Origin of the sequence: Pseudomonas mandelii, assembly GCF_002251635.1 — a bacterium.
In the GTDB taxonomy this organism is placed as follows: domain Bacteria; phylum Pseudomonadota; class Gammaproteobacteria; order Pseudomonadales; family Pseudomonadaceae; genus Aquipseudomonas; species Aquipseudomonas mandelii_B.
In genome coordinates this window covers 1-44,891 of sequence record NZ_NMOJ01000052.1, presented here as the reverse complement: position 1 = coordinate 44,891, position 44,891 = coordinate 1, and the positions used below count along the sequence as shown (strand labels likewise).

The 44,891-nt window shown below is 60.0% G+C and carries 40 protein-coding genes; 27 read left to right on the top strand and 13 right to left on the bottom strand.

Annotation, left to right across the window (positions count from 1 at the left end; all coding sequences use genetic code 11):
* Nucleotides 1–55: 55 nt before the first annotated feature.
* The 10 genes from B7L09_RS08680 to B7L09_RS08635 all read left to right on the top strand — a co-directional run bounded on the left by B7L09_RS08680 (nt 56) and on the right by B7L09_RS08635 (nt 9,567).
* Complete coding sequence (locus tag B7L09_RS08680) at nt 56–805, top strand: electron transfer flavoprotein subunit beta/FixA family protein (RefSeq protein WP_094468469.1); 750 nt, start codon at nt 56–58, stop codon at nt 803–805.
* Nucleotides 806–1,735, top strand: a complete 930-nt coding sequence (locus B7L09_RS08675) for an electron transfer flavoprotein subunit alpha/FixB family protein (RefSeq protein ID WP_094468468.1) — start codon at nt 806–808, stop codon at nt 1,733–1,735. It abuts the gene before it with no gap.
* Between the two features lie 79 nt (nt 1,736–1,814).
* On the top strand, nt 1,815–2,639 hold the full coding sequence (locus tag B7L09_RS08670; RefSeq protein ID WP_094468467.1) for a substrate-binding periplasmic protein: 825 nt from the start codon (nt 1,815–1,817) through the stop codon (nt 2,637–2,639).
* A gap of 9 nt (nt 2,640–2,648) precedes the next feature.
* Nucleotides 2,649–3,005: a DUF4398 domain-containing protein gene (locus B7L09_RS08665; RefSeq protein ID WP_094468466.1), complete on the top strand. Its 357-nt coding sequence runs from the start codon at nt 2,649–2,651 to the stop codon at nt 3,003–3,005.
* Nucleotides 3,002–3,814, top strand: a complete 813-nt coding sequence (locus tag B7L09_RS08660; protein WP_094468465.1) for an OmpA family protein — start codon at nt 3,002–3,004, stop codon at nt 3,812–3,814. The genes B7L09_RS08665 and B7L09_RS08660 overlap by 4 nt, the downstream gene beginning before the upstream one ends.
* Before the next feature lie 200 nt (nt 3,815–4,014).
* Nucleotides 4,015–5,454, top strand: coding sequence for an aminotransferase-like domain-containing protein (locus B7L09_RS08655; RefSeq protein ID WP_094468464.1), 1,440 nt, complete (start codon nt 4,015–4,017; stop codon nt 5,452–5,454).
* Nucleotides 5,455–5,543: 89 nt separating this feature from the next.
* A complete protein-coding gene (locus B7L09_RS08650; RefSeq protein WP_094468463.1) occupies nt 5,544–6,035 on the top strand; it encodes a translation initiation factor 2 in 492 nt (163 codons plus the stop codon).
* A gap of 166 nt (nt 6,036–6,201) precedes the next feature.
* Nucleotides 6,202–6,456 carry a YkgJ family cysteine cluster protein gene (locus B7L09_RS08645; protein WP_094468462.1) on the top strand — a complete coding sequence of 85 codons (255 nt, stop codon included), beginning with the start codon at nt 6,202–6,204 and terminating at the stop codon, nt 6,454–6,456.
* A 41-nt stretch (nt 6,457–6,497) separates the two neighbouring features.
* A complete protein-coding gene (locus B7L09_RS08640; RefSeq protein ID WP_094468461.1) occupies nt 6,498–7,103 on the top strand; it encodes an START domain-containing protein in 606 nt (201 codons plus the stop codon).
* A gap of 376 nt (nt 7,104–7,479) precedes the next feature.
* Nucleotides 7,480–9,567, top strand: a complete 2,088-nt coding sequence (locus B7L09_RS08635; protein ID WP_094468460.1) for an LTA synthase family protein — start codon at nt 7,480–7,482, stop codon at nt 9,565–9,567.
* 58 nt (nt 9,568–9,625) lie between these two features.
* Here the strand turns inward: B7L09_RS08635 and B7L09_RS08630 are convergent, their stop codons facing one another.
* Complete coding sequence (locus B7L09_RS08630) at nt 9,626–9,784, bottom strand: DUF3309 family protein (protein ID WP_169858239.1); 159 nt, start codon at nt 9,782–9,784, stop codon at nt 9,626–9,628.
* Nucleotides 9,785–10,066: 282 nt separating this feature from the next.
* Here B7L09_RS08630 and B7L09_RS08625 point away from each other — a divergent pair, with 282 nt between their 5' ends.
* From B7L09_RS08625 to csrA, 3 genes are all read left to right on the top strand, one after another.
* Nucleotides 10,067–10,882, top strand: coding sequence for an SDR family oxidoreductase (locus B7L09_RS08625; RefSeq protein WP_094468459.1), 816 nt, complete (start codon nt 10,067–10,069; stop codon nt 10,880–10,882).
* Nucleotides 10,883–10,946: 64 nt separating this feature from the next.
* A complete protein-coding gene (locus tag B7L09_RS08620; RefSeq protein WP_094468458.1) occupies nt 10,947–11,279 on the top strand; it encodes a YnfA family protein in 333 nt (110 codons plus the stop codon).
* Between the two features lie 144 nt (nt 11,280–11,423).
* Nucleotides 11,424–11,609, top strand: a complete 186-nt coding sequence (csrA, locus tag B7L09_RS08615; protein WP_010461752.1) for a carbon storage regulator CsrA — start codon at nt 11,424–11,426, stop codon at nt 11,607–11,609.
* Between the two features lie 5 nt (nt 11,610–11,614).
* Here csrA and B7L09_RS08610 read toward each other — a convergent pair whose 3' ends face one another.
* The 5 genes from B7L09_RS08610 to mnmC form a co-directional block, all read right to left on the bottom strand.
* Nucleotides 11,615–11,842, bottom strand: coding sequence for a YheU family protein (locus tag B7L09_RS08610; protein ID WP_093421735.1), 228 nt, complete (start codon nt 11,840–11,842; stop codon nt 11,615–11,617).
* 190 nt (nt 11,843–12,032) lie between these two features.
* The gene (locus B7L09_RS08605; protein ID WP_094468457.1) at nt 12,033–13,223 is read right to left on the bottom strand and encodes an osmoprotectant NAGGN system M42 family peptidase; all 1,191 of its coding nucleotides are present in this window, start codon (nt 13,221–13,223) and stop codon (nt 12,033–12,035) included.
* A gap of 161 nt (nt 13,224–13,384) precedes the next feature.
* Nucleotides 13,385–15,133, bottom strand: coding sequence for an N-acetylglutaminylglutamine synthetase (ngg, locus tag B7L09_RS08600; protein ID WP_094468456.1), 1,749 nt, complete (start codon nt 15,131–15,133; stop codon nt 13,385–13,387).
* 3 nt (nt 15,134–15,136) lie between these two features.
* Nucleotides 15,137–16,909 carry an N-acetylglutaminylglutamine amidotransferase gene (locus B7L09_RS08595; RefSeq protein WP_094468455.1) on the bottom strand — a complete coding sequence of 591 codons (1,773 nt, stop codon included), beginning with the start codon at nt 16,907–16,909 and terminating at the stop codon, nt 15,137–15,139.
* 200 nt (nt 16,910–17,109) lie between these two features.
* Nucleotides 17,110–19,089: a bifunctional tRNA (5-methylaminomethyl-2-thiouridine)(34)-methyltransferase MnmC2/FAD-dependent 5-carboxymethylaminomethyl-2-thiouridine(34) oxidoreductase MnmC1 gene (gene mnmC / locus B7L09_RS08590; RefSeq protein WP_094468454.1), complete on the bottom strand. Its 1,980-nt coding sequence runs from the start codon at nt 19,087–19,089 to the stop codon at nt 17,110–17,112.
* Between the two features lie 184 nt (nt 19,090–19,273).
* Between mnmC and pap the strand changes: the two genes are divergently transcribed.
* Nucleotides 19,274–20,797, top strand: a complete 1,524-nt coding sequence (gene pap / locus B7L09_RS08585; protein ID WP_094468453.1) for a polyphosphate:AMP phosphotransferase — start codon at nt 19,274–19,276, stop codon at nt 20,795–20,797.
* A gap of 102 nt (nt 20,798–20,899) precedes the next feature.
* The gene (locus B7L09_RS08580; RefSeq protein ID WP_094468452.1) at nt 20,900–22,084 is read left to right on the top strand and encodes a thiolase family protein; all 1,185 of its coding nucleotides are present in this window, start codon (nt 20,900–20,902) and stop codon (nt 22,082–22,084) included.
* Between the two features lie 122 nt (nt 22,085–22,206).
* On the opposite strand, the gene B7L09_RS08575 is transcribed toward B7L09_RS08580, so the two are convergent.
* Entirely contained in the window at nt 22,207–22,401 is a 195-nt protein-coding gene (locus B7L09_RS08575) for a DUF6316 family protein (protein WP_094468451.1), read from the bottom strand.
* Nucleotides 22,402–22,612: 211 nt separating this feature from the next.
* Between B7L09_RS08575 and B7L09_RS08570 the strand changes: the two genes are divergently transcribed.
* Nucleotides 22,613–23,572 (top strand): DMT family transporter, encoded by a 960-nt coding sequence (locus tag B7L09_RS08570; RefSeq protein WP_094468450.1) that lies wholly within the window; start codon nt 22,613–22,615, stop codon nt 23,570–23,572.
* Nucleotides 23,573–23,702: 130 nt separating this feature from the next.
* On the opposite strand, the gene B7L09_RS08565 is transcribed toward B7L09_RS08570, so the two are convergent.
* Complete coding sequence (locus tag B7L09_RS08565) at nt 23,703–25,097, bottom strand: class II fumarate hydratase (RefSeq protein ID WP_094468449.1); 1,395 nt, start codon at nt 25,095–25,097, stop codon at nt 23,703–23,705.
* A gap of 191 nt (nt 25,098–25,288) precedes the next feature.
* Here B7L09_RS08565 and B7L09_RS08560 point away from each other — a divergent pair, with 191 nt between their 5' ends.
* The 7 genes from B7L09_RS08560 (at nt 25,289) to B7L09_RS08530 (ending at nt 33,119) form a co-directional block, all read left to right on the top strand.
* Nucleotides 25,289–25,819, top strand: a complete 531-nt coding sequence (locus B7L09_RS08560; protein ID WP_094468448.1) for a DUF2059 domain-containing protein — start codon at nt 25,289–25,291, stop codon at nt 25,817–25,819.
* Nucleotides 25,820–25,831: 12 nt separating this feature from the next.
* The gene (locus B7L09_RS08555) at nt 25,832–26,128 is read left to right on the top strand and encodes a BolA family protein (RefSeq protein ID WP_094468447.1); all 297 of its coding nucleotides are present in this window, start codon (nt 25,832–25,834) and stop codon (nt 26,126–26,128) included.
* Between the two features lie 163 nt (nt 26,129–26,291).
* Nucleotides 26,292–27,233, top strand: coding sequence for an oxygen-dependent tRNA uridine(34) hydroxylase TrhO (gene trhO / locus B7L09_RS08550; protein WP_094468446.1), 942 nt, complete (start codon nt 26,292–26,294; stop codon nt 27,231–27,233).
* A gap of 36 nt (nt 27,234–27,269) precedes the next feature.
* Nucleotides 27,270–27,872 carry a DsbA family protein gene (locus B7L09_RS08545; protein WP_176457676.1) on the top strand — a complete coding sequence of 201 codons (603 nt, stop codon included), beginning with the start codon at nt 27,270–27,272 and terminating at the stop codon, nt 27,870–27,872.
* Complete coding sequence (locus B7L09_RS08540; protein WP_094468444.1) at nt 27,865–29,682, top strand: ABC transporter ATP-binding protein; 1,818 nt, start codon at nt 27,865–27,867, stop codon at nt 29,680–29,682. Before B7L09_RS08545 ends, B7L09_RS08540 begins: the two co-directional genes overlap by 8 nt.
* A 135-nt stretch (nt 29,683–29,817) precedes the next feature.
* The gene (locus B7L09_RS08535) at nt 29,818–32,277 is read left to right on the top strand and encodes an EAL domain-containing protein (protein ID WP_094468443.1); all 2,460 of its coding nucleotides are present in this window, start codon (nt 29,818–29,820) and stop codon (nt 32,275–32,277) included.
* Between the two features lie 80 nt (nt 32,278–32,357).
* On the top strand, nt 32,358–33,119 hold the full coding sequence (locus B7L09_RS08530; RefSeq protein ID WP_438269305.1) for an iron-containing redox enzyme family protein: 762 nt from the start codon (nt 32,358–32,360) through the stop codon (nt 33,117–33,119).
* Nucleotides 33,120–33,229: 110 nt separating this feature from the next.
* On the opposite strand, the gene B7L09_RS08525 is transcribed toward B7L09_RS08530, so the two are convergent.
* From B7L09_RS08525 to B7L09_RS08505, 5 genes are all read right to left on the bottom strand, one after another.
* Entirely contained in the window at nt 33,230–34,156 is a 927-nt protein-coding gene (locus B7L09_RS08525; protein WP_094468441.1) for a GGDEF domain-containing protein, read from the bottom strand.
* A 374-nt stretch (nt 34,157–34,530) separates the two neighbouring features.
* A complete protein-coding gene (locus B7L09_RS08520) occupies nt 34,531–35,271 on the bottom strand; it encodes a YciK family oxidoreductase (protein ID WP_094468440.1) in 741 nt (246 codons plus the stop codon).
* Between the two features lie 177 nt (nt 35,272–35,448).
* Complete coding sequence (gene mupP / locus B7L09_RS08515; RefSeq protein ID WP_094468439.1) at nt 35,449–36,120, bottom strand: N-acetylmuramic acid 6-phosphate phosphatase MupP; 672 nt, start codon at nt 36,118–36,120, stop codon at nt 35,449–35,451.
* 4 nt (nt 36,121–36,124) lie between these two features.
* On the bottom strand, nt 36,125–36,823 hold the full coding sequence (ubiG, locus tag B7L09_RS08510; RefSeq protein WP_094468438.1) for a bifunctional 2-polyprenyl-6-hydroxyphenol methylase/3-demethylubiquinol 3-O-methyltransferase UbiG: 699 nt from the start codon (nt 36,821–36,823) through the stop codon (nt 36,125–36,127).
* A 62-nt stretch (nt 36,824–36,885) separates the two neighbouring features.
* A complete protein-coding gene (locus tag B7L09_RS08505) occupies nt 36,886–38,217 on the bottom strand; it encodes a TRZ/ATZ family hydrolase (RefSeq protein ID WP_094468437.1) in 1,332 nt (443 codons plus the stop codon).
* A 108-nt stretch (nt 38,218–38,325) separates the two neighbouring features.
* Here B7L09_RS08505 and mtnA point away from each other — a divergent pair, with 108 nt between their 5' ends.
* From mtnA to pheA, 4 genes are all read left to right on the top strand, one after another.
* The gene (gene mtnA, locus B7L09_RS08500) at nt 38,326–39,402 is read left to right on the top strand and encodes an S-methyl-5-thioribose-1-phosphate isomerase (protein ID WP_094468436.1); all 1,077 of its coding nucleotides are present in this window, start codon (nt 38,326–38,328) and stop codon (nt 39,400–39,402) included.
* Between the two features lie 414 nt (nt 39,403–39,816).
* A complete protein-coding gene (gyrA, locus tag B7L09_RS08495) occupies nt 39,817–42,480 on the top strand; it encodes a DNA gyrase subunit A (protein ID WP_094468435.1) in 2,664 nt (887 codons plus the stop codon).
* Nucleotides 42,481–42,717: 237 nt separating this feature from the next.
* Nucleotides 42,718–43,803 carry a 3-phosphoserine/phosphohydroxythreonine transaminase gene (gene serC, locus B7L09_RS08490; protein ID WP_094468434.1) on the top strand — a complete coding sequence of 362 codons (1,086 nt, stop codon included), beginning with the start codon at nt 42,718–42,720 and terminating at the stop codon, nt 43,801–43,803.
* Nucleotides 43,803–44,891 (top strand): prephenate dehydratase (gene pheA, locus B7L09_RS08485; protein ID WP_094468433.1); only part of this gene is annotated, 1,089 nt, incomplete at its 3' end. The genes serC and pheA, both read left to right, overlap by 1 nt.

Below are 44,891 nucleotides of genomic sequence, written 5' to 3'. Positions count from 1 at the left end.
AACCGCCAGGTTCGCCTAGGCGACTTTCTTTTCACCGGAGAGTAACGAGGAATCCATGAAGGTTCTTGTAGCTGTCAAACGCGTTGTCGATTACAACGTGAAAGTTCGCGTCAAGGCGGACAATTCCGGCGTCGACCTCGCTAACGTCAAAATGTCGATGAACCCTTTCTGCGAAATCGCTGTGGAAGAAGCCGTACGCCTGAAAGAGAAAGGCGTGGCGACTGAAATCGTCGTGGTTTCCATCGGCCCGACTACCGCTCAAGAGCAACTGCGCACCGCGCTGGCTCTGGGTGCTGACCGCGCCATCCTCGTCGAATCCGCCGAAGACCTGACTTCGCTGGCCGTTGCCAAGTTGCTCAAAGCCGTTGTCGACAAGGAACAGCCTCAGCTGGTGATCCTCGGCAAGCAGGCCATCGACAGCGACAACAACCAGACTGGCCAGATGTTGGCTGCGCTGACCGGTTACGGCCAGGGCACCTTCGCTTCGAAAGTCGAAGTGTCCGGCGACACCGTTGCCGTGACCCGCGAAATCGACGGCGGCGCGCAGACGGTTTCCCTGAAACTGCCGGCTATCGTCACTACCGACCTGCGTTTGAACGAGCCGCGCTACGCGTCCCTGCCAAACATCATGAAAGCCAAGAAGAAGCCGCTTGAGTCGGTAACTCCAGAAGCTTTGGGCGTTTCCACCGCCTCCACCAACAAGACCGTTAAAGTCGAAGCGCCGGCTGCACGCAGCGCAGGCATCAAGGTCAAGTCGGTGGCTGAACTGGTCGAGAAACTGAAAAACGAAGCGAAGGTAATCTAAATGACTATCTTGGTTATTGCTGAACACGACAACAAAGTAGTGGCCCCGGCCACGCTGAACACCGTGGCTGCTGCCGCCAAAATCGGNGGCGACATTCACGTGCTGGTAGCAGGCCAAGGCGCTGGCGCCGTGGCTGAAGCCGCGGCGAAAATCGCTGGTGTGAGCAAAGTACTGTCGGCCGACAACGCCGCCTACGCTCACCAACTGCCGGAAAACGTGGCTCCGCTGGTAGCAGAGCTGGGCGCTGGTTACAGCCACATCCTGGCTGCTGCCACCTCCAACGGCAAAAACATCCTGCCACGCGTTGCTGCGCAGCTGGACGTTGACCAGATCTCCGAGATCATCTCGGTAGAAAGCGCCGACACCTTCAAGCGCCCGATCTACGCTGGTAACGCCATCGCCACCGTGCAATCGACCGCGGCCATCAAAGTGATCACCGTGCGCGCCACCGGCTTCGACCCGGTTGCCGCTGAAGGTGGTTCGGCTGCCGTTGAAGCCGTCTCCGCTGCTCACGACGCTGGCACTTCCAGCTTTGTCGGCGAAGAGCTGGCCAAGTCGGATCGTCCTGAGCTGACCGCTGCCAAAATCGTCGTTTCCGGCGGTCGCGGCATGCAGAACGGTGACAACTTCAAGCACCTGTACGCCCTGGCCGACAAGCTGGGCGCTGCGGTCGGCGCTTCCCGCGCGGCCGTCGACGCAGGTTTCGTACCCAACGACATGCAGGTCGGCCAGACCGGCAAAATCGTTGCGCCACAGCTGTACATCGCGGTCGGTATCTCCGGCGCGATCCAGCACTTGGCCGGTATGAAAGACTCCAAAGTGATCGTTGCGATCAACAAGGACGAAGAAGCACCGATCTTCCAGGTGGCTGATTACGGCCTGGTTGCGGACTTGTTCGAAGCCGTACCTGAGTTGGAGAAGCTGGTCTAATCCAGCCGCTTCACTTATAAAGAGCCCGNCCTTTTGGTCGGGCTTTTTTTTGTTCCGGATTTGAGTGGAGAGTGTCGCCATGGATTTGCGCCGCGTGGGTGGCTGGTCATTACTGCTGGGGCTGACGGTGCTGCCGGCGCTGGCCGTGGCCGCAGGCAAGTGCGAACGCCTGGTGGTGACCGGCAGCTCGGACGCGCCGCCGTACTTGTGGCAAGACCCGCAAAACCCCAAGCACCTGATCGGCGCCAGCGCAGACCTGTTGCAACACGTGGCAGGGGAGTTGGGCATCAAGATCGAACTGCTTTATGCCGGCAAGCGCGCCCAGGCCCTGGACGAAGTGCGCAGCGGACGCATGGACATGCTGGCCGACGCGCCGTTGACAGTCAGCGAGCTGGACACCCTGGATTACATCCATCCGCCGTTGCTGGAAAACGACTATCTGGTCTGGACCCGAAAAGACTCAGCATTGGTCTACAACCAGGCGCAAGACCTTCACGGCCATCCAGGTGCCGTGTCGGAAAAGTCTCGAATGACCCAGGCATTCGGCATTTTCGCCGAGCAGCAATTGACCCTCGTGCGTACTCCGAACCTGACCCAGGCCTTTCAGAAATTGCTGCTGGGCGAGGTGGAATTTGTCCTCGCGGGACGCTACTCGGGCATGGCCGCCGCGCAAACCCTGAGTATGGCCAACGACCTGATCGCCCGTCCCCAACCGGTCGACAAACCCGGCCTGTTCCTGGCGATTTCCCACAACTCCGCCTGCAATGATCCGTGGCTGCGCGGACAGCTGGCCAAAAAGATGACAGAATTGCCCGCGTCCGGACTGACGGAAAGCGTGCTGCAACGCAATATCGAGCGTTGGACAGCGCAGCAACAGCAACCCGCCAGTACCCCAAAACAGTAGGGATTTTTAGTGAGTATTCGACCTCTTTTCGCTGCCCTGGCCGTTCTGGCTCTGGCGGGTTGTGCAGCCGATCCGGCGCCGAATGAACAAATACGCCTGACCGAGCAGGCGCTCGAGCAAGCCAAAGCCGTAGGCGCTACCGCCGCCGACGTGCCGGAACTCAAGCTGGCCGAAGGCAAGTTTTCTCGTGCCCAGGGCGACATGACTGATCAGTCCTACAGGCATGCGCGCATGCGGGCCGAGCAGGCAGAACTGGACGCGCGTCTGGCCGAAGCCAANNTTCTGACCCGCAAGAGCCAGGAGCAACTGAACGTGCTCAATACCCGCATCACTCGCCTGCGCAAGCAATTGGGAGATGCCCAATGAGCCTCAAGTCCAAAGCACTCGGCGGCTTGATCCTCGCAGGTTGCGCAAGCCTTTACGGCTGCGCCGGCCAACACAGCGAGACTGCATTGCAGCAGGCCGGCAGTGACTTCCAGAAGGTCAAGGAAGACTCCAACGTGTTGCGCTTCGCGCCCAAGGATGTGATTCGCGCCGGTGAGTCCCTGGCCCGCGCCGATCGCTTGTCCAGCTACTGGGGCAGCGGTGCCGACGTGGTGCATTACGCCTACCTGAGCCAGCGCTACAGTGCAATCGCCCGTGAGCACACTAATCAGGTGCTCAACGAAGAGCGCGCTGCAAAGCTCGAACTGGAACGTCAGCGTCTGCAACTTGCTCTGCGCGAGTCAAAATTGCTCAGCGTGCAGCAGCAAGGCAAGTGGCTCGAAGAACAGATCGTTGCTTTGGCAACCACACAGACCGACCGTGGTCTGGTGATGACCCTGGGCGATGTGCTGTTCGACACCGGCGAAGCAGAGCTGAAGAACTCGGCCAACCGCACCGTGCTCAAGATCGTGCAGTTCCTGCAACTGAACCCCAAGCGCGTGGTGCGCATCGAGGGCTACACCGACAACACCGGCGGCGAGCAGGAAAACCTCAAGCTGTCCCGCGACCGTGCGCAGGCCGTGGCCGACGTGCTGATGGACCTGGGGATCGACGAAAAACGTATCCAAGTCGAAGGCTACGGCGATGAATACCCGGTGGAGGTCAACGCCTCCGAGCGGGGCCGCGCACAGAATCGTCGTGTGGAAATTGTGTTCTCCGACGAAAAAGGCCAGCTCGGCGCCGCCCGCTAAGGGCTGCGTTTCTGGAAAACCCGGCCTGCCCGACAGTGCCGGGTTTTTTTGCGCCTGCCAATTGCCTCTCAAAACAGTACAGTTTTTACTGACACTGCACTGTACGGTCGACTATTGTGGCAACTGTCCCAGTACACTTCTAAACTGTTCCGGTATGTTTCACACAAAAATAAAATACCCGTGAAATCGAGTGCTGCGTCATGACCAATCTGTTGCTTTACCAACGTATCGCCCAGCAACTGGCTGAGGACATCCGGCGCGGTGTCTATCAACCCGGTGAGCGCGTGCCTTCGGTGCGCAAGATGAGTTCACAGCTCAACGTCAGCCATGCAACCGTTTTGCAGGCTTACGCCAATCTCGAGGATCAAGGGCTGATCCGCGCCCGGCCGCAGTCGGGCTATTACGTGCACCAGACGCCCGCACTCACGGCGCCCACGCCGGACATCGCGCGGGTTGAACGCCCGGGGTTGGTCACCCGCAGCAGCATTATCCAGCAGGTATTGGTCGAGTCGCGCCGCGAGGGCGTTTTCCCCTTGGGCGCGGCGGTGCCGAGCGTCGATTATCTACCGGTCCGCGCCTTGCACCAGCAATTGGCCAAGGTCACGCGCTTTCAGAGCCCGCGGGCGTTCAGCTACATGTTCAGCCCCGGCTTTGAACCGCTGCGGCGCCAGGTGGCGATCCGCATGCGTGATGCCGGCGTGGTGGTCGATCCGTCCGAAGTGGTGATCACCCACGGCTGTGTCGATGCATTGCAGATGTCTCTTCGCGTGCTGACCCGGCCGGGCGACCTGATCGCCGCCGAATCGCCGACTTATTACGGCTTGCTGCAACTGGCGGATCTGCTGGGCCTCAAAGTCATCGAGATCCCCAGCGACCCGTCCACCGGCATGAGCCTTGAAGCCCTGCAACTGGCAGCCAACCAATGGTCGATCAAGGCGTTGGTGCTGACTACGCGCCTGAGTAATCCGCTGGGCGCGACCATGCCCGAGGAGCGCCAGAAACAGTTGCTGCGCCTGGCCTCGGATTTCGATATCCAGATCGTTGAAGACGACATCTACGGCGAATTGATGTTCGAACAAGGCCGGACCAAATCGCTCAAGGCCTACGATCGGCTTGATCGAGTGATCTATTGCTCGAGCTTTTCCAAGACCTTGTCCCCGGGTGTGCGCATCGGCTGGATGATCGCCGGCAAGTATCAACANGAAATTCAGCGTTTGCAGACGTTCAGTACGCATTCGGCGTGCAGCGTCACCCAGATGGGCATCGCCGCGTACCTGGAAAACGGTGGCTATGATCGGCATCTGCGCTACATCCGCCAGGAATACCGCAAGAACCTGAGTGCTTTCCAGCTGGCGGTGCAGCAGTATTTCCCGGAGGGCACACAGATGACACGCCCGACGGGCGGCTTCATTTTGTGGGTCAGTTTGCCGGGACGGGTCAATACCCAGGAACTGCATGTGCGTGCACTGCAGCAGGGCATCAGCATCGCGCCGGGGCTGATTTTCAGTAACACCGAGCAGTTCAATCACTGCATTCGCCTGAACTGTGGGACGCCCTGGAATCGTGAAGCGGAGCGCGCATTGATGACGTTGGGGATGTTGGCCACGCAGCTTTGCCAGGAGACGGCCAGCGGTTTCTGACAAGAACGCCGGTCGTTTCCTACGCGTGCTTGTCATGTTGCGTACAACAGGCGAGCATATGGCCCTCTGCCGTTAGCGTCGTTGGGTCCATGAAACCGATTTTTCCTGCCGCCTGCCTATCGATCTGCCTCCTCTTGACCGTTAATGCCCAAGGCGTCATGGCGGCTTCGACTCAGGAAACGCCGGCAGCCAGCGCAACAACGTCGAAAAAACCAGCGCCCGTCAAGAAAGCCGAGGCGGTCAAAAAGAAAGCCGCGCCGACCAAAAAGAAACCGGCGGTGCTGAAAAAGCGTCCACCGATTGCTACCAAGTCGAAACCGGCAAGTGAAGTCGTGAAAACCCGGTTGCCTTCCGCCAATCTCGATCTGAGCCTACCTCAAGACATGGTTCAGGAGCTGAAACCGATCGGTACGGTCCCGATGCCACGACACGACGCCGTATTGCCGCAGATGTTCGGTGACAAGAACAGTCAATTTCAGCTCAACGGCCGGCTGCTCAGCAACGAAATGCAGTTGCAACTGCGCAATGAAGAGCGCCGGGACGTTGAAGGCGCAGCGCTGGATTTCGAGTTCAAACAGTAAATCTGCGCTGATTCGTGACCCGCGACCCAGACGCTTTGTCGGAGACTGGTCAGTCACGTTCGTTTGAGCGCAAAAACCCCGGTCCAGGTAATTTAAAACAACTGTTTTAGCGGTTACTCTGTGCCTCGTCCATTAACACATCTCCCGTCGCGAGGAGCTTTTCGTCATGAAATGCCGTGAAGGCTGTGGCGCCTGTTGCATTGCCCCCTCCATCAGTTCACCGATTCCCGGCATGCCCAATGGCAAGGCCGCTGGCGAACGTTGCGTACAACTGTCTGTCGATAACCTGTGCAATATTTTCGGCAATCCACAACGGCCTGCCGTGTGTTCGGCGTTTGAAGCCGACGTCGAAGTCTGCGGAAGCAGCAGTGACGAAGCGATCAAGTTGCTGGGATGGTGGGAGCAAATGACGGCTGCATGATGTGTTCTACGAACGGAACTTCAACAACAAGGAATAAGACTATGGGTTCGCTGCATCGTATGGCTGTGCTGTGTGGTTTGACGGTGGTGCTGGCCACCACCGCCGCACAGGCCGAAGACTGGAAAGTCGCCAAGAATGAAGACGGCATCAAGGTGTCCCTGAGTGAAGTGGCCGGTTCCGATTACAAGGCCTACCAGGGCGTGACCCTGATGAAAACCACCCTGGCCAAATTGCGCGCGCTGCAGGAAGACGTGGCAGGCGCCTGCGCCTGGATTCACGAGTGCAAAATGCAGAAACTGCTCAAGCACGAAGGCGATCAGAGCTGGACCTACACCCAGTTCAATACCCCGTGGCCGGTGACGCCGCGTGATTCGGTGCTGCATATCACCACCACCGAAGGCGCCGACGGCAGCCTGACCCGCAAGCTCGAAGGCGTGCCGAAGTACATTCCTGAGGAAAAGGGTTTCGTGCGGGTCACCAAGGTCGACGGTTTCTGGAAGTTCGTCCCCAAGGGTGACCAGATCGAAGTGACCTACCAGGTGCACACTGAGCCAGGCGGCAGCATCCCATCGATGGTCGCCAACAAGTTCGTGGTCGATGCGCCGTTCAACACGCTCAAAGCCCTGAAGGAACGCGCAGAGAAGTAATTGCGCGCTGTTTCATGAACGCCCCGACCTTTCGGGGCGTTTTTTATTTGGCAATAGTCAGTTATGCATGTGGGAGCGAACCTGCCCGCGATAGCGGTTTCTCATCCGACATAGGGTCGACTGATCCACCGCTATCGCGAGAAGGCTCGCTCCCACAGGTATATTTTGTTTCCAAATATACGTTGCACGAAATTTTCACAAAGCCTCCAAGACAATTCGCCCGCGTCAGCATACCGGGCACTAATCAATGGCAATGCTGCGGGTGATCGTGCAACATTTGCGCACCGCGCAAGCCCCGGGGCCGAGAACTGGCCAACAGAGGGCAGGGCGCCGCTTTATTTTTGATACTTCAACTTCCAATGGGTCCTGAAACGACATGGCAAACCCGGACGCCCTGAGTCAGCAGCGAGCTTCTAATCGCCTGCTGCAACCGACCGTCAAATCCCATCTGGCATACACGCTGCTTTGCGCGCTGGTCATGATGGTGATGTTCTCCCTGCTGCGCCTGGCGCTGCTGGTCTACAACCGCGAAATGATTCTGGATTCACCTGCCTCGACCTTTATCGAGGCGTTCGCCAATGGTCTGCGTTTCGACCTGCGCCTGGTGGTCTACCTCTGCATTCCGCTGATTCTGGCACTGTTCAGCGCCCGGGCCATGGCCGCTCGGGGGTTCTTCCGCTTCTGGCTGACCATCGCCTCGAGCATCGCGCTGTTCCTGGGCTTGATGGAGATGGACTTCTACCGCGAATTCCACCAGCGCCTCAACGGCCTGGTCTTCCAGTATGTGAAGGAAGACCCGAAAACCGTGATGAGCATGCTCTGGTACGGTTTCCCGGTGGTGCGGTACCTGCTGGCCTGGGCCGTGGGTACGCTGATCCTGACCCTCGCGTTCAAGGGGGCCGACCGGGCGACCCGTCCTCGTGGCCCGTTCAGCGGCGGCAGCATCGGCACACGCCAGGTCGCCCCGTGGTATGCACGAGGCGTCGTATTCGTGGTTTGCCTGCTGGTCTGCGTGGTCGCCGCTCGTGGCACCCTGCGCCAGGGCCCGCCGCTGCGCTGGGGTGATGTCTACACCACCGATTCGAACTTCGCCAACCAGTTGGGCTTGAACGGCACTCTGTCGCTGATCGCCGCCGCCAAGGCGCGCTTCTCCGAAGAGCGTTCGAACATCTGGAAAGCCACCCTGGACCAGCCGCTGGCGACCCAGACCGTGCGTGACATGCTGGTGTTGCCACAAGAGAAACTGGTGGACACGGAGTCGGCTGCCGTTCGCCGGGACTACACGCCACCTGCCGAAAAAACCCTGCCGATCAAGAACGTCGTAGTGATCCTGATGGAAAGCTTCGCCGGTCATTCGGTGGGTGCATTAGGCCGCCCGGGCAACATCACGCCGTACTTCGACAAATTGTCCAAGGAAGGCCTGCTGTTCGACCGTTTCTTCTCCAACGGCACCCACACCCACCAGGGGATGTTCGCCACCATGGCGTGCTTCCCGAACCTGCCGGGCTTCGAATACCTGATGCAGACCCCGGAAGGCAGCCACAAGCTGTCGGGCCTGCCGCAGTTGCTCAGTGCGCGCAAGTTTGACGACGTGTATGTCTACAACGGCGATTTCGCCTGGGACAACCAGTCGGGTTTCTTCAGCAACCAGGGCATGACCAACTTCATCGGGCGTAACGACTTCGTCAACCCGGTGTTCTCCGACCCGACGTGGGGCGTGTCCGACCAGGACATGTTCAACCGTGGCCTGGAAGAACTCAAAGCCCGCGAAGGCGGCAAGCCGTTCTACGCCCTGCTGCAAACCCTGTCCAACCACACGCCGTACGCATTGCCGACGCCATTGCCGGTCGAGAAAGTCACCGACCGTGGCAGCCTCAACGAGCATTTGACGGCCATGCGCTACTCCGACTGGGCCTTGGGCCAGTTCTTTGAAAAGGCCCGTAAAGAGCCTTACTTCAAGGAAACCCTGTTTGTGATCGTGGGTGACCACGGCTTCGGCAACGAACAGCAAATCACCGAAATGGACCTGGGCCGCTTCAACGTACCGATGCTGATGATTGCACCGGGCATGCAGGAGAAGTTCGGCGAGCGTGATCACACCGTTGGCACCCAGATCGACATCGTGCCGACCATCATGGGCCGCCTGGGTGGCGATACCTTGCACCAGTGCTGGGGCCGTGACCTGCTGAACCTGCCGGAAGGCGACAAGGGCTTTGGCGTGATCAAGCCGTCGGGCAGTGACCAGACCGTAGCGTTGGTTACCGCAGACCGCATTCTGGTACTGCCCAAGGACATGCCACCGAAGCTGTGGGAGTACGAACTGGGCGCTGAGCCGACCGGTAAAGTGATTCCCGAGTCACCGGACGAAGCAGCGCTGAAACAGAAACTCGAGTCGTTCCTGCAGACGGCGACCAAGAGCCTGTTGGATAACACCGCCGGTGTGGTTGACGGCAAGCCGGACTAAGTTTTCGGCGCAATAAAAAAGAGGCCTTCGAGGGCCTCTTTTTTTGCTTGTTAATTCTTTATATCTTGCCAAGTAACAGCAGAATCAACAGCACCACCAACACCACGCCGATGATACCCGACGGGCCATAACCCCAACTTCTGGAGTGTGGAAAGACCGGCAAACCACCTACCAGCAGGAGAATCAGAATTACGATAAGAATTGTGCCCATGTCTATTTCCTTGTTGGAAGTGTTCTGGAATAACCTATGCTTTTAACTGTCAGCTGGACTGCAATAAACCCGAGCTGCTTACAAAATCCGACTGCCGCTTGTGTCGGAAAATTCCAAGTTTTTTTAATGTATTTCGAAGAAAGCCTTATTTCGTTTTTGGCGGCGTTAGTTGACTCCGGCGCTCCCTCGGTTTGCTCGGACCATTCAGCAATCTGATGGAGCGTGGGTCGCGCAATGTCCTTCGCTACACTCAGCGCATCTTCCCCNGAACCACAAGGCAGCTTTCCTATGCAAAATCGCATGATGATCACCGGCGCCGGGTCCGGCCTGGGTCGCGAAATCGCTCTGCGCTGGGCCCGCGAGGGTTGGCAACTGGCCTTGTCGGATGTCAGCGAGCCCGGTCTGCAGGAAACCCTGAAACTGGTTCGCGACGCAGGTGGCGACGGTTTTATCCAGCGTTGCGATGTGCGCGATTACAGCCAACTGACCGCATTCGCCCAGGCGTGCGAAGAGAAGCTTGGCGGCATCGATATCATCGTCAACAACGCCGGCGTGGCTTCGGGCGGGTTCTTCAGTGAACTGTCCCTGGAAGATTGGGACTGGCAGATCGCGATCAACCTGATGGGCGTGGTCAAGGGCTGCAAAGCGTTCCTGCCGCTGCTGGAGAAAAGCCAGGGCCGGATTATCAACATCGCCTCAATGGCCGCATTGATGCAGGGGCCGGCGATGAGCAACTACAACGTGGCCAAGGCCGGTGTGGTGGCGTTGTCGGAGAGCTTGCTGGTGGAACTCAAGCAGCAGGAAGTGGGCGTGCACGTGGTGTGCCCGTCATTTTTCCAGACCAACCTGCTGGATTCTTTCCGTGGCCCGACCCCGGCCATGAAAGCCCAGGTCGGCAAATTGCTGGAAAGTTCGCCAATCACCGCGACCGACATTGCCGATTACATCTATGAGCACGTCGCCGCCGGTGAATTCATGATCCTGCCCCACGAACAGGGACGCATGGCCTGGGCGCTGAAGCAGAAAAACCCGCAACTGCTCTACAACGAAATGACCGTCATGGCCGACAAAATGCGCGCCAAGGCCAAACAAAACGCAGGCTGAACTTGCCCGTGCGCAACACCGTCGTTAGGGTGGCCGCAACCGGTCATCCTTACGAGACGCGTGAATGCTCAATTACCTGTGGTTTTTCCTCGCGGCGCTGTTCGAAATTGCCGGCTGCTTCGCCTTCTGGATGTGGCTGCGCCAAGGTAAGAGCATTTGGTGGGTGGCACCAGCGCTGCTCAGCCTGACGTTATTTGCGCTGTTGCTGACCCGTGTCGAGGCGACTTACGCCGGTCGGGCCTATGCCGCCTATGGGGGCATTTACATCGTCGCGTCGATCGGTTGGCTGGCGGTGGTTGAGCGAATTCGTCCCCTTGGCTCGGACTGGCTGGGCGTGGCGCTGTGCGTGATCGGGGCCAGTGTGATTCTGTTCGGCCCGCGTTTCTCTGCTTCCTGAAGCGGCACTCAAAGATTTGTCAGACGTTTCCGTAAGGCGGGATCTTCCTGCGCTGTAGGGCGGGACTGATTTGCCGTTGCTGCATTGAAGAGCGGCTGCGGGCCGGGCATCTTCAAGGGCCGGTAACCCTGAAGGATGAATGCCATGCTTGTACTCAGTCGCGTTGTGGGCGAGATGATTTCCATCGGTGACAACATTTCAGTGCGCATCATCGCCGTCAACGGAGGCAGCGTGCGCTTCGGTGTCGAAGCGCCACAAAACGTCAATGTGCATCGGGCCGAGGTCTACGATCGCATCCAGGTCAAACTGGCCAAAACCAAAAGACGTTGAGCCCCTCAGTCGAAAAGGTGCTTGGGCACATCGTGCTTGAGCATCAACTGGCATTGCTCGCTTTCAGGGTCGAACACGATCAGCGCCTGGCCCTTGGTCAGCGCCTGACGCACGCGCAATACGCGGGTTTCCAGCGGTGTTTCGTCGCCATTGTCAGTGCCATCGCGGGTAACGAAGTCCTCGATCAGGCGGGTCAGGGTGTCGACTTCAAGTTGGTCGTAGGGAATCAGCATAGGCACCTCGGCTAAACAATGGCGCGATGCTACGGCGAATGCTCGGTTGCGGCTAGCCTTGGCCTTCAACGTTGCCTGATCTGATGCCATCGCGGGCAAGCCACGCTCCCACAGGTTTTGCGGCGATCACTAANCCTGTGGGAGCGGGCTTGCCCGCGATGGCGACGGCCCAAGCGACGCACTACGTGGGTCAGCTATCTGTTCGCTGTCCCACCAGACTGTCCACCGACGGCACCCGCGTATCGCTTTCCATCTGCGTGTCGTGCTCGATCTGATGACTGAACCGGTCCAGCGAGCCCTTCGCGGGCTGCGCATCGCTGGCAAACACCGGCGGGCTCAGAATGTAGGCACTCAACAAGCGACTCAGCGCCGCCAGGCTGTCGATGTGCGTGCGCTCGTAGCCGTGGGTGGCGTCACAACCAAACGCCAGCAGGGCTGTGCGAATGTCGTGGCCGGCGGTNACCGCCGAATGCGCATCGCTGAAGTAATAGCGAAACAGGTCGCGGCGCACCGGTAACTCGTTTTCACTGGCCAGCCTGAGCAAGTGCCGCGACAGGTGGTAGTCATACGGCCCGCCGGAGTCCTGCATCGCCACGCTCACGGCATGCTCGCTGGAATGCTGGCCGGGCGCAACCGGCGCGATATCAATGCCGACGAATTCGCTGACGTCCCACGGCAAAGCGGCCGCCGCACCGCTGCCGGTTTCCTCGGTGATGGTGAACAGCGGATGACAATCGATCATCAACTCCTCACCGCTGTCGACGATCGCTTTTATCGCCGCCAGCAGCGCTGCAACGCCGGCCTTGTCGTCGAGGTGACGGGCGCTGATGTGGCCGCTTTCAGTGAACTCTGGCAGCGGGTCGAAGGCGACGAAATCGCCCACGCTGATCCCCAGGGAATCGCAGTCCGCGCGGGTGGCGCAGTAAGCGTCCAGGCGCAACTCGACGTGATCCCAACTGATCGGCATTTCATCCACNGCGGTGTTGAACGCGTGCCCGGAGGCCATCAACGGCAACACGCTGCCACGGATCACGCCGTTATCGGTGAACAGGCTGACGCGGCTGCCTTCGGCAAANCGGCTGGACCAGCAACCGACCGGGGCGAGCGTCAGGCGACCGTTGTCTTTCACCGCGCGAACCGCGGCGCCGATGGTGTCGAGGTGAGCGGAGACCGCACGGTCCGGGCTGTTTTTCTTGCCCTTGAGCGTGGCGCGGATGGTGCCGCGCCGGGTCATTTCAAAGGGAATGCCCAGNTCTTCCAGGCGCTCGGCGACGTAGCGCACGATGGTGTCGGTAAACCCGGTGGGGCTGGGAATGGCGAGCATCTCCAGCAGCACTTTTTGCAGGTAGTTGAGATCCGGTTCGGGGATTTTGCTGGTCATGGAAACTCCTGATGAGTTGAGGCCATCGATGGTTTCGATGAGGAGAAAAGATTGGGTGCCTGGACTGGCGCCATCGCTAGCAGGCTCGCTCCCACAGGGGAATGCATTCCAAATGTGGGAGTGAGCCTGCTCGCGATAGCGTCAGCTCAGGCGACACATCACTAAGAAGCTGCTGGCTGACTGTGCGGAAACAACAAATCCACAAACTTCTCCGCAGTCGGTTGCGGCTCGTGATTAGCCAGCCCGGCCCGTTCGTTGGCTTCGATAAATACGTACTCGGGTTGGTCGGCGGCGGGCACCATCAGGTCGAGCCCGACCATGGGAATATCCAGCGCTCGCGCCGCCCGCACCGCCGCATCCACCAGGGTCGGATGCAACATCGCCGTGACATCCTCCAGAACCCCACCGGTATGAAGATTCGCGGTACGCCTTACGAACAAATGCTCACCGGCCGGCAGAACACTGTTGTAGTCATAACCTGCTGCCTGCAACGTGCGCTCGGTCTCATGGTCCAGCGGGATTTTGCTTTCACCGCTGGTGGCCGCCTGCCGACGCCGACTCTGCGCTTCGATCAGTGCGCCGATGGAATGCTGACCATCGCCCACCACCTCGGCGGGCCGGCGAATCGCCGCGGCGACCACTTCGAAACCGATCACCACAATCCGCAAATCGAGACCTTCGTGGAAACTTTCCAGGAGCACGCGGCTGTCGAACTGCCGGGCGGATTCGATCGCTTGCTGGACCTCTTCGATGGTTCGCAAATCCACCGCGACGCCTTGACCTTGCTCGCCATCCAGAGGCTTGACCACCACCCGCTCGTGTTCATCGAGAAACGCCAGGTTGTCGTCGGCGTTGCCGGCCAGTTGCTGCGAGGGCAGGTTCAAACCGGCGGCTTTGAGCACCTTGTGGGTCAGGCTTTTGTCCTGGCACAGGGTCATGCTGATGGCGCTGGTCAGGTCGCTCAAGGATTCACGGCAACGCACGCGGCGTCCACCATGGCTGAGGGTGAACAGGCCGGCACCCGCGTCGTCCACGTGCACATCAATGCCGCGTCGATGGGCCTCTTCGACAATGATCCGCGCGTAGGGGTTGAACCCCGCCTGCGGCCCCGGGCCGAGAAACAGTGGCTGGTTGATGCCGTTCTTGCGCTTGATCGCAAAGGTGGTCAGCGCGCGAAAACCCAGCTTGGCGTAGAGGCTCTTGGCCTGGCGGTTGTCGTGCAACACCGACAGGTCAAGGTAGCTCAGGCCACGGCTCATAAAGTGCTCTACCANNTGCCGCACCAGCACTTCTCCGACGCCGGGCCGCGAGCAGTGCGGGTCGACCGCCAGGCACCACAGGCTGCTGCCGTTCTCGGGATCGTTGAACGCCTTGTGATGATTGAGGCCCATGACGCTGCCGATGATCGCGCCGCTGTCTTCNTCTTCGGCCAGCCAATACACCGGGCCGCCTTGATGTCGCGGCGTCAGCAAATTCGCATCAATCGGCAACATGCCGCGCGCCTGGTACAGCTGATTGATCGCCTGCCAGTCTGTCTCGCTTTGGGCCCGGCGAATGCGAAAGCCGCGAAACACCCGGGTTGACTGACGGTAATCGCTGAACCACAGACGCAAGGTGTCGGAGGGGTCGAGAAACAGTTGCGCCGGTTCCAGCCCCAACACTTGCTGGGGGGCGGCAACGTACAACGCGATGTCGCGCTCACCGGTCTGCTCGTTGAGCAGCTCCTGGGCCAGGCTNGCAGGGTCAGGGAACGTGTGGCCGATCAACAACCGGCCCCAGCCGCAATGCACGGCAATCGGCTCGGCGCCCAGTGGGCTGCCGTCTTCGGCCAGACGTGCCTGCAAACGTTCATAGGAGGGCGACTGACCGCGCAACAAGCGTTGGCTATAAGCCGTGGCGTGGGGTTTCATCGATCAGATTCCTTGTTCGCTGAGCCACAGGTTCAGCGCCGCCAGTTGCCACAGCTTGGAGCCGCGCAGCGGGGTCAGTTGGCCTTGCGGGTCGGTCAGCAAGCGATCAAGCATGGCGGGGTTGAACAGGCCGCGATCCTGGCTCGGGTCCAGCAGCAGCTCGCGCACCCAGTTCAAGGTGTCGCCCTGCAAATGCTTGAGGCCCGGCACTGGGAAGTAGCCCTTCTTGCGGTCAATCACTTCGCTTGGAATCACCAGCCGCGCCGCCTCTTTCAGGACTTGCTTGCCACCGTCCGGCAGTTTGAATTTGCCCGGGACCCGGGCCGACAATTCGACGAGGCGGTAATCGAGAAACGGTGTGCGCGCTTCCAGGCCCCAGGCCATGGTCATGTTGTCCACGCGTTTGACCGGGTCATCGACCAGCATCACCGTGCTGTCCAGGCGCAGGGCTTTATCCACTGCCGCCTCGGCGCCGGGCATTGCAAAATGCTCACGCACAAAGTCACCGGCAGCGTCATTGGCAGTCAGCCATTTCGGTTGCACGGTGGCGGCGTAATCGTCGTAGCTGCGGTCGAAAAATGCATCGCGGTATGCGGCGTAGGGATCGCTGGCGCCATCCACCTGCGGGTACCAGTGGTAACCGGCGAACAACTCGTCGGCACCCTGGCCGCTCTGTACCACCTTGCAATGCTTGGCCACTTCCCGCGACAGCAGGTAGAAGGCGATGCAGTCGTGGCTCACCATCGGCTCGCTCATGGCGCGGAACGCAGCCGGCAGTTGCTCGATGATTTCGCTTTCGGCGATGCGCAGTTGGTGGTGACGGGTACCGTAGTGCTTGGCAATCAGGTCCGAGTACTGAAACTCGTCGCCGCGCTCGCCACCGGCATCTTCAAAACCGATCGAGAAGGTCGACAGGTCCTGCACGCCGACTTCACGCAACAGGCCGACGAGCATGCTCGAATCGACACCGCCCGACAGCAGTACGCCGACGTCCACGGCCGCACGTTGACGGATCGCGACCGCGTCGCGGGTGCTGTCGAGTACACGGTCACGCCAGTCTTCGAGGGTCAGGTTCATCTCGTCGGCGTGTGGGCCGTAGGGCAGGGTCCACCAGATTTTCTGTTCGGTCTTGCCGTTGGCGTCGATGCGCATCCAGCTCGCTGGCGGCAGCTTTTCAATGCCCGCCAGCAAGGTGCGCGGTGCAGGCACCACGGCGTGGAAATTCAGGTAGTGATTGAGCGCCACCGGATCGAGGATCGGGTTGATATCGCCGCCCTTGAGCAGTGCCGGCAACGCCGAGGCGAAGCGCAGGCGCTGGCCGGTGCGCGACAGGTACAAAGGCTTCACGCCCAGACGGTCACGGGCGATGAACAGGCGCTGGGCGTCACGCTCCCAGATCGCGAAGGCAAACATGCCGTTCAGCTTGGGGAGCAGTGCTTCGCCCCAGGCGTGGTAGCCCTTGAGCAGCACTTCGGTGTCGCCACCGGAATAGAAGGCGTAGCCCAGGGCTTCCAGCTCTTCGCGTAATTCCGGGAAGTTGTAGATGGCACCGTTGAAGGCCAGGGACAANCCCAGNTGGGCGTCGACCATTGGTTGGGCCGAGCCGTCCGACAGGTCCATGATCTTCAGGCGCCGGTGGCCCAGGGCAATCGGCCCTTGGGCGTGGAAGCCCCAGGCGTCGGGACCGCGTGGGGCCAAGTGATGGGTGATGCGCTCAATGGCCGCCAAGTCGGCAGGTTGGGCATCGAAACGTAATTCTCCAGCTAATCCGCACATAAATTCCTTACCGGTTTTTCCGTTGGGGAGGGGTCAATATTCANCCGGCCAAAACGCCAGGTACTCAGAAACTGACCCGGTGGGATCGTGGGAGTTTTAGATCGATAAGTAATAAGAGGGAATGTGCAGGGAGGCGCCTTCTGCAGAAAACGCCGGGCCACAGGCAATACAGGGATAGTTTAAACAGTGAGAAGGCGGATTCATTTACCCCGGATCAGTCGTCGCAAGGCAAAGCGGTTCGGGTGACACGCCTCGGCCACGGGTCTTGGTAATGGCAGCGGTTCGTTGTCGAGCCAGGCGGCCAGCAACTCGCCTGATAGCGGCGCGGTGATCAGCCCTCGTGAACCGTGGCCGCTGTTGACGTACAAGCCGTCCAGCCATGGGCAAGGGATGTCCGGCGTTTGCCGGGCATCCTTGCTCAGGGCGATGTAGGCGTCGGCGAAGGCCTGGCTGTCAGACAAGGGGCCGACAATCGGCAGGTAGTCGGGGCTGGTGCAGCGGAACGCTGCGCGACCTTCAAGTGCCTCGGGTTGCAAGGCGTCTGCGCCGAGTCGGGCGACCAGGTCCACCGAGATTTCCTCGAGCATTTGCAGGTTGCCGGCATGCTCTGCTGTGGTGGGCGTCAGGTCGTCGTTGGTGAAATCAAAACTCGCGCCCAGGGTGTGTTCACCCAGCCGGGCGGGTGCGACATACCCTTCGGCACATACCACGGTGCTCAGGCTCTGGCTTGCAGGTGTTTGGGGCAGGCGGGTGATCTGTCCGCGAATCCGTTTGAGCGGCAAGTCGCTGCTGAAGTCGAAACGCTTGATCTCGGCAGCACCGGCCAGCACCACCACCGGCGCGTTGGCCAGCAGTTTGTGACCCTCCCACGCTTGCCATTGCCCCTGCACACGGCGCAGTTCCAGTACATCGTGATGGGTATGGAGCCGGATTTTCGGATGCGCCGCTTGCCATGCGCACAGGGCGGGTGGATGCACCCAACCGCCTTCCGGATAAAACAGGCCGCCCGATTGCAACGCGATGCCTGCGCGTATCTGTGCGTGTTCCTGATCGAGTGTGTGCAGCAAATCCTCGGGAAACGCCGCCGCCAGTTGTGCCTGACGTTCGGCTTCCTTGGCGTTGAAGGCCAGTTGCAGCACGCCGCAGCCATCCCAATCAACACCTCGGTGCAAGTGTTCCAGCAGGCGCCGGGTGTGACCGAAACCGCTGAGTATCAGCTGTGACAAGGCCGTGCCATGGGCCGACAGCTTGAGGTACAACACGCCCTGTGGATTGCCCGATGCTTCCTGTGCCAGCGCATCGTGGCGCTCCAGCAAACTGACTTGCCAGCCCCGTGCCGCCAGGCTGGCGGCGGTGGCGCAACCGGCCAGTCCTGCGCCAATCACCAAGGCGTGACGTTCGCCGGTCAACGGCGTTGGGCGGGCAAACCAGGGTTTCGCAACGACAGGCGTGGGGGTTTCTGCAGGCCAGCCCAGAAACACACCGCGCAGGATTTCCCATTTGTGACCGATGCCGGGCGTGCGCTTCATCTTGAAACCCGCGGCATTGATCAGGCGGCGCACCCAACCGGTGCTGGTGAAGGTGCTGATGGTCGAGCCCGGAGCCGCCAGGCGCGCCAGTTCGGCAAACAGCTCGGCGGTCCACATGTCGGGGTTTTTCGCCGGGGCGAAGCCGTCGAGAAACCAGGCGTCGATCTGTGCATCCAGTTGCGGCAATTGCTCCAGGGCGTCGCCGACCAGCAGGGTCAGGGTGACACGGCCGTTATCCAGTACCANGCGCTGGAAGCCTTGATGGATCGCCACGTATTGCGCCAGCAATTGATCGGCAAACGGCTTGAGCTCCGGCCATAACGCCAACGCACGCTGCAGGTCTGGCTGGCTCAGCGGGTATTTTTCGACACTGACAAAGTGCAGGCGCGCACCGGCCACTGCGTGTTGCTCGAACAGCTGCCAGGCGCAGAGGAAGTTCAAGCCGGTGCCGAAACCGGTTTCGCCAATGACCAGTCGACCGCCGTCCGGCAACGCGGCGAAGCGTTCACGCAAACCGTTCTGTTCGAGGAATACGTAGCGGGTTTCTTCAAGGCCTGACTTGTCCGAAAAATACACGTCGTCGAATACCCGTGAATACGGGCGACCCTGGTCGTCCCAGTCGAGTTGGGCGTGAGGCAATACAGGTTTCATGGCAGGCTCGGCAACGGCAAGGCGGCCATTCTAGCTGATCGACGTGGCGATGCTTGCACGACCGCCGACTCGCAGAAAATCCTGTAGCAGCTACAGGGAACAGTGGTTGCGGTGAAGAAATGGATTCTTCCACGCAAAACAACTCAATCCGCTAGTCTTGCGCAATCAGGAAAGGGAGCCGTCCATGTTCGAATCTGCTGAAATCGGTCACGCCATCGACAAAGAAACCTACGAAGCTGAAGAACCGGCANTGCGCGAAGCCTTGCTCGAAGCGCAGTTCGAACTGCAACAGCAGAAGCGCTTCCCGGTGATCATCCTGATCAACGGCATCGAAGGGGCCGGCAAGGGCGAGACCGTCAAGCTGCTCAATGAATGGATGGACCCACGCCTGATCGAGGTGCGCACCTTCGACCANCAGACTGATGAAGAACTGGCGCGACCACCGGCCTGGCGGTACTGGCGGATGCTTCCGGCCAAGGGGCGCATGGGGATTTTCTTCGGCAACTGGTACAGCCAGATGCTCCAGGGCCGGGTCCATGGGCTGTTCAAGGACGCGGTGCTGGACCAGGCGATCAACCAGTCCGAGCGCTTTGAAAAAATGCTCTGCGACGAAGGCGCGCTAATTTTCAAATTCTGGTTCCACCTGTCCAAGAAGCAAATGAAGGCGCGGCTCAAGGCGCTGGCCGACGACCCGCTGCACAGCTGGCGCATCAGCCCGCTGGACTGGCAGCAGTCCAAGACCTACGACAAGTTTGTGCATTTTGGTGAGCGCATCCTGCGTCGCACCAGCCGCGACTACGCACCCTGGTATGTGATTGAAGGCGTGGATGCGCATTATCGAAGTCTGGCGGTGGGCAAAATCCTGCTCGACGGCCTGCAGAATGCCTTGAAGCGACCCACCGTTCATCCCGACAAGGTCAACGCGGCGCCGCTGCCGATCCATGTCGATCAGCTCAACCTGCTCGACAGCCTCGACATGACCTTGCGCCTGGAAAAGGACGATTACGAAGAACAACTGATCACCGAACAGGCACGCTTCTCCGGGCTGATGCGCGATAAGCGCATGCGCAAACACGCGCTGGTCACCGTATTCGAAGGCAATGACGCGGCGGGCAAGGGCGGGGCAATCCGGCGTGTCGCGGCGGCGCTCGATCCTCGCCAGTACAGCATCGTGCCGATTGCCGCGCCGACCGAGGAAGAACGGGCGCAACCGTATTTGTGGCGTTTCTGGCGGCACCTGCCGGCCAAGGGCAAGTTCACGGTGTTCGATCGATCCTGGTATGGGCGCGTGCTGGTGGAGCGCGTCGAAAACTTCTGCCCACCGGCGGACTGGCTGCGGGCCTACAGCGAGATCAATGACTTTGAAGAGCAACTGCGCGATGCGGGTGTGATCGTGGTCAAGTTCTGGCTGGCCATCGACAAGCAGACCCAGTTGGAGCGTTTCCAGGCCCGCGANGAAATCCCCTTCAAGCGTTTCAAAATCACTGAAGACGACTGGCGCAACCGGGACAAGTGGGACGCCTACCGCGCGGCCGTCGGCGACATGGTTGACCGCACCAGCACCGAAATCTCGCCGTGGACCCTGGTGGAGGCCAATGACAAGCGCTGGGCCCGGGTCAAGGTCCTGCGCACGATCAACCTGGCGTTGGAAGAAGCGTTCGAGAAGTCCGACAAGCACGACAAGAAGGCCAAAAAACGCCAGTCGTGAGCCGATGGTTACGCATACGCGGGGTGAATGATTGTCGCGGTCGGTTATGGGGTGGACATATGCTCGGTCCACTCTCAACCGACAACAACAATGAGGTATGCCATGCGTGAAGTGGTGATCGTCGACAGCGTGCGAACCGGCCTGGCCAAATCCTTTCGTGGCAAGTTCAACCAGACCCGCCCCGATGACATGGCGGCCCATTGTGTGAATGCGCTGCTGACCCGCAATGGTATCGACCCGGCGACTGTCGAGGACTGCATTGTCGGCGCCGGCTCCAACGAAGGCGCCCAGGGTTNCAACATCGGTCGCAATGTGGCGGTGCTCTCGCAACTGGGCACCGGTACGGCCGGCATGACCCTCAACCGCTTCTGCTCCTCGGGCTTGCAAGCGATCGCGATTGCCGCCAACCAGATCGCGTCGGGCTGCAGCGACATCATCATCGCCGGGGGCGTCGAGTCCATCAGCCTGACCCTGAAAAGCGTGAATACCGACAACCTGATCAACCCGCTGCTTAAAGAGCAGGTGCCGGGCATCTATTTCCCGATGGGCCAGACCGCTGAAATCGTCGCGCGCCGTTACAGCGTCAGTCGCCAGGAGCAGGATCTGTACGCACTGCAAAGTCAGCAGCGCACGGCTCAGGCTCAGGCTGCTGGATTGTTCGATGATGAAATCGTGCCGATGGCGGTGAAGTATCGGGTTGAAGACAAGGCCACCGGTCAAATCCAGATCCTCGACGGGATCGTCGACCGCGACGATTGCAACCGCCCTGACACCACCCTGGCCAGCCTCAGCGGGTTGAAGCCGGTGTTTGCCGAAGACGGTTCGGTGACGGCGGGCAACTCCTCGCAGCTCTCCGATGGCGCCTCTATGACACTGGTGATGAGCCTGGAAAAAGCCCTCGAGCTGGGTCTCAAGCCCAAGGCGTTCTTCCGTGGTTTCGCGGTGGCCGGGTGCGAACCGGACGAGATGGGCATTGGTCCGGTGTTCTCGGTACCGAAATTGCTCAAGGCCAAGGGCTTGCAGGTGGCGGATATCGACCTGTGGGAACTCAACGAAGCGTTTGCGTCCCAGTGCTTGTACGCGCGCAACCGCCTGGAAATCGACAATGCCCGGTACAACGTCAACGGCGGTTCGATTTCCATCGGGCACCCGTTTGGCATGACCGGCTCGCGACAAGTCGGGCACATTGTGCGTGAGTTGCAGCGGCGCAACTTGCGGTATGGCGTCGTCACCATGTGCGTTGGGGGCGGGATGGGTGCGACGGGGTTGTTCGAAGCGGTGCGTTAAATGCCTGAGGTTTTACAGCGACTTTGAATTAGCCATCGCGGGCAAGCCCGCTCCCACAGTGATTNNTGCGTACGCCACAAAACCTGTGGGAGCGGGCTTGCCCGCGATGCAGACGCCTCGGTCTAACGGCGGGCACCCGAAAGCTGCATCCGCTCGATATAAGCCTGGATCTCCCGCTCTGCCACCTGCGGATTATCAAACGGCCCCTCCAGCGTGTTTTCCCGGGTGCTGAAATACAGTTCCCCATTCACACGACTCACCCGGTCGCAGCGAAAGTGCGTGGCGGGGGCGGTGTCCTGGGCGCGCATGCCGTACATGGCGGGTCTCCTGAAGGATGTTCCGGTTGGCGGATTCAATGAGCTTATGCATGAACCACTTGCGGCGCCTGACCAACTGATCGACGGCACATCGCCAATTTAATGATGCGACCTGCACAGTTTCATTCGCGGCCCGTCGCCAACTGTCCCTGTGTCGGGCCGGGGTCTGCGCCTAGAATGGTGTTTCTTGCCATCTGGCTTTGGGGTTCGCATGCACATTTCATCCGGTCGCTGGGTTTACGGTCTGTTCCTGGCCTTGTTGACCGCGGTTCTGTGGGGAATCCTGCCGATCAAACTCAAGCAAGTCCTGCTGGTGATGGACCCGGTGACGGTGACCTGGTTTCGCCTGACGGTGTCCGGTGGCTGCCTGTTCATCTACCTGGCGGCGACCCGCCGCCTGCCCAGCCGCAAAGTTCTCGGTCCCCGTGGCGGCTGGCTGGTGTTGATGGCGGTGCTTGGCCTGGTCGGCAACTACGTGCTGTACCTGGTCGGCCTGAAAATGCTCAGCCCCGGCACCGCACAATTGGTCGTGCAGATGGGCCCGATCTTTCTGATGGTCGCCAGTGTATTTGTGTTCAAGGAACGGTTCAGCGTGGGGCAGGGGATTGGTCTGCTGGTGCTGCTGATCGGTTTCGCGCTGTTCTTTAATCAACGCCTGGCCGAGTTGTTGACCTCGCTGACCGATTACACCGCCGGCGTGTTGCTGGTGCTTCTGGCCTCGACGGTCTGGACGTTTTACGCGCTGGGGCAGAAGCAGTTGCTGACGGTGTGGAACTCGCTGCAAGTGATGATGGTGATCTACCTGTCGTGCGCCGTGCTGCTCACGCCGTGGGCACATCCGCTGGAGGCGCTGCAACTGAGCCCGTTGCAAGGCTGGCTGTTGCTGGCGTGTTGCATGAATACGCTGGTGGCTTATGGGGCCTTTGCCGAAGCGCTGGCCCATTGGGAAGCTTCACGGGTCAGTGCGACGTTGGCGATTACGCCGTTGGTGACGTTTGGCGCGGTGGCCGTGGCGGCGTGGGCATGGCCGGAATATGTGCATGCCGAGACGATCAATGGCCTGGGGTATGGCGGGGCGGTGCTGGTGGTGGTGGGGTCGGCGTTGGTGGCCCTTGGGCCGTCGTTGATTGCCGGGCTCAGGGCGCGGCGGGTGCGGATGGCCGCCAGTTAGACCGAGTTATCGTTCTTCGCGGGCAAGCCACGCTCCCACAGGTTTTGTGTCGGTCACAATTTCCGTGAACGATACGAAACCTGTGGGAGCTGGCTTGCCTGCGATGGCGGACTAACAGTCACCACTGGATTCAGCCCTTGGCGCCAGCTTCCAACATATTCTCCGGCCTTACCCACGCATCAAACTGTTCATCCGTCAGGTACCCCAGCTGCAACGCCGCCTCTCGCAAGGTCAGCCCTTCGCTGTAAGCCTTCTTGGCAATTTCCGCCGACTTGTCGTAGCCGATATGCGGGTTGAGCGCCGTCACCAGCATCAGCCCGCGCTCCAGGTGCTCGGCCATTTTCCCGGCGTCGGGCTCCAGGCCTGCCATGCAATGCTGCTGGAAGTTGCTGCAGCCATCGCCCAACAGGCGGATCGATTGCAGCAGGTTGTGGATGATCACCGGTTTGAACACGTTCAATTGCAAGTGCCCCTGACTCGCCGCAAAACCAATGGCGACGTCATTGCCCAAGACCTGGCAGGCCAGCATCGACAGCGCTTCACATTGGGTAGGATTGACCTTGCCCGGCATGATTGAGCTGCCCGGTTCGTTGGCCGGCAGTTTCACTTCGGCAAATCCGGCGCGCGGCCCGGAACCCAGCAGACGCAGGTCGTTGGCGATTTTCATCAGGGTCACGGCGAGGGTTTTCAGCGCGCCTGACAGGGTGGTCAGCGGCTCATGGCCGGCCAGCGCGGCGAACTTGTTCGGCGCGGTGACGAACGGCAGGCCGGAGAGGGCGGCCAACTCCGCAGCAATCGCTTCGCCAAAACCATGGGGCGAATTGAGCCCGGTGCCGACGGCGGTGCCGCCCTGGGCCAGTTCGCACACCGGGGGCAGGGCGCTGCGGATCGCGCGTTCGGCGTAATCCAGTTGGGCGATAAACGCCGAGAGTTCCTGGCCGAAGGTGATGGGCGTGGCGTCCATCATGTGAGTGCGGCCGGTCTTCACCAGCTTCATGTGCCGCGCCGCCAACTCGGCCAAGCCGCCGGAGAGTTCACTGATCGCCGGCAGCAAATGCTGCTGCACCGCCTGGGCGGCGGCAATGTGCATGGCGGTCGGGAAGCAGTCGTTGGAGCTTTGGGAGCGGTTGACGTGATCGTTGGGGTGCACCGGGCTCTTGCCGCCACGGGGTTTGCCCGACAGCTCGTTGGCACGGCCGGCGATGACTTCATTGGCGTTCATATTGCTTTGGGTGCCGCTGCCGGTCTGCCAGACCACCAGGGGGAATTGGTCGTCATGCTGGCCGTCGAGCACTTCATCGGCAGCCTGTTCGATCAGGCGGGCGATGTCGGCGGGGAGGTCGCCATTGCGGTCATTGACCCGCGCCGCAGCTTTCTTGATCAGGGCCAGTGCGTGCAGCACGGCCAGCGGCATGCGTTCGTTGCCAATCGCGAAATTAATCAGCGAGCGTTGCGTCTGAGCGCCCCAGTAGGCCTCATCCGGGACTTCCACCTGGCCAAGGCTGTCGGTTTCGATACGGCTCATGATGCACACTCCTGTAGGTCGATAGCGCAGTTTAGGCCGTGATCGCCGGCCGTGGTTCCATCAGTCTGGATTTTGACCGTTCAACCCCTCTAATTCAGGCCCTGCAAGGCTTGGGGTTGAGTGACACACTTTTTTAGGCGCAGAATGGTCGCCCTTGGGGTCTTACCTCGCCTGCTAGAAAAGGAAACTCGATGACTCGTCTTCGTGCCATCTGTACCGCGGTTGCTCTGGTTTGCGCCAGCGGCCAAGTGTTTGCCGATACCGCCAGCCATAACGCCAGTGCCGAAGCCTTCCTTACCCTGGCCCACGCTGACAAGCTGGGTACCCCGGTGTACATGCAAGTGCAGCAAATGTTCGCCCAGCGTTTCGAACAGACCAAGGCGCCTGCCGCCAAGCAGTCCGTACTGGACAGCTACCAGGCCAAGGCCAACGCTGCTCTGGACCAAGCCATTGGCTGGCCGAAGCTGAAGCCGGACATGGTCAAGCTCTACACCACCAACTTCAGCGAATCCGAGCTCAAGGACCTGGTTGCGTTCTACCAGTCCCCACTGGGCAAGAAAGTCCTGGAAAAAATGCCGCAACTGACCCAGCAATCGGCCCAGATGACCCAGGCCAAACTGGAAAGCGCCGTACCGGTGGTGAACAAGCTGCTGGCTGACATGACTAACGAGCTGGATCCTAAAGCCGGCGCTGCTGCTCCTGCTGCCAAGAAAAAGCCTTAAGCGGAGCCCGGTATGACCATGCAACAACGCATCGAATCGACGCTGGGTCTGTTACAGCCCGAGCATCTGCAAGTGCTGGATGAAAGCCACATGCACAGCCGTGGGTTGCAGACCCACTTCAAGGCCGTGCTGGTCAGCCAGCAGTTCGAGGGGCTTAACCGCGTCAAGCGCCACCAGACGGTCTATGCCACCCTGGGTGACCTGATGAGCGAATTTCATGCGCTGGCGCTGCATACCTACACGCCCGAAGAATGGGCGAAAATCGACGCAGCCCCGGCCTCGCCGACCTGCGCCGGCGGGCATAGCTGACGCAGGGNTTGCCCCCTCACCACAGTGGTTTGTGCCAAGCCTGCAACTCGCAGTCCTAAAACCACACCATTTTTGCTAGAATCCGCAACGCGCCGCTCACCCGGCGCGTTTTTTTTGCATCCGGTTCACCCCTTACGAGGGTAGCCACCTGGAGAGAACACCCATGACCCAACCGATTGTCGTGGCGGCACTGTATAAGTTCGTCACTCTCGAAGATTACGTCGCCCTGCGCGAGCCCCTGCTGCAGGCAATGGTCGACAACGGCATCAAGGGCACCTTGCTGATCGCCGAAGAAGGCATCAACGGCACCGTTTCCGGCAGCCGCGAAGGCATTGATGGCCTGATGGCCTGGCTGAAGAACGACCCACGCATGGTCGACATCGATCACAAAGAGTCGTACTGCGACGACCAGCCGTTCTACCGCACCAAGGTCAAGCTCAAGAAAGAGATCGTGACCCTGGGCGTCGAAGGCGTCGACCCGAACAAAAAGGTCGGCACCTATGTCAACCCACAAGACTGGAACGCNCTGATCAGCGACCCGGAAGTGCTGTTGATCGACACGCGCAACGACTACGAAGTGTCCATCGGCACGTTTGAAGGCGCGATCGACCCGAAGACCACCAGTTTTCGCGAATTCCCCGACTACATCAAAGCCAACTTCGACCCGGCCAGGCACAAGAAAGTCGCGATGTTCTGCACCGGCGGCATTCGTTGCGAGAAGGCTTCCAGCTTTATGCTCAGCGAAGGCTTCGATGAGGTCTACCACCTCAAGGGTGGCATCCTGAAGTACCTCGAAGAGGTGCCGCAGGCAGAGACCAAATGGCAGGGCGACTGTTTTGTGTTCGACAATCGCGTCACCGTGCGCCACGACTTGAGCGAAGGCGACTACGATCAATGTCATGCCTGCCGTACACCGGTGAGCGTAGAAGACCGCGCGTCCGAGCATTATGTGGCTGGCATCAGTTGCCCGCATTGCTGGGATAAGCTGCCGGAGAAGACCCGCCGCAGCGCCATTGATCGGCAGAAGCAGATCGAACTGGCCAAGGCGCGCAACCTGCCTCACCCGATCGGCTACAACTACAAGCAAACTCCTTCCGAGGCCTGACCCATGCCCGCGCGCCTGCTCTATGTGATGGACCCGATGTGTTCCTGGTGCTGGGGCTTTGCCCCGGTGGCGCAGGCGCTGGTTGAGCAGGCCCAGGCGGCCGGCGTGGAGCTGCACCTGGTGGTGGGCGGTTTGCGCACCGGCAGTGGCGCGGCGTTGGAGCCAACGACCCGGCGCTACATTCTGGAGCATTGGCAGGCAGTCACCGAGGCCACCGGCCAGCCGTTCAAGCGTGAAGGTGCATTGCCCGACGGTTTNGTCTACGACACCGAACCTGCCTGTCGGGCGTTGGTGACAGCACGATACCTGGCGCCGGATTGCGCGTGGAAACTGCTCGGGCTGATTCAACACGCGTTCTATGCCGAAGGCCGAGACGTCACCCACGCCAGTGTCCTGGTCGAATTGGCCGAGAAAGCCGGCCTGCCGCGCATCGAGTTTGCGGCCGCGTTTGACCGTGCCGATCAGCACGCCGCGACCGCTGCCGATTTCACCTGGGTCCAGGACCTCGGCATCGCCGGATTCCCAACGCTGTTGGCCGAACGTAATGGTCAACTGGCGTTGTTGACCAATGGTTATCAACCCTTGAGTGAATTGTCGCCATTGCTCGGCCGTTGGCTGGAGCGCGCTGCCTGTGCCTGACCTGCCCGATGACACGCCAGCTCCCAAGCGTGTCGATCGGCTGAGTTGGGCTGAAATCCGTCGCTTGGCCCTTCACCATAAAAAATCCCTGTGGATCGCCAATGGCGTCGCGGTGTTGGCCACCCTGTGCAGCGTGCCGATTCCGTTGCTGCTGCCGTTGCTGGTGGACGAAGTGCTGCTGGGGCATGGCGATTCCGCGCTGAAAATCATGAACCACGCGTTGCCGGAAGGCTGGCAGAAAGCGGCGGGCTACATCGGCCTGATGCTGCTGGTGACCTTGTTGCTGCGCTGTGGTGCCTTGCTGTTCAACGTGGTGCAGGCGAAGTTGTTCGCGGCGCTGGCCAAAGACATCGTGTATCGCATCCGCATACGGCTGATCGAACGGCTCAAGCGCATTTCNCTGGGCGAATACGAGAGCCTGGGCAGCGGCACAGTCACCACGCACCTGGTCACGGACCTGGATACGCTGGATAAGTTTATCGGCGAAACCCTCAGTCGATTCCTCGTGGCGATGCTGACGCTGGTCGGCACCGCCAGCATTCTGATCTGGATGCATTGGAAGCTGGCACTTCTGATCATGTTGTTCAATCCGCTGGTGATCTACGCCACGGTACAGCTGGGCAAGCGCGTCAAACACTTGAAGAAGCTTGAGAACGACAGCACTTCGCGCTTCACCCAGGCCCTGACCGAAACCCTCGACGCCATCCAGGAAGTGCGTGCCGGCAATCGCCAGGGGTTTTTCCTTGGGCGCCTTGGCCAGCGNGCCCGGGAAGTACGCGATTACGCGGTGAACTCGCAGTGGAAGACCGATGCGTCGAACCGCGCCAGTGGCTTGCTGTTCCAGTTCGGCATCGATATTTTCCGCGCGGCGGCGATGCTCACCGTGTTGTTTTCCGACCTGTCCATCGGTCAGATGCTCGCGGTGTTCAGCTACCTGTGGTTCATGATCGGCCCAGTGGAGCAACTGCTCAATTTGCAGTACGCCTATTACGCCGCCGGCGGTGCGCTGTCGCGGATCAACGAGTTGCTGGCTCGCGCCGATGAGCCGCAGTACCCCGGCGGTGTCGATCCGTTTCAGGGGCGGGACACCGTGGGCATCGAAGTTCAGGGCTTGAGTTTCGGATACGGCGACGAGTTGGTGTTGAACCAGATGGACCTGTCCATCGCGCCCGGTGAAAAAGTGGCGATCGTCGGTGCCAGCGGTGGCGGCAAGAGCACCCTGGTGCAGTTGCTACTGGGGTTGTACACGCCCCTTGCCGGGACCATCCGCTTCGGTGGCTCGACCCAGCAGGAAATCGGNCTTGCGACCATTCGCGAGAACGTCGCCGTGGTGCTGCAACACCCGGCGCTGTTCAATGATACCGTTCGCGCCAACCTGACGATGGGCCGTATACGTAGCGACGAGGCCTGCTGGCAGGCGCTGGAAATTGCCCAACTGAACCAAACGGTTCGAGAATTGCCTGATGGCCTGGACAGCATCGTCGGGCGTTCCGGCGTCCGTTTGTCCGGTGGCCAGCGGCAACGGCTGGCGATTGCGCGGATGGTGCTGGCCGAACCTAAGGTGGTGATTCTCGACGAGGCCACCTCGGCGCTCGACGCTGCCACCGAATACAACCTGCACCAGGCGCTGGCGCGGTTCTTGAGCAACCGCACCACGCTGATCATTGCGCATCGGTTGTCGGCGGTGAAACAGGCCGATCGGGTGCTGGTGTTCGACGGCGGGCAAATTGCCGAGGATGGTGACCATCAGCAGCTGATTGCCGAAGGTGGGTTGTACGCCAAGCTTTATGGCCATTTACAGCAGCATTAGTGACAGTTCGCGCCAGGTTGACGGCAAGAGTACGCAAAATATGGCCATTGGCTTGCCGGGAGCGAATACGCACCCTAGTCTAGCTGTAGCGATCACTTTGGATGATGATCTGGCAGTGCTAATGCAAGGGACCTCATGAAGCAAAAGCGGACTCTCGGAACCCCCAGGTTATTGGGCATCGTCTGGCCATTTATTGCCGTAGTGCTATTTCAAGCGCTATTGGGCGGGGTCAGTCTCTATGTGCTTTCGGCAGTTCGCGGCTATGTGGCCGGGGAGAGCCTGTGGTCGAAGGGCCAGAAAGACGCCATCTATTACCTCAATCTCTACGCGGACAGTCGCGACGGGGCCATTTTCCTAAAGTACCAGAACGCCATTGCCGTCCCCCAGGGGGGCCACGAGCTGCGTGTGGCGCTGGATCACCAACCACCGAATATCGAAGCCGCACGGGTGGCGATTCTCAAGGGTGGCAATCACCCCGACGACGTCTCAAGCGTAATCTGGCTGTACCTCAATTTCAGGCATTTCAGTTACCTTGAAAAAGCCATCGACCGCTGGACGGTGGGTGACGCATACCTGGTACAACTCGATGACGTGGCGCAAGAGATGCACCAGCGTATTACCGAAAATCAGGCGTCGGACGCCGACATCAAGCGCTGGAAAGACCAGATTTTTGCAATCAACGATGGTGTGACGCCAGCCGCCACAGCCTTCAGCGATGCCTTGGGCGAGGGGTCGCGCTTGATTCTGCGCCTGCTGCTGGTCACGAACCTGGCCACGGCCCTGGGCTTGATTGCATTGGCCCTGATGCGTACCCACAAACTGCTCAAGCAGCGCCATGCCTTTGCCGAGGCCTTGCAGTTGGAGAAAGACCGGGCGCAGATCACCCTGCAATCCATTGGCGACGGGGTGATTACCACTGACGTCGACGGAGCCATCGCCTACATGAACCCGGCCGCCGAGGCACTCACCCACTGGAAAGGCGAGCAGGCCATCGGCTTGCCGCTGGCAGCCTTGTTCAATCTGCTGGATGACAACGCTCAGGCTGACGGTTTTACCTTGATCGAGCATATTTTGAGCGGTCAGCTCAGCGGCGGCAGCGAGCATTCCAAACTGATCCAGCGCCTCGATGGCAGCACCGTCTCGGTCACCCTGGTCGGGGCACCGATCCGCAACGCCGACAAGGTCAGTGGCGCCGTGCTGGTGTTGCATGACATGACTCAGGAGCGCCAGTACATCGCCAATCTGTCCTGGCAGGCTACCCACGACGCCCTGACCGGGCTGGCCAATCGTCGCGAGTTCGAGTATCGCCTGGAACAGGCGCTGCACAACCTGACCCGATACTCCGGGCGCCACGCCTTGATGTTCCTCGATCTGGACCAGTTCAAACTGGTCAACGATACCTGCGGCCATGCGGCGGGGGACGAACTGCTTCGGCATATCTGCGCGCTGCTGCAATCAGGCTTGCGCGAAGGTGACACCCTGGCCCGACTGGGCGGTGACGAGTTCGGGATTTTGCTGGAAAACTGTCCGCCGGAAGCAGCCGAGAAAATTGCCGAGAGCCTGCGCCATACCGTGCAGAACCTGCATTTTGTGTGGAAAGGCCGGCCATTCGTCACGACGGTGAGCATCGGGATGGTTCATGTCGCGCAAACCCCGACCACCCTCGAAGCTTCGCTACGTGCTGCTGATATGGCCTGTTACATGGCCAAGGAAAAAGGGCGTAACCGTGTTCAGGTGTATAACGCCGATGATTCGGAACTGTCCCTGCGTTTCGGTGAGATGGCATGGGTACAACGCCTGCACATGGCCCTGGAAGAGGATCGCTTTTGCCTCTACTCCCAGGAAATCGCGCCCCTTGGACACACCGAACACGGCGGCGGGCATATAGAAATCCTGTTGCGTCTACATGATGAAGCCGGGCGCATGATATTGCCGGACAGTTTTATTCCGGCAGCCGAACGTTATGGCCTGATGACCGCACTTGATCGTTGGGTGGTGCAGAACGTCTTCAAGATCATTGCCCAATGTATTGCCGAAGAGCGCAAAGGTCCTTTGGCCATGTGTGCGATTAATCTGTCAGGCACTACTATCGGAGATGACGCGTTTCTGGACTTCCTGAGGGAACAGTTTGTTGTTTGGGCCATTCCACCTGAAATGATTTGTTTTGAAATTACAGAAACCAGTGCCATTTCAAATCTGGGAAGTGCAATTAGATTTATCAATGAACTCAAAGGTTTAGGTTGCCACTTTTCGTTGGATGATTTTTGCGCCGGGATGTCCTCATTCGCTTATCTGAAACATTTACCTGTAGACTTCCTGAAGATCGATGGAAGTTTCGTAAAGGATATGCTGGACGACCCGATTAACCGCGCCATGGTCGAAGTGATCAATCACATCGGCCACGTCATGGGTAAACGCACCATTGCCGAGTTTGTAGAAACACCCCAGATCGAGCAGGCATTGCTGGAGATCGGGGTCGACTTCGCTCAAGGGTATGTCATTGAACGCCCGCATCTGTTTACCTGCGATAGTTTGCAAAGTCGTCCTGCCAGGCCTCAACCTTTGTTATTCAAGGCGCCCGGCACATTCCGCTGAAANCTNTTGCTGGTCTGTACAATCACACTTAAAAAAGGAGCCCTACAGTGATCGACACATTCAATCGAACCGGCCCGCTTATGGAAGCCTCAAGTTACCCAGCCTGGGCGCAGCAATTGATCCAGGACTGTAGCGAGAGCAAGCGCCGGGTTGTCGAACACGAACTGTACCAGCGCATGCGTGATAACACGCTCAGCGCAAAAACAATGCGTCAGTACCTTATTGGTGGCTGGCCGGTCGTTGAACAGTTCGCGTTATATATGGCACAAAACCTGACCAAGACTCGTTTTGCCCGCCACCCAGGTGAAGACATGGCGCGTCGTTGGTTGATGCGTAACATTCGTGTCGAACTTAACCATGCCGATTATTGGGTCAACTGGAGCCGGGCCCATGGTGTCAGCCTGGAAGACTTGCAGGCGCAACACGTTGCCCCTGAGCTTCACGCCTTGAGCCACTGGTGCTGGCACACCAGCTCGGCCGATGCGTTGATCGTGGCGATTGCCGCGACCAACTACGCCATCGAAGGTGCGACCGGAGAGTGGTCGGCATTGGTCTGTTCCAATGGTGTCTACGCGGCAGCGTTCCCGGAGGAAGATCGCAAGCGGGCCATGAAGTGGTTGAAGATGCACGCCCAGTACGACGACGCACACCCTTGGGAAGCCCTGGAAATCATCTGCACACTGGCGGGCATGAACCCGAGCAAATCCCTGCAAGTGGAATTGCGCGAGGCTGTCTGCAAGAGCTACGACTACATGCACCTGTTCCTGGAGCGCTGCATGCAGCTGGAACATTCGGAAAAGGCTCCGGTCGCGCGTGAGCGCATGGCATTGGCCGAAAGCTGATCCATAGGTAATACAGGCAAAAAAATGTGGGAGCGAGCCTGCTCGCGATAGCGGACTATCATTCGTGAGCAAGCCCGCTCCCACATTAGTTATGTGGCTCAGCTGAAGTTTTAACCCGCCATGGCCAACCGGTTACGCCCTTCGCGCTTGGCGACATACAGCGCGCTGTCGGCCCGACGCAACAAACTATCGGCAGATTCACCGGGCAGCAGGGTCGAGCAACCCAGGCTGACCGTCAGTTCGATCATATTGCCATCGGCCTTGTAGTTCTGCGCCTGCGCCGCAAACCGTAGTCGTTCGCCGACCATGGCAGCGGCTTCCCGACTGGTGTTGGACAGCAGGATCAGAAACTCTTCGCCACCAAACCGGAACACCATGTCCACATTGCGCAGCTGGTTCTTGATCGAGGCTGCGACGCCCTTGAGTACGTCATCGCCCGCACTGTGGCCGAAATTATCGTTCACGTTTTTGAAGTGATCGATGTCCAGCATCAGCAGTGACAACGGCATCAAGTGGCGCCGCGACATCTCGATTTCACGCTGCAAGGTCTGGTCCATGGCGATGCGGTTGCCGGTATCGGTCAACGGATCGCGCAATGCACTTTGCGTCGCCGCGCGGTAGAGCAGGGCGTTACGCATCGGGAACAGCAAAGCGGACAACAACGATTCCAGATTGCCTTGTTCGTTTTCGCTGAATCGCTGATTGCGGCGGAACACCAGTTCACCCAGGTTCTCGCCTTCATGACTGAGGCTATAGGACACTGAATGATGGCCGCGCTGACCGAACTCCAGCCGCAAGTCACTGGCCGGGTGCTGATAATTCAGCGCATCCAGCGGCACGAGGCGCTGAATCTCGCGGAAGAAAAGTCCGAGGATGCGTTGTGGCTCAAGACTGGTTTGCAGCTGCTGGCCGAGTTGCTGGCGCAATTGTGCAAGGCTGAATGGCCGCTCCAGAATGGGAGGTTGCTGACCAAANCCCAGGCGTTGCAATTTGGCACTGTCGAAGTCAATTGCGTTGGTCTGGGNNGGTGATTTCATATGGCGTGAGCCCCTAAGCAGTAAGGCTGTCTTACAGGCTGGGTGAGAGCGGCTTTGGGCTGCGCGTCATACTGGTCCATCAGTCCCGTAGGACATTTGGCGCAAGTTTAGTCCGCTTTGCCGAAGATTAGTAACCTATCGACTGAGGCGTCTGCCCGATTGCTTTCACACGGCGTGTCTGAGCAAATTTAGAGCGAAAGTCATGCCAATGAGTTCATTTTGATTAAAAGCTTTCAAAATCAACATTTTGAAAAATTTTTCGTGAGTTACTGCCGGATAGGGTGACGGCGATTTGACTGAAACGGCTGCAGTTACGACACACTTTGAGCGCCGCGCCGGGAACCCGGCGCGATACAAAAAGCGACGTGCGGTTGTTACTGAGCGTTGAAAGCCTGGCCATTGATGCCCGCACTGTCCGGACCCATCAGGTACAGGTACACCGGCATGATCTCTTCCGGCGCCGGCCTTTCCATCGGGTTTTCACCGGGGTACGCCTGGGCGCGCATGCTGGTGCGTGTTCCGCCCGGGTTGATACTGTTGGAGCGCACCGCCGCCACGTCCTCCAGCTCGTCGGCCAGGGTTTGCATCAGGCCTTCAGTGGCAAACTTCGACACGCCATAAGCGCCCCAGTACGCCCGGCCCTTGCGCCCGACGCTGCTGGAGGTGAACACCACCGACGCATCCTGGGACAGCTTGAGCAGCGGCAGCAAGGTGCTGGTCAGCATGAACATGGCGTTGACGTTAACGTGCATGACGCGCATGAAGTTTTCGCCGGACAGCTGCTCGATCGGCGTGCGCGGACCAATGATCGACGCGTTATGCAGCAAACCGTCGAGGTGGCCGAACTCGGTTTCGATCATCGCGGCCAGCTCGTCGTATTGATGAGGCAGGGCAGTTTCCAGGTTGAACGGTATCACTGCGGGTTGTGGATGCCCGGCGGCTTCGATCGCGTCGTACACCTCGGCCAGGTTGGCTTCGGTCTTGCCCAGCAACAGCACGGTTGCGCCATGGGCTGCGTAGGTTTTCGCAGCCGCAGCGCCAATGCCGCGACCTGCGCCGGTGACCAGGATGACCCGGTCCTTGAGCAATTCAGGGCAGGCGGAATAATCAAACATAAAAAACCTCGACTAAAACAAAAACAGATCGCGGCGCGGCCATCGCGGGCAAGCCCACTCCCCCAAGGATTGAAGGTGTTCACACATTTCGTATCCACCAACAAAACCCTGTGAGAGCGGGCTTGCCCGCGAAGGCGTCAGCATTCACACCACATCCCCAGAGACTGGAACCAGCTCTCAACAGCTGCAGAGGGCGCTATCCAGCACCTTGCGCAACTCCAGTGGATGATCCACCACCACATCCGCCCCCCAATGCCGCGGGTTGTCGTCGGGGTGGATGTAGCCGAACGTGACCGCCGCAGTGCGGGTGCCGGCGTCACGGCCGGACTCGATATCGCGCAGGTCATCGCCCACAAACAACACGCTGGCCGGGTCCAGGTTGAGCATCTTGCACGCCAGGATCAGCGGCTCCGGGTCCGGCTTGCTGTTCTTCACGTGGTCCGGGCAGATCAGCAGCGCCGAGCGCTCGGCCAGGCCCAACTGCTGCATGATCGGCTCGGCAAAGCGCAGCGGTTTGTTGGTGACCACGCCCCAGACCAGCTTGGANTTCTCGATGTCGGCCAGCAGTTCGCCCATGCCGTCGAAGAGTTTGCTGTGAACCGCGCAATCCTTGAGGTAACGCTCAAGGAACTCCAGGCGCAGCTCTTCAAAGCCCGGGGATTCGGGGTCCATCGAGAAGGTCACGGCGACCATCGCCCGCGCACCGCCGGAGATTTCATCGCGGATGTGCTGGTCGTTGATCGGCGCCAGGCCGCGGTCGGCGCGCATGGCCTGGCAGATCGCGATGAAGTCCGGCGCGGTGTCCAGCAAAGTACCGTCCATATCGAAGAGAACCGCTCGCAACTTCACAGGCTTACTCCTCGCGCAGAGTCTGGATCATGTAGTTGACGTCCACGTCACTGGCCAGCTTGTAGTGCTTGGTCAGCGGGTTGTAGGTCAGGCCGATGATGTCTTTGACGGTCAGCCCGGCCTGACGGCTCCAGGCACCCAGCTCGGACGGACGGATGAATTTCTTGAAGTCGTGGGTGCCACGCGGCAGCAACTTCATGATGTATTCGGCGCCGATGATCGCGAACAGGTAGGCCTTGGGGTTGCGGTTGATGGTGGAGAAGAACACCTGGCCGCCCGGCTTGACCATNNNGAAGCAGGCGCGGATGACCGAGGACGGGTCCGGTACGTGCTCGAGCATCTCAAGGCAGGTGATCACGTCGAACTGCTCGGGCATTTCCTCGGCCAGGGCTTCGGCGGTGATCTGGCGGTATTCCACGCTCACGCCGGATTCCAGTTGGTGCAACTGGGCCACGGCGAGCGGGGCTTCGCCCATGTCGATGCCCATGACGGTGGCGCCGCGCTGGGCCATCGCTTCGCTGAGGATGCCGCCGCCGCAACCGACGTCGAGCACCTTCTTGCCGGCCAGGTTGACGCGTTCGTCAATCCAGTTGACCCGCAGCGGGTTGATGTCGTGCAGGGGTTTGAACTCGCTTTCGCGGTCCCACCAGCGGTGGGCCAGGGCTTCGAATTTAGCGATTTCGGCGTAGTCGACGTTGCTCATGGTTTAAATCCTCTAAAACTTGAAAAATCCTGTTGCCCCGGAATTCAGTCCGGGGGGGCTTACTATTCGGTGTGGCCGCTGATGCGTTGACCCCAGGCCTTGGCGGTGGCGCAGAGCTGCTCCTCGTCCAGGCGAGTCAGGCGACGGTCGTCGAGCAATTGTTTGCCGGCGACCCATAGGTGTTTCACACAATCGCGTCCGGTGGCATATATAAGCTGTGAGACCGGATCGTAGATCGGTTGTTGCGCCAGGCCCGACAGGTCGAACGCCACGATGTCCGCGGCTTTGCCGACTTCCAGCGAGCCGGTTTCAGCCTCGATCCCCAGCGCACGGGCGCCATTGAGCGTGGCCATGCGCAGNGCGCGGTGGGCATCCAGCGCGGTGGCCGAGCCGGCGACCGCCTTGGCCAGCATCGCGGCGGTACGGGTTTCGCCGAGCAAGTCGAGGTCATTGTTGCTGGCCGCGCCATCGGTACCGATGGCGACATTGACGCCGGCCTGCCATAGACGCTCGACCGGGCAGAAGCCGCTCGCCAGCTTGAGATTCGATTCCGGGCAATGGATGACGCTGGTGTTGCTTTCTACCAGCAAAGCCAGGTCATCCTCGCTGATTTGGGTCATGTGTACGGCCTGGAAGCGCGGGCCGAGCAGGCCGAGGCGACCCAGGCGCGCCAGTGGGCGTTCACCGGTCTGCTCGACGGCCTGCTGCACTTCGAAGGCGGTTTCGTGCACGTGCATGTGAATCGACGCGTCGAGTTCTTCGGCGATCACCCGGATTTTTTCCAGGTTCTCATCGCATACGGTGTAAGGCGCGTGGGGCCCGAAGGTGATCTTGATGCGCGGGTGGTGCTTGAGGTCGCCGAACAGTTCTACGCCCTGGCGAATGGCCTCGTCGGCACTGCTGGCGCCGGGAATCGGGAAGTCGAGGATCGGAATGGCGATCTGTGCGCGAATGCCACTGTTATGGACACGTTCGCTGGCAACCTTCGGGAAGAAATACATGTCAGAGAAGCAAGTGATGCCACCTTTGATCTGCTCGGCGATCGCCAGGTCGGTGCCGTCTCGGACGAAGGCTTCATCGACCCATTTGGCCTCGGCGGGCCAGATGTGCTTTTCCAGCCAGGTCATCAGCGGCAGGTCGTCGGCCAGGCCGCGAAACAGGCTCATTGCCGCGTGGCCGTGGGCATTGATCAAACCGGGGCTGAGCAACATGTCCGGCAACTCACGTACTTCGGTTGCGTTAAGCTTCAGCGCAGCCGCCCGTGGGCCGATAAACACGATACGCCCATCGCGAATACCGATGCCGTGCTCTTTGAGGACAACACCAGCGGGTTCGACGGGTACCAGCCAGGTCGGCAGCAATAACAGGTCGAGCGCAGCGGCAGTGTTCGGCATCGAGGGTCGGTTCCAGTGCTTTTGTAAAAGATGGCGAAGTATACCCGAGCGTCCTGGCTGGCGGATCGCTATAATCCGCGGCTTTTGTTCATGAGTGCGGGGTAAGGGATGCGCGACCGACTGTTAGCTGCGGAGAAAGTGAAGGCCATCGATTGGCGTGATGGCGCACTGCACCTGCTCGATCAGCGTGCCTTGCCGTTCGAGGAAACGTGGATCGCCTACACCAGCGCCGCAGGCGTGGCCGAGGCCATTCGTTCGATGGTAGTGCGCGGCGCGCCGGCCATCGGCATCAGTGCGGCTTATGGCATCGTGCTGGCGGCTCGCGCCCGGTTTGTCGAGGGTGGCGACTGGCAGGCGGCGCTGGAAGAGGATTTCGCCCTACTCGCCGATTCCCGTCCGACCGCGGTCAATCTGTTCTGGGCCCTGGGCCGCATGCGCGAGCGGCTTGAGCGCCTGAAGCATCACGCCGATCCGCTGGCCGTGCTTGAAGCGGAAGCCATCGCCATCCATGAAAGTGATCGCGAAGCCAACCTGACCATGGCGCAACTCGGTGTGGACCTGATCCGCAAGCACCAGGGCAACGCGCAAGCGATCCTGACCCACTGCAACACCGGCGCCCTGGCCACCGGCGGTTTCGGCACCGCGTTGGGGGTGATTCGCGGGGCCTTTATCGAAGGCATGGTCGAGCGCGTCTACGCCGACGAAACCCGCCCATGGTTGCAAGGTTCGCGATTGACTGCGTGGGAGTTGGCCAATGAAGGCATTCCCGTGACTGTCAACGCCGACTCCGCCGCCGCGCACATCATGAAAACCAAGGGCGTGACCTGGGTGATCGTCGGCGCAGACCGGATCACCGCCAANGGTGANGTGGNNANCAAGATCGGCACGTATCAACTGGCGGTGAACGCCATGCACCACGGCGTGCGCTTCATGGTGGTGGCGCCGAGTTCGACCATCGACATGAACCTGGCCAGCGGCGACGAGATTCCTATCGAAGAGCGCGATGGCCGCGAGTTGCTGGAAGTCGGCGGCAAGCGGGTCGGGGCGGAGGTTGATGCGTTCAACCCGGTGTTCGACGTGACCCCGGCGGACCTGATCGATGCGATCGTCACCGAAAAAGGCATCGTCGAGCGCCCGGACACCGCGAAAATGGCGCAATTGATGTGTCGTAAGCGGCTGCATTGATGATCTTTGGCGCCTGATCAATTGCTATCGCGGGCAAGCCCGCTCCCACAGGATTTGCGAGCACAACAGAACCTTGTGGGGGCGGGCTTGCCCGCGATTAGGCCCGCAAAGCCAATAAAACTGCCTGAATTGTGCATTCGGCAACCCTCTAAGCCTCTCTCGTCCCCTTTCAGCCTGCCACCAGTCAACTAACTACACTCCATGCGCATCTGGGGGATAGGTGCGTGGCGGCNATTGTGATAACATCCGGCGTTTTCCGAGGCAGTCCCACGGGGTTGTCTTTACTGCGCAAATCCATGGTTCAACTTGNTGATTTGTCGTAAGTCGTTGTCAGGCACTCTGCCGGCAGCGGCGAGCTTCGTTCGTCCCATAGGATGTGACGAGGTTTCACCCGAAAAAGGAATCAGGCTTCTCATGGGCGAACTGGCCAAAGAAATCCTCCCGGTCAATATCGAAGACGAGCTGAAACAGTCCTACCTCGACTACGCGATGAGCGTAATTGTCGGTCGGGCACTGCCTGATGCGCGCGATGGCTTGAAGCCCGTGCACCGGCGTGTGCTGTTCGCGATGAGCGAGCTGGGTAACGACTGGAACAAGCCGTACAAGAAATCTGCCCGTGTTGTCGGTGACGTGATCGGTAAGTATCACCCTCACGGCGACACTGCGGTGTACGACACCATCGTTCGGATGGCCCAGCCGTTTTCCCTGCGCTACCTGCTGGTAGACGGCCAGGGCAACTTCGGTTCGGTCGACGGCGACAACGCTGCGGCCATGCGATACACCGAAGTGCGCATGACCAAGCTGGCGCACGAGCTGCTGGCCGACCTGCATAAAGAAACCGTGGACTGGGTGCCGAACTACGACGGCACCGAAATGATCCCGGCGGTCATGCCAACCCGTATTCCGAACCTGCTGGTCAACGGCTCCAGCGGTATCGCCGTGGGCATGGCCACCAACATTCCGCCGCACAACCTCGGTGAAGTCATCGACGGTTGCCTGGCCCTCATCGACAACCCTGAGTTGACCGTCGATGAGCTGATGCAATACATCCCCGGCCCGGACTTCCCGACCGCCGCGATCATTAACGGTCGCGCCGGTATCATCGAAGCCTACCGTACCGGTCGCGGCCGTATTTACATGCGCGCCCGCTCGATGATCGAAGACATCGACAAGGTCGGTGGCCGTCAGCAGATCGTCATCACCGAACTTCCTTACCAGCTGAACAAGGCGCGTCTGATCGAGAAGATCGCCGAGCTGGTTAAAGAGAAGAAGCTGGAAGGCATCACCGAACTGCGTGACGAGTCCGACAAAGACGGTATGCGCGTGGTGATCGAGCTGCGTCGTGGCGAAGTGCCTGAGGTGATTCTCAACAACCTCTACGCCCAGACCCAGCTGCAAAGCGTGTTTGGTATCAACGTGGTTGCACTGATCGACGGCCGCCCGCGCATCCTGAACCTCAAGGATCTGCTGGAAGCCTTCGTGCGTCACCGCCGCGAAGTCGTGACCCGCCGTACCGTGTTCGAACTGCGCAAGGCCCGCGAGCGCGGCCACATCCTGGAAGGCCAGGCGGTTGCACTGTCGAACATCGACCCGGTTATCGCACTGATCAAGGCTTCGCCGACCCCGTCGGAAGCGAAAGAAGCGCTGATCAAGACTGCGTGGGAATCTTCCGCCGTGGTCGCAATGGTCGAGCGTGCCGGTGCTGACTCTTGCCGTCCAGAGACCCTCGACCCGCAATACGGTCTGCGCGAAGGCAAGTACTTCCTGTCGCCGGAACAGGCCCAGGCCATTCTGGAACTGCGTTTGCACCGCCTGACCGGCCTGGAGCACGAGAAGCTGCTGGCCGAGTACCAGGAGATCCTCAACCAGATCGGCGAGCTGATCCGCATCCTCAACAGCGCCGTGCGCCTGATGGAAGTGATCCGCGAAGAACTGGAAGTGATCCGCGCCGAATACGGCGACGTGCGCCGCACTGAAATCCTGGATGCCCGTCTCGACCTGACCCTGGGTGACATGATCCCGGAAGAAGAGCGCGTCGTGACCATCTCCCACGGTGGCTACGCCAAGACCCAGCCTTTGGCTGCGTACCAGGCCCAGCGTCGTGGTGGTAAAGGCAAATCGGCTACTGGCGTTAAGGATGAGGACTACATCGCTCACCTGCTGGTCGCCAACAGCCACACCACGCTGCTGCTGTTCTCCAGCAAAGGCAAAGTGTACTGGCTGAAAACCTACGAAATCCCGGAGGCCTCGCGTGCCGCCCGTGGTCGTCCATTGGTCAACCTGCTGCCGCTGGACAGTGATGAATACATCACCACCATGCTGCCGGTCGATGAGTACACCGAAGGTCACTTCATCTTCATGGCCACCGCCAAAGGCACCGTGAAGAAGACCCCGCTGGAATCCTTCAGCCGTCAACGCAGCGTGGGCCTGATCGCCCTGGAGCTGGACGAAGGCGACGTGTTGATTTCTGCCGCTATCACCGATGGCGAGCGTGAAGTCATGCTGTTCTCCGACGGCGGCAAAGTGACGCGCTTCAAGGAATCCGACGTTCGCGCCATGGGCCGTACTGCCCGCGGTGTACGCGGCATGCGTCTGCCGGAAGGGCAGAAGCTGATTTCGATGCTGATCCCGGAAGAAGGCAGCCAGATCCTCACCGCTTCGGCGCGTGGTTATGGCAAGCGCACCGCCATCAGCGAGTTCCCGGAGTACAAGCGTGGCGGCCAAGGCGTTATCGCCATGGTCAGCAACGATCGCAACGGCCGTCTGGTCGGTGCGGTCCAGGTGCTCGATGGCGAGGAGATCATGCTGATTTCCGACCAGGGCACTCTGGTGCGTACGCGCGTGGCTGAAGTGTCGAGCCTGGGGCGTAACACCCAGGGCGTGACGCTGATCAAGCTGGCCAGCGACGAAACCCTGGTAGGCCTGGAACGGGTNCAGGAGCCGTCGGAAGTCGAAGGCGAAGAGCTCGAAGGCGAAGAGGGTGAAGAAGGGGTAGTGTTCGACGGTGAAGTCGTGATTGACGACGTTGTCGAAGACCAGCAACTCGACGCCGCAGCCGACGAAGAGCCACAGGAGTAAGTGGACAAACAGGGGGCGGATGAAAATTCGCCCCCTTGTTGTTTGTCCCGTATGAAAATTTGCAACACTGCACATCCCTGTAGGAGCGAGCTTGCTCGCGATGGCGTCAGATCAGACAGTATTGAGATTGCTGATCCACCGCAATCGTCGGAACGCCGCCCGGAGCAAGCTCGCTCCCACATCGACCGATGTGTTGAATCAAGATTATGTGGTCACCAAATCAGAGCGAGATTGGATGTGAGCAAGAGAGCCTATAACTTCTGTGCCGGTCCTGCGGCGCTTCCTGAAGCAGTCCTGCAGCGCGCGGAGGGTGAACTCCTCGACTGGCATGGAAAAGGCCTCTCCGTGATGGAAATGAGCCATCGCAGCGATGAGTTCGTGTCCATTGCCACCAAGGCCGAGCAGGATCTGCGCGACTTGCTGGACATCCCCTCCAACTATAAAGTGCTGTTTCTGCAAGGTGGCGCCAGCCAGCANTTTGCCCAACTGCCGCTGAACCTGCTGCCGGAAGGCGGCACTGCCGACTATATCGACACCGGTATCTGGGGCCAGAAGGCCATTGAAGAGGCCTCCCGTTACGGTCATGTCAATGTGGCGGGCACCGCCAAGCCTTACGACTACTTCGCCATTCCGGGTCAGAACGAGTGGAAGTTGTCGAAGGATGCGGCCTACGTTCACTACGTAGCGAACGAAACCATCGGCGGCCTGGAATTCGACTGGGTGCCTGAAGTGGGTGACGTTCCGTTGGTGTGCGACATGTCCTCGGACATTCTCTCGCGCCCGATCGATGTGTCCCAATACGGCATGATCTACGCCGGTGCGCAGAAGAACATCGGCCCGAGCGGTATCCTGGTCAACATCATCCGTGAAGACCTGCTGGGTCGTGCGCGCTCGCTGTGTCCGACCATGCTCAACTACAAGGTCGCGGCCGATAACGGTTCGATGTACAACACCCCGCCAGCGTTTGCATGGTATCTCTCGGGCCTGGTGTTCGAGTGGCTGAAAGAGCAGGGCGGCGTGGCTGCCATGGGCAAGCTTAACGAAGAGAAGAAGCGCACGCTGTACGACTTCATCGACGCCAGCGGCCTGTACAGCAACCCGATCAACCTGACCGACCGCTCGTGGATGAACGTACCGTTCCGCCTGGCTGACGACCGTCTGGACAAGCCATTCCTGGCCGGTGCCGATGCGCGCGGCTTGNTGAACCTCAAGGGTCACCGTTCCGTGGGCGGCATGCGTGCCTCCATCTATAACGCCGTCGACATCGTTGCGGTCAACGCACTGGTTTCGTACATGGCAGAGTTCGAAAAGGAACACGGCTAATGTCTGAGCAAGAACTCAAGGCCCTGCGCGTACGCATTGACAGCCTGGATGAGAAAGTCCTGGAGCTGATCAGTGAGCGCGCGCGGTGCGCCCAGGAAGTAGCACGGGTAAAAATGGCCTCACTGGCTGAAGGCGAAGTGCCGGTGTTCTACCGGCCTGAGCGCGAAGCCCAGGTGCTCAAGCGCGTAATGGAGCGCAACCAGGGCCCGCTGGGCAACGAGGAGATGGCGCGGTTGTTCCGTGAAATCATGTCCTCGTGCCTGGCCCTCGAACAGCCACTGAAAGTGGCTTACCTCGGCCCTGAAGGCACCTTCACCCAAGCCGCCGCCATGAAGCACTTCGGCCACGCCGTGATCAGCAAGCCAATGGCAGCGATCGACGAAGTGTTTCGTGAAGTGGCGGCCGGTGCGGTGAATTTTGGCGTGGTGCCGGTGGAAAACTCCACCGAAGGCGCGGTCAACCACACCCTTGACAGCTTTCTCGAACACGACATGGTCATCTGTGGCGAAGTCGAGCTGCGGATCCACCATCACTTGCTGGTGGGCGAGAACACCAAGACCGACAGCATCAGCCGGATCTATTCCCACGCTCAATCGCTGGCTCAATGCCGTAAGTGGCTGGACGCGCATTACCCGAATGTCGAGCGCGTGGCGGTGTCCAGCAACGCCGAAGCGGCCAAGCGGGTCAAGGGTGAGTGGAATTCGGCGGCGATTGCCGGCGATATGGCCGCTGGCCTGTATGGCCTGACGCGCCTGGCCGAGAAAATCGAGGATCGCCCGGACAACTCCACGCGTTTCCTGATGATCGGCAGCCAGGAAGTGCCGCCGACCGGCGACGACAAGACTTCGATCATCGTCTCCATGAGCAACAAGCCCGGTGCGCTGCATGAGCTGCTGGTGCCGTTCCACGATAACGGGATTGACCTGACGCGAATCGAGACACGCCCTTCGCGCAGCGGTAAATGGACGTATGTGTTCTTTATCGACTTCGTCGGCCACCACCGCGACCCACTGGTTAAAGGCGTANTGGAAAAAATCAGTCAGGAAGCCGTGGCACTCAAGGTGCTGGGTTCTTACCCGAAAGCCGTT

Bases quoted from the DNA above. Each gene is read 5' to 3' on its own strand.
- B7L09_RS08680 (WP_094468469.1), top strand. From the start codon at position 56: ATGAAGGTTCTTGTAGCTGTCAAACGCGTTGTCGATTACAACGTGAAA.
- B7L09_RS08670 (WP_094468467.1), top strand. From the start codon at position 1,815: ATGGATTTGCGCCGCGTGGGTGGCTGGTCATTACTGCTGGGGCTGACG.
- B7L09_RS08660 (WP_094468465.1), top strand. From the start codon at position 3,002: ATGAGCCTCAAGTCCAAAGCACTCGGCGGCTTGATCCTCGCAGGTTGC.
- B7L09_RS08650 (WP_094468463.1), top strand. From the start codon at position 5,544: ATGAAACCGATTTTTCCTGCCGCCTGCCTATCGATCTGCCTCCTCTTG.
- B7L09_RS08645 (WP_094468462.1), top strand. From the start codon at position 6,202: ATGAAATGCCGTGAAGGCTGTGGCGCCTGTTGCATTGCCCCCTCCATC.
- B7L09_RS08640 (WP_094468461.1), top strand. From the start codon at position 6,498: ATGGGTTCGCTGCATCGTATGGCTGTGCTGTGTGGTTTGACGGTGGTG.
- B7L09_RS08635 (WP_094468460.1), top strand. From the start codon at position 7,480: ATGGCAAACCCGGACGCCCTGAGTCAGCAGCGAGCTTCTAATCGCCTG.
- B7L09_RS08625 (WP_094468459.1), top strand. From the start codon at position 10,067: ATGCAAAATCGCATGATGATCACCGGCGCCGGGTCCGGCCTGGGTCGC.
- B7L09_RS08620 (WP_094468458.1), top strand. From the start codon at position 10,947: ATGCTCAATTACCTGTGGTTTTTCCTCGCGGCGCTGTTCGAAATTGCC.
- csrA (WP_010461752.1), top strand. From the start codon at position 11,424: ATGCTTGTACTCAGTCGCGTTGTGGGCGAGATGATTTCCATCGGTGAC.
- B7L09_RS08610 (WP_093421735.1), bottom strand. From the start codon at position 11,842: ATGCTGATTCCCTACGACCAACTTGAAGTCGACACCCTGACCCGCCTG.
- B7L09_RS08575 (WP_094468451.1), bottom strand. From the start codon at position 22,401: ATGTACGGCATGCGCGCCCAGGACACCGCCCCCGCCACGCACTTTCGC.
- B7L09_RS08570 (WP_094468450.1), top strand. From the start codon at position 22,613: ATGCACATTTCATCCGGTCGCTGGGTTTACGGTCTGTTCCTGGCCTTG.
- B7L09_RS08565 (WP_094468449.1), bottom strand. From the start codon at position 25,097: ATGAGCCGTATCGAAACCGACAGCCTTGGCCAGGTGGAAGTCCCGGAT.
- B7L09_RS08560 (WP_094468448.1), top strand. From the start codon at position 25,289: ATGACTCGTCTTCGTGCCATCTGTACCGCGGTTGCTCTGGTTTGCGCC.
- B7L09_RS08555 (WP_094468447.1), top strand. From the start codon at position 25,832: ATGACCATGCAACAACGCATCGAATCGACGCTGGGTCTGTTACAGCCC.
- B7L09_RS08535 (WP_094468443.1), top strand. From the start codon at position 29,818: ATGAAGCAAAAGCGGACTCTCGGAACCCCCAGGTTATTGGGCATCGTC.
- B7L09_RS08530 (WP_438269305.1), top strand. From the start codon at position 32,358: ATGGAAGCCTCAAGTTACCCAGCCTGGGCGCAGCAATTGATCCAGGAC.
- B7L09_RS08520 (WP_094468440.1), bottom strand. From the start codon at position 35,271: ATGTTTGATTATTCCGCCTGCCCTGAATTGCTCAAGGACCGGGTCATC.